The organism is Serratia sp. CoH_134_PS_4, from assembly GCF_058190535.1.
In genome coordinates this window covers 1-56746 of record NZ_JBXWKI010000015.1, presented here as the reverse complement: position 1 = coordinate 56746, position 56746 = coordinate 1, and the positions used below count along the sequence as shown (strand labels likewise).

Annotated in this window: 52 protein-coding genes and 1 pseudogene (1 of these 53 cut by a window edge); 30 read left to right on the top strand and 23 right to left on the bottom strand. The window is 54.8% G+C overall.

Annotated elements, in window-relative coordinates:
• Positions 1 to 387 carry the 3' portion of a 1,2-dihydroxy-3-keto-5-methylthiopentene dioxygenase gene (locus tag AC2FCQ_RS20290; RefSeq protein WP_209636782.1) on the top strand. Its footprint begins 156 nt before the window's first position, so the window shows 387 of its 543 coding nt (coding positions 157–543); its start codon lies beyond the left edge, outside the window; the stop codon is at positions 385 to 387.
• 17 nt (positions 388 to 404) lie between these two features.
• Here the strand turns inward: AC2FCQ_RS20290 and mtnA are convergent, their stop codons facing one another.
• Positions 405 to 1433 (bottom strand): S-methyl-5-thioribose-1-phosphate isomerase, encoded by a 1029-nt coding sequence (mtnA, locus tag AC2FCQ_RS20285; RefSeq protein WP_490308936.1) that lies wholly within the window; start codon positions 1431 to 1433, stop codon positions 405 to 407.
• 144 nt (positions 1434 to 1577) lie between these two features.
• Here mtnA and mtnK point away from each other — a divergent pair, with 144 nt between their 5' ends.
• On the top strand, positions 1578 to 2777 hold the full coding sequence (gene mtnK, locus AC2FCQ_RS20280; protein WP_404760225.1) for an S-methyl-5-thioribose kinase: 1200 nt from the start codon (positions 1578 to 1580) through the stop codon (positions 2775 to 2777).
• Between the two features lie 86 nt (positions 2778 to 2863).
• Here mtnK and AC2FCQ_RS20275 read toward each other — a convergent pair whose 3' ends face one another.
• Together AC2FCQ_RS20275 and fadE are read right to left on the bottom strand one after the other, a co-directional pair.
• A complete protein-coding gene (locus AC2FCQ_RS20275) occupies positions 2864 to 3016 on the bottom strand; it encodes a Hok/Gef family protein (RefSeq protein WP_404760224.1) in 153 nt (50 codons plus the stop codon).
• Between the two features lie 408 nt (positions 3017 to 3424).
• Positions 3425 to 5881 (bottom strand): acyl-CoA dehydrogenase FadE, encoded by a 2457-nt coding sequence (gene fadE / locus AC2FCQ_RS20270; RefSeq protein ID WP_490308938.1) that lies wholly within the window; start codon positions 5879 to 5881, stop codon positions 3425 to 3427.
• Positions 5882 to 6126: 245 nt separating this feature from the next.
• Between fadE and lpcA the strand changes: the two genes are divergently transcribed.
• Both lpcA and AC2FCQ_RS20260 read left to right on the top strand, forming a co-directional pair.
• The gene (gene lpcA, locus AC2FCQ_RS20265; RefSeq protein ID WP_004949058.1) at positions 6127 to 6708 is read left to right on the top strand and encodes a D-sedoheptulose 7-phosphate isomerase; all 582 of its coding nucleotides are present in this window, start codon (positions 6127 to 6129) and stop codon (positions 6706 to 6708) included.
• A 102-nt stretch (positions 6709 to 6810) separates the two neighbouring features.
• Positions 6811 to 7617: a class II glutamine amidotransferase gene (locus AC2FCQ_RS20260; RefSeq protein WP_209636775.1), complete on the top strand. Its 807-nt coding sequence runs from the start codon at positions 6811 to 6813 to the stop codon at positions 7615 to 7617.
• Here the strand turns inward: AC2FCQ_RS20260 and dpaA are convergent.
• Complete coding sequence (gene dpaA, locus AC2FCQ_RS20255; protein ID WP_209636773.1) at positions 7549 to 8319, bottom strand: peptidoglycan meso-diaminopimelic acid protein amidase; 771 nt, start codon at positions 8317 to 8319, stop codon at positions 7549 to 7551. The two genes, AC2FCQ_RS20260 and dpaA, sit on opposite strands and share 69 nt — an antisense overlap.
• Positions 8320 to 8572: 253 nt before the next feature.
• Here dpaA and AC2FCQ_RS20250 point away from each other — a divergent pair, with 253 nt between their 5' ends.
• From AC2FCQ_RS20250 to nqrM, 9 genes are read left to right on the top strand one after another with little or no spacing between them, the layout of a single operon-like run.
• Positions 8573 to 8893, top strand: a complete 321-nt coding sequence (locus AC2FCQ_RS20250; RefSeq protein WP_490308940.1) for a hypothetical protein — start codon at positions 8573 to 8575, stop codon at positions 8891 to 8893.
• A gap of 5 nt (positions 8894 to 8898) precedes the next feature.
• Positions 8899 to 10248: a Na(+)-translocating NADH-quinone reductase subunit A gene (locus AC2FCQ_RS20245; protein WP_490308941.1), complete on the top strand. Its 1350-nt coding sequence runs from the start codon at positions 8899 to 8901 to the stop codon at positions 10246 to 10248.
• Positions 10249 to 10251: 3 nt separating this feature from the next.
• On the top strand, positions 10252 to 11493 hold the full coding sequence (locus AC2FCQ_RS20240) for an NADH:ubiquinone reductase (Na(+)-transporting) subunit B (protein ID WP_209636769.1): 1242 nt from the start codon (positions 10252 to 10254) through the stop codon (positions 11491 to 11493).
• Complete coding sequence (locus tag AC2FCQ_RS20235; RefSeq protein WP_209636767.1) at positions 11483 to 12277, top strand: Na(+)-translocating NADH-quinone reductase subunit C; 795 nt, start codon at positions 11483 to 11485, stop codon at positions 12275 to 12277. The genes AC2FCQ_RS20240 and AC2FCQ_RS20235 overlap by 11 nt, the downstream gene beginning before the upstream one ends.
• Positions 12270 to 12899 carry an NADH:ubiquinone reductase (Na(+)-transporting) subunit D gene (locus AC2FCQ_RS20230; protein ID WP_020825369.1) on the top strand — a complete coding sequence of 210 codons (630 nt, stop codon included), beginning with the start codon at positions 12270 to 12272 and terminating at the stop codon, positions 12897 to 12899. Before AC2FCQ_RS20235 ends, AC2FCQ_RS20230 begins: the two co-directional genes overlap by 8 nt.
• A gap of 6 nt (positions 12900 to 12905) precedes the next feature.
• Entirely contained in the window at positions 12906 to 13502 is a 597-nt protein-coding gene (nqrE, locus tag AC2FCQ_RS20225; protein WP_012005400.1) for an NADH:ubiquinone reductase (Na(+)-transporting) subunit E, read from the top strand.
• Between the two features lie 15 nt (positions 13503 to 13517).
• A complete protein-coding gene (nqrF, locus tag AC2FCQ_RS20220; RefSeq protein WP_037423058.1) occupies positions 13518 to 14741 on the top strand; it encodes an NADH:ubiquinone reductase (Na(+)-transporting) subunit F in 1224 nt (407 codons plus the stop codon).
• The gene (locus AC2FCQ_RS20215; protein ID WP_209636765.1) at positions 14742 to 15773 is read left to right on the top strand and encodes an FAD:protein FMN transferase; all 1032 of its coding nucleotides are present in this window, start codon (positions 14742 to 14744) and stop codon (positions 15771 to 15773) included.
• A gap of 7 nt (positions 15774 to 15780) precedes the next feature.
• Positions 15781 to 16008: a (Na+)-NQR maturation NqrM gene (gene nqrM / locus AC2FCQ_RS20210; protein ID WP_209636763.1), complete on the top strand. Its 228-nt coding sequence runs from the start codon at positions 15781 to 15783 to the stop codon at positions 16006 to 16008.
• A gap of 37 nt (positions 16009 to 16045) precedes the next feature.
• Here the strand turns inward: nqrM and AC2FCQ_RS20205 are convergent, their stop codons facing one another.
• On the bottom strand, positions 16046 to 16930 hold the full coding sequence (locus tag AC2FCQ_RS20205; RefSeq protein WP_490308942.1) for a glycerophosphodiester phosphodiesterase family protein: 885 nt from the start codon (positions 16928 to 16930) through the stop codon (positions 16046 to 16048).
• Between the two features lie 195 nt (positions 16931 to 17125).
• Here AC2FCQ_RS20205 and dinB point away from each other — a divergent pair, with 195 nt between their 5' ends.
• Positions 17126 to 18187 carry a DNA polymerase IV gene (dinB, locus tag AC2FCQ_RS20200; protein ID WP_490308943.1) on the top strand — a complete coding sequence of 354 codons (1062 nt, stop codon included), beginning with the start codon at positions 17126 to 17128 and terminating at the stop codon, positions 18185 to 18187.
• Positions 18188 to 18265: 78 nt separating this feature from the next.
• On the opposite strand, the gene pepD is transcribed toward dinB, so the two are convergent.
• Positions 18266 to 19726, bottom strand: coding sequence for a beta-Ala-His dipeptidase (pepD, locus tag AC2FCQ_RS20195; protein ID WP_404760217.1), 1461 nt, complete (start codon positions 19724 to 19726; stop codon positions 18266 to 18268).
• 324 nt (positions 19727 to 20050) lie between these two features.
• On the opposite strand from pepD, the gene gpt reads away from it, so the two are divergent.
• The 6 genes from gpt to AC2FCQ_RS20165 all read left to right on the top strand — a co-directional run bounded on the left by gpt (position 20051) and on the right by AC2FCQ_RS20165 (position 25956).
• Complete coding sequence (gene gpt / locus AC2FCQ_RS20190; protein ID WP_209636750.1) at positions 20051 to 20509, top strand: xanthine phosphoribosyltransferase; 459 nt, start codon at positions 20051 to 20053, stop codon at positions 20507 to 20509.
• 225 nt (positions 20510 to 20734) lie between these two features.
• Positions 20735 to 21982, top strand: coding sequence for an esterase FrsA (gene frsA / locus AC2FCQ_RS20185; RefSeq protein WP_209636748.1), 1248 nt, complete (start codon positions 20735 to 20737; stop codon positions 21980 to 21982).
• 60 nt (positions 21983 to 22042) lie between these two features.
• The gene (gene crl, locus AC2FCQ_RS20180; protein WP_209636745.1) at positions 22043 to 22444 is read left to right on the top strand and encodes a sigma factor-binding protein Crl; all 402 of its coding nucleotides are present in this window, start codon (positions 22043 to 22045) and stop codon (positions 22442 to 22444) included.
• A 115-nt stretch (positions 22445 to 22559) separates the two neighbouring features.
• Positions 22560 to 23663, top strand: coding sequence for a glutamate 5-kinase (proB, locus tag AC2FCQ_RS20175; RefSeq protein WP_182824943.1), 1104 nt, complete (start codon positions 22560 to 22562; stop codon positions 23661 to 23663).
• A gap of 9 nt (positions 23664 to 23672) precedes the next feature.
• Entirely contained in the window at positions 23673 to 24926 is a 1254-nt protein-coding gene (gene proA, locus AC2FCQ_RS20170) for a glutamate-5-semialdehyde dehydrogenase (RefSeq protein ID WP_490308944.1), read from the top strand.
• A 289-nt stretch (positions 24927 to 25215) separates the two neighbouring features.
• Entirely contained in the window at positions 25216 to 25956 is a 741-nt protein-coding gene (locus AC2FCQ_RS20165) for a hypothetical protein (protein ID WP_490308946.1), read from the top strand.
• Between the two features lie 522 nt (positions 25957 to 26478).
• Here AC2FCQ_RS20165 and AC2FCQ_RS20160 read toward each other — a convergent pair.
• On the bottom strand, positions 26479 to 26724 hold the full coding sequence (locus AC2FCQ_RS20160; protein ID WP_490308947.1) for a helix-turn-helix domain-containing protein: 246 nt from the start codon (positions 26722 to 26724) through the stop codon (positions 26479 to 26481).
• Between the two features lie 104 nt (positions 26725 to 26828).
• On the opposite strand from AC2FCQ_RS20160, the gene AC2FCQ_RS20155 reads away from it, so the two are divergent.
• The gene (locus AC2FCQ_RS20155; RefSeq protein ID WP_265554887.1) at positions 26829 to 27053 is read left to right on the top strand and encodes a helix-turn-helix domain-containing protein; all 225 of its coding nucleotides are present in this window, start codon (positions 26829 to 26831) and stop codon (positions 27051 to 27053) included.
• A 122-nt stretch (positions 27054 to 27175) separates the two neighbouring features.
• Here the strand turns inward: AC2FCQ_RS20155 and AC2FCQ_RS20150 are convergent, their stop codons facing one another.
• The 3 genes from AC2FCQ_RS20150 to AC2FCQ_RS20140 all read right to left on the bottom strand — a co-directional run bounded on the left by AC2FCQ_RS20150 (position 27176) and on the right by AC2FCQ_RS20140 (position 30495).
• Positions 27176 to 27715 carry a hypothetical protein gene (locus AC2FCQ_RS20150; protein WP_209636736.1) on the bottom strand — a complete coding sequence of 180 codons (540 nt, stop codon included), beginning with the start codon at positions 27713 to 27715 and terminating at the stop codon, positions 27176 to 27178.
• A gap of 538 nt (positions 27716 to 28253) precedes the next feature.
• On the bottom strand, positions 28254 to 28778 hold the full coding sequence (cybB, locus tag AC2FCQ_RS20145) for a cytochrome b561 (protein WP_209636924.1): 525 nt from the start codon (positions 28776 to 28778) through the stop codon (positions 28254 to 28256).
• Positions 28779 to 28896: 118 nt separating this feature from the next.
• Positions 28897 to 30495, bottom strand: coding sequence for an ABC transporter substrate-binding protein (locus AC2FCQ_RS20140; protein ID WP_490308948.1), 1599 nt, complete (start codon positions 30493 to 30495; stop codon positions 28897 to 28899).
• 500 nt (positions 30496 to 30995) lie between these two features.
• Here AC2FCQ_RS20140 and AC2FCQ_RS20135 point away from each other — a divergent pair, with 500 nt between their 5' ends.
• Positions 30996 to 32342: a condensation domain-containing protein gene (locus AC2FCQ_RS20135; protein ID WP_490308949.1), complete on the top strand. Its 1347-nt coding sequence runs from the start codon at positions 30996 to 30998 to the stop codon at positions 32340 to 32342.
• 108 nt (positions 32343 to 32450) lie between these two features.
• On the opposite strand, the gene AC2FCQ_RS20130 is transcribed toward AC2FCQ_RS20135, so the two are convergent.
• On the bottom strand, positions 32451 to 35537 hold the full coding sequence (locus AC2FCQ_RS20130; protein WP_490308950.1) for an amino acid adenylation domain-containing protein: 3087 nt from the start codon (positions 35535 to 35537) through the stop codon (positions 32451 to 32453).
• A gap of 72 nt (positions 35538 to 35609) precedes the next feature.
• Positions 35610 to 37211, bottom strand: coding sequence for a condensation domain-containing protein (locus AC2FCQ_RS20125; protein WP_490308951.1), 1602 nt, complete (start codon positions 37209 to 37211; stop codon positions 35610 to 35612).
• Positions 37212 to 37717: 506 nt separating this feature from the next.
• Here AC2FCQ_RS20125 and AC2FCQ_RS20120 point away from each other — a divergent pair.
• From AC2FCQ_RS20120 to AC2FCQ_RS20105, 4 genes are all read left to right on the top strand, one after another.
• Positions 37718 to 39841 (top strand): TonB-dependent receptor, encoded by a 2124-nt coding sequence (locus AC2FCQ_RS20120; RefSeq protein WP_490308952.1) that lies wholly within the window; start codon positions 37718 to 37720, stop codon positions 39839 to 39841.
• Between the two features lie 101 nt (positions 39842 to 39942).
• Entirely contained in the window at positions 39943 to 42864 is a 2922-nt protein-coding gene (locus tag AC2FCQ_RS20115; protein ID WP_490308953.1) for a condensation domain-containing protein, read from the top strand.
• A 46-nt stretch (positions 42865 to 42910) separates the two neighbouring features.
• Positions 42911 to 44143, top strand: a complete 1233-nt coding sequence (locus tag AC2FCQ_RS20110; RefSeq protein WP_490308954.1) for a YncE family protein — start codon at positions 42911 to 42913, stop codon at positions 44141 to 44143.
• 215 nt (positions 44144 to 44358) lie between these two features.
• Entirely contained in the window at positions 44359 to 44943 is a 585-nt protein-coding gene (locus tag AC2FCQ_RS20105) for a flavin reductase family protein (protein WP_490308955.1), read from the top strand.
• A gap of 63 nt (positions 44944 to 45006) precedes the next feature.
• Here the strand turns inward: AC2FCQ_RS20105 and AC2FCQ_RS20100 are convergent, their stop codons facing one another.
• The 3 genes from AC2FCQ_RS20100 to AC2FCQ_RS20090 all read right to left on the bottom strand — a co-directional run bounded on the left by AC2FCQ_RS20100 (position 45007) and on the right by AC2FCQ_RS20090 (position 45855).
• The gene (locus AC2FCQ_RS20100; RefSeq protein ID WP_209636718.1) at positions 45007 to 45243 is read right to left on the bottom strand and encodes a hypothetical protein; all 237 of its coding nucleotides are present in this window, start codon (positions 45241 to 45243) and stop codon (positions 45007 to 45009) included.
• Between the two features lie 60 nt (positions 45244 to 45303).
• Complete coding sequence (locus tag AC2FCQ_RS20095; RefSeq protein WP_490308956.1) at positions 45304 to 45459, bottom strand: hypothetical protein; 156 nt, start codon at positions 45457 to 45459, stop codon at positions 45304 to 45306.
• Positions 45460 to 45606: 147 nt separating this feature from the next.
• The gene (locus tag AC2FCQ_RS20090) at positions 45607 to 45855 is read right to left on the bottom strand and encodes a hypothetical protein (RefSeq protein ID WP_209636714.1); all 249 of its coding nucleotides are present in this window, start codon (positions 45853 to 45855) and stop codon (positions 45607 to 45609) included.
• Between the two features lie 210 nt (positions 45856 to 46065).
• On the opposite strand from AC2FCQ_RS20090, the gene AC2FCQ_RS20085 reads away from it, so the two are divergent.
• Entirely contained in the window at positions 46066 to 46707 is a 642-nt protein-coding gene (locus AC2FCQ_RS20085) for a DsbA family protein (protein WP_209636712.1), read from the top strand.
• A 3-nt stretch (positions 46708 to 46710) separates the two neighbouring features.
• On the opposite strand, the gene AC2FCQ_RS20080 is transcribed toward AC2FCQ_RS20085, so the two are convergent.
• Positions 46711 to 47433 (bottom strand): acid phosphatase, encoded by a 723-nt coding sequence (locus AC2FCQ_RS20080; RefSeq protein WP_265554714.1) that lies wholly within the window; start codon positions 47431 to 47433, stop codon positions 46711 to 46713.
• A 250-nt stretch (positions 47434 to 47683) separates the two neighbouring features.
• Between AC2FCQ_RS20080 and feaR the strand changes: the two genes are divergently transcribed.
• On the top strand, positions 47684 to 48598 hold the full coding sequence (feaR, locus tag AC2FCQ_RS20075; protein WP_209636708.1) for a transcriptional regulator FeaR: 915 nt from the start codon (positions 47684 to 47686) through the stop codon (positions 48596 to 48598).
• Between the two features lie 36 nt (positions 48599 to 48634).
• Here the strand turns inward: feaR and AC2FCQ_RS20070 are convergent, their stop codons facing one another.
• From AC2FCQ_RS20070 to AC2FCQ_RS20055, 4 genes are all read right to left on the bottom strand, one after another.
• Positions 48635 to 50134 carry an aldehyde dehydrogenase family protein gene (locus tag AC2FCQ_RS20070; protein ID WP_209636706.1) on the bottom strand — a complete coding sequence of 500 codons (1500 nt, stop codon included), beginning with the start codon at positions 50132 to 50134 and terminating at the stop codon, positions 48635 to 48637.
• Positions 50135 to 50409: 275 nt separating this feature from the next.
• Positions 50410 to 51048 (bottom strand): leucine efflux protein LeuE, encoded by a 639-nt coding sequence (gene leuE, locus AC2FCQ_RS20065; protein WP_209636703.1) that lies wholly within the window; start codon positions 51046 to 51048, stop codon positions 50410 to 50412.
• Positions 51049 to 51216: 168 nt separating this feature from the next.
• Positions 51217 to 52077: an SAM-dependent methyltransferase TehB gene (gene tehB, locus AC2FCQ_RS20060; protein WP_490308957.1), complete on the bottom strand. Its 861-nt coding sequence runs from the start codon at positions 52075 to 52077 to the stop codon at positions 51217 to 51219.
• Between the two features lie 122 nt (positions 52078 to 52199).
• Positions 52200 to 52670 (bottom strand): GNAT family N-acetyltransferase, encoded by a 471-nt coding sequence (locus tag AC2FCQ_RS20055; protein ID WP_490308958.1) that lies wholly within the window; start codon positions 52668 to 52670, stop codon positions 52200 to 52202.
• A gap of 130 nt (positions 52671 to 52800) precedes the next feature.
• Here AC2FCQ_RS20055 and AC2FCQ_RS20050 point away from each other — a divergent pair, with 130 nt between their 5' ends.
• Positions 52801 to 53913, top strand: a complete 1113-nt coding sequence (locus AC2FCQ_RS20050; RefSeq protein WP_404760204.1) for a DUF1615 domain-containing protein — start codon at positions 52801 to 52803, stop codon at positions 53911 to 53913.
• On the opposite strand, the gene AC2FCQ_RS20045 is transcribed toward AC2FCQ_RS20050, so the two are convergent.
• Positions 53910 to 54515, bottom strand: coding sequence for a glutathione S-transferase (locus AC2FCQ_RS20045; protein ID WP_404760296.1), 606 nt, complete (start codon positions 54513 to 54515; stop codon positions 53910 to 53912). The two genes, AC2FCQ_RS20050 and AC2FCQ_RS20045, sit on opposite strands and share 4 nt — an antisense overlap.
• Positions 54516 to 54543: 28 nt before the next feature.
• The gene (locus AC2FCQ_RS20040) at positions 54544 to 55386 is read right to left on the bottom strand and encodes an alpha/beta fold hydrolase (RefSeq protein ID WP_490308959.1); all 843 of its coding nucleotides are present in this window, start codon (positions 55384 to 55386) and stop codon (positions 54544 to 54546) included.
• Between the two features lie 107 nt (positions 55387 to 55493).
• Between AC2FCQ_RS20040 and AC2FCQ_RS20035 the strand changes: the two genes are divergently transcribed.
• A complete protein-coding gene (locus AC2FCQ_RS20035) occupies positions 55494 to 56366 on the top strand; it encodes a LysR family transcriptional regulator (protein WP_245209926.1) in 873 nt (290 codons plus the stop codon).
• A 21-nt stretch (positions 56367 to 56387) separates the two neighbouring features.
• Here AC2FCQ_RS20035 and AC2FCQ_RS20030 read toward each other — a convergent pair.
• Positions 56388 to 56669: pseudogene (locus tag AC2FCQ_RS20030) on the bottom strand (alpha-keto acid decarboxylase family protein); the annotation flags it as partial.
• Between the last annotated feature and the right edge of the window lie 77 nt (positions 56670 to 56746).

The following is a 56746-nucleotide window of genomic DNA, read 5'->3' as shown; positions in this document are numbered from 1 at the left end:
ACGGTGATTGCCGCCTATCAGCAGCAAATTGATCGGCTGGTGGCAGAAAAAGGCTACCAGAGCTGGGATGTGATTAGCATGCGTCCTGACAATGCGCAGCGCGACGTGTTACGCAGCAAGTTCCTCTCCGAACACACACACGGCGAAGATGAAGTGCGTTTCTTTGTCGAGGGAGCAGGGCTGTTCTGCCTGCATCTGGAGGGAAAGATCTTCCAGATCCTGTGTGAGAAGAACGATCTGATCTCGGTACCGGCCGATACCCGCCATTGGTTTGATATGGGCTCGGCACCGAATTTCACGGCGATCCGCGTATTCGATAATCCCGAAGGCTGGGTGGCACATTTCACCGGCGACGACATCGCCGATGCGTATCCACGTCTCGACTGACCGCAATGATGCGGGCGTTAACCTAACGCCCGCGTGAATATCCCCTCATTGACTTGTTGCGGTGTGATTACGCCGCTGTCGAATACCCAACCGCTAATCAGTGCCGCTGGCGTCACGTCAAATGCCGGGTTATAGACCGGGGCATCAACAGGCGCCCACTGGCATGAACCAAAGCTCCCGGCGACGCCGGTCACCTCAGCCGCAGCCCGTTGCTCAATCGGGATTGCCGCTCCATTGGGACAGTGCGGATCCAGGGTGGTGTGCGGCGCAGCGACGTAGAACGGAATGCGGTGATAATGCGCCAGTACCGCCAGGCTATAGGTGCCAATCTTATTGGCGACATCACCGTTGGCGGCGATGCGGTCGGCACCTACCCACACGGCATCTACCTGGCCCTGTGCCATTAGGCTAGCGGCCATGGCGTCGCAAATCAGCGTATATGGGATACCCAGTTCGCCCAGTTCCCAAGCGGTCAGCCGCCCTCCCTGTAGCAGCGGACGGGTTTCATCGACCCATACCTGTTGTACCTTGCCTTGCTGATGAGCACGCAGCAGCACGCCAATGGCTGTGCCAATACCCGCGGTTGCCAAACCACCGGTGTTGCAATGTGTCAGCAGGCGGCTGCCGGGTTTCACCAATTCGGCACCGTGATCGGCAATGCGGTCACACAATTTGCGGTCTTCATCCACTAATCGCAATGCCTCTTCCATCATCGCGGGTACCCAGTGAGGTTGCGCCAGCGCGAGCTTCATGCGGTCCAGATTGTTCATCAAGTTGACCGCTGTCGGCCTTGAGGCACGTAGGGTCATCAGCGCTTGCTCCAGCTCTTCACGCGGCAGGCCGCGCTCTGCCAACAGGGCCAACAGCAGGCTGGCGGACAGGCCGATCAGCGGTGCGCCCCGTACTCGCAGGCTGTGAATATGCCCCACCAACTCTTCCACGCTGTCACAGGGACGCCATTGTTTTTCCTGCGGCAGAGCCTGTTGATCGAGGATCCAAAGTCGGTTGTCTCTCAGGGTCAAACTGGTGGTGTTAAGCGCTTGCATCGGCGGTTAATTCCTTGTTGCGTAGTTATTGCATCTGGAAAGCTATTCTGCCAACATGACTTCCAGATGTATAGACGTCCAAATGCTTTTACGTCTAAAAAATAATAATCGCTGTGTCAGAGAGACAGGAAAGAGGGGTTGGGAATGTCGCACTATCGTACGTTTACTGCTGCCGATGCCGTTGAATATGCCCGCCAATATGGGCAGTTGGCCGATCCTCACGCGCTTGTTAGCGCCGACGAGATTGGCGACGGTAACTTAAACCTGGTGTTCAAGATCCGCGATCGTGACGGCTTAAGCCGGGTGATCGTCAAACAGGCGCTTCCGTACGTGCGTTGTGTGGGTGAATCTTGGCCATTGACCCTGGATCGGGCGCGTATTGAAGCGGAAACCCTGTTGATCCACGGTGGTTTTTGCCCACGGCATACGGTAAAGGTGCTTCATCACGATCCCGAGCTGGCCGTGATGGTGCAAGAAGATCTCTCTGACCACCACATTTGGCGCAGTGAATTGCTCAAGGGCAAGTATTATCCGTTGGCGGTTGGGCAATTGGCGGAATATTTGGCCCAGACCCTCTTCCATACCTCCGACTTTTATCAGTCGGCACAGCAGAAAAAGGCGGAGGTCAGCCGCTTTACCAATCCTGAACTGTGCCAGATCACCGAAGATCTATTCTTTACCGATCCTTATATTGATCATGAGCGTAATCAATTCGATGCGGCGTTGTTGCCGCAAGTAGTTGAACTGCGTAACGATGCACCGCTAAAACTGGCGGTAGCCGGGTTGAAGCATCGCTTCTTGAGCAAGGCAGAAGCGCTGCTGCATGGCGATATTCACAGCGGCTCGATTTTTGTCGCAGAAGGTAAACTGAAGGCGATAGATGCCGAGTTTGGTTTCTACGGCCCGATCGGCTTTGACGTCGGCAGCGTGCTGGGGAACCTGTTGTTGAATTACTGCGGTTTGCCGGGACTTCTCGGGGCGCGTGACGCCGCCGCAGGGCGCGAGCAGCGTTTACAAGATGTGCGCGAGCTTTGGCTGATTTTCTCCGATCGTTTCCTGGCATTATGTCACCAACAGACCCGTGAACTTGCGTTGGCGGTACCAGGCTATGCCGAACAGTTCCTGCAACAGGTGTGGACGGATGCGGTAGGTTACTGTGGCAGTGAGCTGATTCGTCGCACTATTGGCCTGGCACATGTTGCCGATCTGGACAGCATAGACGATACCGAGATGCGCATTGAATGTCAGCGGAATGCCTTGGGGTTGGGCCGTGCGTTGATCGTGAACGCGCCACAGATTGAGCATATTGATGCCTTACTGGCGCGTATCCGCCAGAACGGTTAGAAGCGTGGTGGATGCCGTGGGGGAGGGTGCTCATGGATCAGTCGTCAACAACCAACAGGCGGGGCGAGCCCCGCCGTTGGGTTGCCTTACCTTTCGGGTTCGTAAGCCAAAATGGCTGCAACCTCCGTGCCCCCCAGTTTGATGCGCAATTCGCATAGCGAACCGCGGGTAATCCACATCAGCGCTATCAACGTGATGCAGATAATCATCAGCCTGAGAACGACCCGTTCTTGCTGCATTTTTGACCTCCTTGTCCTTGCCTTGCGGCGGGTAAGAGGCTAACCTGATGTTGCTTAGACATGAGAGTGGCCTCGGGTTGATAATATCGACTCGGGGCCTTTCTCTTTCTTCCCCTTCGTCTTTCAAGCTGCAGCGTTGTTGGCTGCATTCGCTTACCCCGGTCACTCACCAAAGTGAGCTCGCGGGGATGCCCGAACTTGCCGCCTAGCTGCAACATGAAATCCATTGGGTTAATCCGTTGCCAAGGCTCCGGACAGAAAGATCCAGAGCACCCATCCGCAGCCTATCCAATTATTCCCAAGATTAAATTAGTCGTTTTTCAATGTTGCGAATTGCTGCGCATTTTCTAGCGGCAATAAAAAAGGGGCGATGAATTATCGCCCCCTGAGGAAATGTGATTATTGCAGTTACGCGGCTTCGGTCTGTTTCTGGCGCTTATCCAGCTTTAGCGACTTTTCCGGCTTATTGGCCGCCAGCGCATCCGGCTCGAAGTCATCAACGTTAATGGAACGCAGGCGGCTCTCTTCGGCTTTCACCAAGATCTTCGCTTCATCCGCGTTAATCTTGCCTTCTTCCAGCGCACGTTGCGCCAGGCGATCCAGTCGGGTGAACGGCAGATTCTTGCCTGCTGCCTTGCACAGACGGTCGTGAATCGGTTCGGCGGCGATCACATCAACCAGCGCGGCTTCCATCAGGCCAATTGGGTTATGCTCGCTTGGCGTCAGATACTGGCCACGGCCCAGGCGGCTACGGGTGGCAGACGGCTGTTGGAGGATCTTGGCCAACTGGTGATCCAGGCGGTCGGACGGGGCGGTATGCACACGGCCGAACGGGAAGATCACGAAGCGCATTGCACCGGCGATAAAGCGGTTCGGGAAGTTACGCAGCAGATCGTCCAACGCTTGCTCTGCCTGGTGCAGGCTGTCCTGAACGCCCCAGTGAACCAGCGGTAAATCTTCTTTTTGACGGCCTTCATCTTCAAAACGTTTCAGCGTAGCGGATGCCAGGTACATTTGGCTGAGGATATCCCCCAGACGGGCGGAGATACGCTCACGACGCTTCAGGCTACCTCCCAGAACACCCATGGATACGTCCGACAGCAGTGCCAGGTTCGCGCTCAGACGGTTCAACTGCTGATAATAGCGGCGAGTTGCGTCTTTGGTTGGTGTGCCACTGGTGCGGCCGTTCGTCAGGCCCAGCCAGAAACTGCGTACCTTGTTGCTGCCCACGTGGCCCAGGTGGCCGAACAGTGATTTGTCAAAGGCGTTCAGATCGTTCTTCTGCGCTGCTGCCATTTCGTCCAGAACGTATGGGTGGCAGCGGATAGCGCCCTGACCGAAGATCATCATGGTACGGGTCAGGATGTTCGCCCCTTCAACCGTGATGGCGATAGGTGCACCTTGATAGGCACGGGCCAGGAAGTTGGATTTGCCGAGCATGATCCCTTTACCGCCGGCGATATCCATTGCATCAATGATTGCCTGCTGGCCACGGTGGGTACAATGGTATTTCACGATAGCTGAGAGGACAGCCGGTTTTTCGCCCAGCATCAGGCCGCTGGTGATCAACGTAGCTGCTGCATCCATCACATAGGTGTTACCGGCGATGCGTGCCAACGGCTCTTCGATACCTTCCATCTTGCCAATAGAGAGTTTGAACTGACGGCGGATATGCGCGTAAGCACCAATCCCCAGCGCCATGGATTTCACGCTGCCGGTGGAGTTGGAAGGCAGCGTGATACCGCGACCGACAGACAGGCACTCAACCAGCATACGCCAGCCCTGGCCGGCCATTTTTGGCCCACCGATGATGTAATCAATGGGGACAAACACGTCATTACCGCGAGTCGGACCGTTTTGGAAGGGGACGTTCAGCGGGAAGTGACGGTTACCGATTTTCACACCTGGGGTGCTGGTTGGGATCAGCGCACAGGTGATGCCAGGAGATGCATTATCGCTGAGCAGATGGTTCGGGTCATACAGTTTGAACGCCAGGCCAAGCACAGTCGCAACCGGAGCCAGCGTGATATAGCGTTTGTTCCAGGTCAGGCGCATGCCCAAGACCTGTTCGCCTTGCCACTCGCCCATACAGACGGTGCCGACATCTGGAATAGCGCCGGCATCGGAGCCTGCTTCCGGGCTGGTCAGGGCGAAACAAGGGATCTCATCGCCACGAGCCAGGCCTGGGAGGTAGTGATTTTTCTGCTCATCAGTACCGTAGTGCTGCAACAGTTCACCTGGGCCGAGGGAGTTAGGCACGCCAACGGTGATGGCCAGGATACCGGAAACGCCGGACAGTTTTTGCAGCACGCGTGCCTGTGCATAAGGAGAGAAGTCCAGGCCGCCGTATTCTTTCTTGATGATCATCGCGAAGAAGCGGTGTTCTTTCAGATATGCCCACAGTTCCGGCGGCAAATCGGCCAGTTCATGGGTGATCTGGAAGTCGTTCGCCATACGGCAGGCTTCTTCCACTGGGCCGTCAATAAACGCCTGCTCTTCGGCGGTCAATTGCGGTTTCGGGTAGTTATGCAGCTTGTTCCAGTCCGGCGTACCGCGGAACAAGTCGCCTTCCCACCAGGTAGTACCGGCTTCGATAGCTTCCTTTTCGGTGGTGGACATAGGTGGCATTACCTTGCGGAACGCACGCAGCGCCGGGGCAGAGAGCATTGAACGACGCAATGAGGCGACGTTCAATGGCAGCAGGATAATCGCCAGCGGCAGCAGCATCCAAAAGGTCCACAGACCAATGGCGCCCATAGCAGCGGTGTATGCCAGAAGAATAAGGCTACTGAGGGTGAGGTTCACTCGGTGATAAAACACCACACCAATGAGTGCCAGCAAAACAACAATACTAAGAACCATCATAAGAAGCTCCAAAGTGGCAAGAGGTCTGACCTGTTGTGTGTATGTAATAGGTTTTAGTACAACGCCATATTTTTATCAATGCATTTACAGTTTAATTACAACTTAAGTCACAAACTGACCGCATCAATAATCAAAAACCTCATTGGTGCCTCAACCGCGGTGCTGTTTAACTCACAGTGCTTCTCGGTTTTTCCCCGATCCGTTACACTGCGGGGCGGAAGATTGACGATAACAAGAGGTTCCTCATGTACCACGACCTTATTCGTAGTGAACTGAACGAAGCGGCCGATACCCTGGCAAAATTTATCAATGACGACGCCAATATCGACGCGATTCAACGTGCAGCGGTGCTGCTGGCCGATTCCTTTAAAGCCGGTGGGAAAGTTATCTCCTGCGGCAACGGCGGCTCCCACTGTGACGCCATGCACTTTGCCGAAGAGCTGACGGGCCGCTACCGTGAAAACCGTCCGGGCTATCCGGCGATTGCCATTTCCGACGTTAGCCACTTGTCCTGCGTCAGCAACGATTTCGGCTATGAGTACGTGTTTTCACGCTATGTGGAAGCGGTAGGCCGTGAAGGTGACGTATTACTGGGCATTTCCACCTCCGGCAACTCCGGCAATATCATTAAAGCTATCGAAGCGGCGCGTGCGAAGGGAATGAAAGTGATCACCCTTACCGGCAAAGATGGCGGCAAAATGGCGGGTTCCGCCGACGTGGAAATCCGTGTGCCGCACTTCGGCTATGCCGACCGCATTCAGGAAATCCATATCAAAGCGATTCACATCTTGATTCAACTGATCGAAAAAGAGATGGTTAAGGCGTAATAGCTGCTGAGGGGCCCCTGGTCCCTCATTAATTATAGTACGGGTACCGCCTACTGCACCCGTATAGATAGACGGTGTCAGTGTGGTTAAGGAGTGCTGGCGATGTGTGAACTGCTCGGGATGAGCGCAAACGTACCGACCGATATTTGCTTTAGCTTTACCGGGTTGGTTCAGCGCGGTGGCCGTACAGGGCCACATAAAGATGGTTGGGGCATTACCTTCTACGAAGGGAACGGTTGCCGCACGTTTAAGGATCCCCAGCCGAGTTTCGACTCGCCGATAGCACGCCTGGTGCAAGAATACCCCATCAAATCCTGCGCGGTGGTCTCGCATATCCGTCAGGCCAATCGCGGTGAAGTTTCGCTGGAAAATACCCACCCGTTCACCCGTGAACTCTGGGGACGTAATTGGACCTACGCACACAATGGCCAGCTGAAAGGCTACCGCCAGCTGGAAACCGGCACTTTTCGCCCGGTTGGTCAGACCGACAGTGAGTACGCTTTCTGCTGGTTGCTGCACCAGCTTTCACTTAAATACCCGCGCACCCCTAGCCGTTGGCCACCGGTCTTCCGTTATATCGCTCTGCTGGCGGATCAACTGCGTCAGAAAGGGGTATTCAATATGCTGCTGTCGGATGGGCGCTTTGTGATGGCCTATTGCTCTACCAATCTGTATTGGATTACGCGTCGCGCACCTTTTGGTAAAGCGACGCTGCTCGATCAGGATGTAGAGATTGATTTTCAGCAGCAGACCACACCTAACGATGTGGTCACGGTGATCGCCACCCAGCCACTGACGGCGAATGAAACCTGGCACAAGATTGCACCAGGCGAATTCGCGCTATTTCACTTCGGTGAGCGGCTTGGCCTGAGCGAAGGGATTGGTACTGACAGCGGGAGCCGTGGTTGACGCATATTGCGTCATCTGGCTGCTGCTCAGCACGGGTTGGCCCAGCACGTACTGACCGTTGGCTACGCTGACCATCGGCGGCTGATGGTTTTTGACGAAGTAGTCGTAGCCTGGCTTCAACTGACGCCAGAAGGCGATGTAGTTGGATGAGCCGTGTCGTTTCAGGTTCTGATCGGTCATGCGGAACGGATAGATACTGATATCAATCCGGCTCTGGCCGTAAGCGAATGCAGCTTCGACGTAACGGTAAATCTCGTCCATATACGTGTTGGTCATCGCATAACAACCAATCGATTTACATTCACCGTGGATCATCAGATAAGCGCCGGAATACCCCTGTGATTTATCGTAATCATTAGGGAAACCGATATTTATTGCCCGATAATACTTACTGTCGGGTTTCAGATGACGTGCGTCAACGCTATAAAAGCCTTCTGGACTTTTAAAGTCACCTTCACGGCGTTTTGGGCCGAGGCCGCCGGAGAAATTACAGATTTGGAAAGACTTTACCAAGCGGAATTCGTTGCCCATTTTGGCATACAATTCCAGCGTGCGTTCTTCTTTGAAAATCTGAATATAGACCGGTGAACCGACTAATTGCTGTTTAACTACCGGAACCTCGGGAACCTGCTCGCTGGCGCTGCAGGCCGTGATCATCGGCATAGAAAAAAGCATCGCAAACAACAGTGCGATTTTTCTCATTATTATTCCTGCTTATATTTATCTGCTGGCTCAATGTTCATGGCCAACATGCCACTGATTATTGTTTTACGGTCTTAAAACACCGTCAGATTACCAGTGTGTTCTATTTTAGCAATATGCGATATGTATAAAAAAACTACAAACTTCGATAAAAGTGAATCGACAGGCAGATTTTAACGATTAGTGATGTAAAAGGGCCAAAATTTAATTGCGTTTGCTTGACTCAGGTCACTGCCCAACGCAGAAAAATGTTGTGGAAAATGTTAATATTCCGTCTCGAATAAACCTGCTGTTAGGGTCGCAGAGCAGAGGTGTTGATGTTATCACCCTGTCTAGTATGTGGACATTCGGCGGCAGCAAAATATTAACAGCGTTTTTATCGCGCCAAAAATGGATGCAGGAGTTAATCGACGGAATGTACGTGACCCCATTTTGTCAGTGCGCAAGATTTCATGTTGAGCGTGATGCCGTTGCGCCCAACCCAGAGGCTGTTGATGCAGCCTCATCATCCAGGCATCGTCAGCACCAGCCTCTGGGGCCGGTAAGACGTGTGAAACTAACCAACATCGTATAAATCCTATGATTAAAATCAGAAAAGGGTTAGATCTGCCCATTGCCGGAGCACCGATTCAGGCGATTCAGGACGGCCCAATAATTCAGCATGTCGCCCTGCTTGGGGAAGAGTACGTCGGAATGCGCCCGTCCATGCTGGTGCAGGAAGGCGATACCGTGAAGAAAGGTCAGGCGCTGTTCGAAGATAAAAAGACCCCTGGGGTTTTCTTCACCGCGCCCGCCAGTGGCCGTATTGTGGCCATCAACCGTGGTGAGCGGCGCGTATTGCAGTCGGTTGTGATCGCTGTTGAGAACGGCGGTGATGATCAACTGGCGTTTGCTCATTACCCCGTAGCTGAGCTGGCCATGCTGCCGCGTGAACAGGTCGAAAGCGAACTGCTCGCCAGCGGTTTGTGGACCGCGCTGCGCACCCGGCCGTTCAGTAAAACACCGGCTCCCGGTACCACCCCACGTGCAATTTTCGTCACCGCAATGGATAGCCAGCCGCTGGCTGCCGATCCGCAGGTGATCATTGCCGAGCAGCTAGCGGCGTTCAACGCTGGGCTGGCGGTATTGGCGCGTATGACCGACGGCAAGGTGCATGTTTGTCACACTGCCGGCGCGAACCTGGGTAAACAGCCCGATGCGCAGGTCACCTATAACGAGTTCGCCGGCCCGCACCCTGCGGGGCTGGTGGGGACTCATATTCATTTCCTCGAACCGGTCAGTTTGAAAAAGACCGTCTGGCATATCGGCTACCAGGACGTGATTGCCATTGGCACGTTGTTCACCACAGGCAAGCTCGATACTCGTCGAGTAGTTGCGTTGGCTGGACCGCAGGTGGAAAACCCCGTGCTGCTGCGTACCCGTCTGGGCGCCAGCCTCGATGAACTGACAGCAGGCCGTTTGAAAGCCGGTGAAAACCGCGTGATTTCTGGCTCAGTGTTGAGCGGGACGCATGTCGCCGGGCCGAACGCCTACCTTGGCCGTTTCCACTCGCTGGTTTCTGTACTGCAGGAAGGGCGCAATAAAGAGTTATTCGGTTGGATCGCACCGTCGCCGGATAAGTTTTCCATCACCCGCACCACGCTGGGCCACTTCCTGAAGAACAAACTGTTTGCCTTCTCGACCACCACCCACGGCGGTGAGCGTGCAATGGTGCCGATCGGTAACTATGAGCGCGTCATGCCACTGGATATCCTGCCGACGCTGCTGCTGCGTGATCTGTTGGCGGGTGACAGCGACAGTGCACAGGCGTTGGGGTGTCTGGAACTGGACGAAGAAGATCTGGCGCTATGCACCTTCGTTTGCCCCGGCAAGTATGAATACGCTCCGGTGCTGCGCGACGTGCTGACCAAGATTGAGCAGGAAGGATAACCGATGGGCCTGAAGAATTTTTTTGACAAGATAGAGCATCACTTCACTCCGGGCGGCAAGCTGGAGAAGTGGTACCCGCTATTTGAAGCGACGACGACGGTGTTTTACACCCCAGGTCTGGTAACGCGCGGCGCTTCACACGTGCGCGATGCCATCGATCTGAAACGTATGATGATCCTGGTGTGGCTGGCGGTATTCCCTGCGATGTTCTGGGGTATGTACAACGTCGGTCAACAGGCCATCCCGGCCCTGCACCACCTTTACAGTGGCGATCAGCTGCAACAGGTGCTGGCGGGCGATTGGCACTACCGGCTTGCGCAATGGCTGGGGGCGTCCCTGGCGGCGGATGCCGGCTGGATCAGTAAAATGGTGCTGGGTGCCTGTTACTTCCTGCCGATCTATGCCGTGGTGTTCCTGGTCGGCGGCTTTTGGGAAGTGCTGTTTGCCATCATTCGCAAGCATGAGATTAACGAAGGTTTCTTCGTCACTTCGATTCTGTTTGCGCTGATCGTGCCACCAACGCTGCCCTTATGGCAGGCCGCACTGGGTATTACCTTTGGTGTGGTGGTCGCGAAAGAGATATTTGGCGGCACCGGGCGTAACTTCCTTAACCCGGCGTTAGCAGGGCGTGCGTTCCTGTTCTTCGCTTACCCGGCACAGATTTCTGGTGATCTGGTGTGGACCTCTGCTGACGGCTTCTCCGGCGCAACGCCGCTGGCGCAGTGGAGCGTGGGTGGGGCGCATAGCCTGAGCAACGTGGCGACCGGCCAGTCTATCAGTTGGATGGATGCTTTCCTCGGTAACATCCCCGGTTCAGTTGGTGAAGTCTCTACGCTGATGATCCTGCTTGGTGGCGCAATAATTCTGTTTGGTCGCGTGGCGTCCTGGCGCATTGTCGCCGGCGTGATGCTGGGCATGATGGCGACGGCCTTCTTGTTCAATTCCATCGGTTCTACCACCAACCCGCTGTTTGCTATGCCGTGGTACTGGCATCTGGTGTTGGGCGGTTTTGCCTTCGGCATGATCTTTATGGCCACCGACCCGGTTTCTGCCTCGTTTACCAACAAAGGCAAATGGTGGTACGGCATTCTGATTGGCGTGATGTGCGTGCTGATTAGGGTTGTCAATCCAGCCTACCCGGAAGGCATGATGCTGGCGATTCTGTTCGCCAACCTGTTCGCGCCGCTGTTCGATTATCTGGTGGTGCAGGCCAACATCAAGCGGAGAAAAGCCCGTGGCGAATGAATCTAAAAACGACAGCATCGGTAAAACGCTGCTGGTGGTACTGCTGCTGTGCCTGGTGTGTTCTGTGGTGGTGGCGGGTTCCGCTGTCGGCCTGAAGTCCAAACAGCAGGAACAGAAGTTGCTCGACAAACAGCGCAATATCCTTGACGTGGCAGGCTTGCTGCAACCGAAGATGGAAGGTGAGCAGGTTAAAGCGTTGTTCACACAACGTATCGAACCACGTTTGCTGGATTTAAACAGCGGTGAGTTTGTGACGGGCAAGGCGGCTGCGTTCGATTTGGCTGCGGCATTGCGTGACGACAGTAAAAGCGCGGCACTGCCGGCAGCTCAGGATCCGGCAGGTATCAAACGCCGCAGCAATCAGGCAGAGATTTACCTGGTGCGTGACGATAGCGGTGCGGTGAATAAAATTGTCCTGCCTGTCTACGGCACTGGCCTGTGGTCGATGATGTACGCCTTTGTTGCGTTGGATAACGACGGTAACACGGTGAAAGGGATCACTTACTACCAGCAAGGGGAAACTCCGGGGCTGGGTGGTGAGGTTGAGAATGCCAGCTGGCGTCAGCAGTGGATCGGTAAAAAGCTGTTTGATGACAACGGGCAGCCGGCGATCCGCGTAGTGAAAGGCGGGGCGCGTCAGGGGGATGAACACGGGGTGGACGGCTTGTCCGGCGCCACGCTGACTTCCAACGGCGTGCAGCATACTTTTGACTTCTGGTTGGGCGAGCACGGCTTTGGCCCGTTCCTGAAAAAAGTTCGTGAGGGAGCGCTGAAAAATGGCTGATTCCAAAGAGATTAAACGGGTCCTTTTGGGGCCGTTGTTCGACAACAACCCGATCGCCCTGCAGGTGCTTGGGGTCTGTTCTGCGTTGGCCGTGACCACCAAGCTGGAGACGGCCGTGGTGATGACCATTGCAGTGACGCTGGTAACGGCGTTCTCCAGCTTCTTTATTTCACTGATCCGCCACCATATTCCAAACAGCGTGCGCATCATCGTGCAGATGGCGATTATCGCGTCATTGGTCATCGTGGTCGATCAGCTGTTGCGTGCCTATGCGTTCGAGATCTCCAAGCAGCTGTCGGTGTTTGTCGGCTTGATCATCACTAACTGTATCGTGATGGGGCGCGCCGAGGCCTATGCCATGAAGTCGCCGCCCATCGAGAGTTTCATGGACGGTATCGGCAACGGGCTGGGCTACGGGGTGATCCTGGTGTTGGTCGGTTTCCTGCGTGAGCTGTTCGGGTCTGGCAAGTTGTTTGGCATTCCCGTGCTGGAAACGGTGCAGAACGGCGGCTGGTATCAGCCAAACGGCCTGTTCCTGCTGGCACCGAGTGCGTTCTTTATCATCGGCCTGCTGATTTGGGCGCTTCGCACCCTGAAACCAGCGCAGATCGAAAAGGAGTAATGGCCGATGGAACATTATATCAGCCTGTTTGTACGCGCAGTGTTCGTTGAGAACATGGCGTTGGCGTTCTTCCTGGGGATGTGTACCTTCCTGGCCGTGTCGAAGAAGGTATCGACCGCTTTTGGTTTGGGCATCGCGGTGACCTTGGTGCTCGGGATCTCCGTACCGGTGAACAACCTGGTCTACAACCTGATCCTGCGTGACGGCGCGCTGGTGGAAGGTGTTGATCTGAGCTTCCTTAACTTCATCACCTTTATCGGCGTCATTGCAGCGCTGGTACAGATTTTGGAGATGATCCTCGATCGCTTCTTCCCGTCGCTGTACAACGCACTCGGTATTTTCCTGCCATTGATCACAGTGAACTGCGCCATTTTCGGTGGCGTTTCCTTTATGGTGCAACGTGACTACAACTTTGCCGAATCGGTCGTGTACGGCTTCGGCTCCGGCACTGGCTGGATGTTGGCGATTGTCGCGATGGCGGGTATCCGCGAAAAACTCAAGTATGCCAATGTCCCCGCTGGGTTACGCGGTCTGGGCATTACCTTTATCACCACCGGGCTGATGGCGTTGGGCTTTATGTCCTTCTCCGGTGTTCAGTTGTAAAGGCGGGAAGAAGATATGGAAATTATTTTAGGCGTCGCGATGTTTACCGGCATCGTCATGGTGCTGGTGCTGCTCATCCTGTTCGCCAAATCAAAACTGGTGAACACCGGTGACATCGCGGTGGAAGTTAACGGCGATCTGGACAAAAGCTTTACCGCTCCGGCGGGTGACAAGCTGCTGAATATGCTCTCCAGCCAGGGGATCTTCGTTTCGTCCGCTTGTGGCGGCGGGGGATCTTGCGGCCAGTGTCGTGTCGTGATCAAAGAGGGCGGCGGCGATATCCTGCCGACCGAGCTGTCACACATCAACAAGCGTGAAGCGAAAGAAGGCTGTCGATTGGCCTGTCAGGTGAATGTGAAGCAGAACCTGAAAATCGAGTTACCGGAAGAGATCTTCGGCGTGAAGAAATGGGAGTGCGAGGTTATCTCCAATGATAACAAAGCCACCTTTATCAAAGAGCTGAAGCTGAAAATTCCTGACGGTGAAGACGTGCCGTTCCGCGCAGGTGGGTTTATCCAGATTGAAGCGCCGGCACACGACATCAGCTACGCCGATTTTGACGTACCGGACGAGTACCGTGGCGACTGGGACAAGTTCAACCTGTTCCGCTACCGTTCGGTGGTGAATGAAACCACCGTGCGTGCCTACTCGATGGCGAACTACCCGGATGAAAAGGGCATCATCATGCTCAACGTGCGTATCGCCACGCCACCACCGCGCGATCCGGACGTGCCACCGGGCATCATGTCTTCCTACATTTGGTCGTTGAAGGCCGGTGACAAGGTGACCATTTCCGGGCCGTTCGGCGAGTTCTTCGCCAAGGACACCGACGCAGAAATGATCTTCATCGGTGGCGGTGCGGGTATGGCACCGATGCGTTCGCATATCTTTGACCAGCTCAATCGTCTGAAGTCGAAGCGCAAAATTACCTTCTGGTACGGTGCGCGTTCACTGCGTGAAATGTTCTATGAGGACGATTTCAATCGGTTGCAGGAAGAGAACGAGAACTTCACCTGGCACGTGGCACTTTCCGATCCGCAGCCGGAGGATAACTGGACGGGTTACACCGGCTTTATCCATAATGTTCTGTTGGAAAACTATCTGCGGAATCACCCTGCGCCGGAAGATTGCGAATTCTACATGTGCGGTCCGCCAATGATGAACGCTGCGGTGATCAAGATGTTGAAAGATCTGGGTGTCGAAGACGAAAATATCATGCTCGATGACTTTGGTGGCTAAATGCGTGGATGGGCAATGAAGGGGTTAATAACGACGGTGGCGCTGAGCGCCACCCTGTTATTGACTGGCTGCGGGCCGGAGCAGGTGAATCTCGACGGTAAAACCATGGGGACGTCTTATTCGATCCGCTATGTTACCGGCGACGACACGCCGTCTGCCGCTAAAATACAGGCGGAGATCGACAAGCGGTTAGAGTTGGTCAACGATCAAATGTCTACCTACCGGCCGAATTCCGAACTGAGCCGCTTCAATGCCAGCCGCGTCGTGGATAAGCCTTTCCCGGTCTCTGCCGCGACGACCGAAGTGGTGCTGGAAGCGCTACGGATTAACCGCGTCACCGATGGCGCGCTGGACGTGACCGTCGGGCCGTTGGTCAATCTGTGGGGGTTCGGGCCAGAAGGGCGACCGGAAAAGGTACCGAGTGCTGCGGCACTGGAACAACGTCGCGCCTGGACGGGGATCGACAAGCTGTCGGTGCAGGGCAATGCGTTGGTTAAGCGCATTCCAGAGCTATATGTGGATCTCTCTTCGATCGCGAAAGGCTATGGTGTGGATGTGATTGCCCAATATCTGCAATCGCAGCAGGTTAAAAACTACATGGTGGATATTGGCGGCGAGGTGCGCACCCGTGGCCATAACGGCGAGAAAAAACCATGGCGTATTGCCATTGAGCGACCAACCGCCGGCATGGAGCAGAAAGCGCAACTGGTGATCCAACCGGGTGAGATGTCGATCGCCACCTCGGGCGATTACCGCAACTACTTCGAGCAGGGCGGCGTGCGCTATTCGCATACGATAGATCCCATCACCGGCCGGCCGATCCATCACCATTTAGTGTCGGTCACGGTGTTAAGCCCTACCTGTATGGCTGCCGATGGTTTGTCGACCGGGCTGAACGTTTTGGGGCCGGAACGCGGCATGGCGCTGGCGAACCTGATGGGGATCCCGGTGTTTATGATTGTGAAAACCGCGACTGGCTTTGAAGAGCGCTACTCCGATGCGTTTAAACCCTATTTGAACAATAACTCGTGAGGTCGCTATGTTGACCGTATTTATCGCCAGCTTCGTGTTGTTTCTGCTGATTGTCGGCGGGATGTCATTGGGCTACGTGTTCAAACGCAAAAGCCTGCAAGGCAGCTGTGGGGGGATTACCGCGCTGGGGATGGATAAAGTGTGTGATTGCCCTGAACCTTGCGATGCACGCAAGAAGCGTCTGGAGAAAGAGGCGATGCGTCAGAAGCAGTTGGACAAGCACCGGATTATTTGAATACAAGGGGCGCATGCAGCGCCCCTTTCGCTATCTGTTATTTGGCTTGGCGAAAGCTTTTCGCCTCGGCCGGTGAGTTGACCATCACGCCGTCTACACCCAACGCCAGCGCCTGTTGGTATTCCGCCGGTGAGTTAATGCCGAACAGAATAATGTGTGCAGGCCCCTGCGAACGGAAGCAGTCGATCGACTCTTTATCCCAGGTCAAAAACGCCTTGGAACGCGCTTCACCCAGCGTAAATTTCTCCACGACTTCCACTTCTCGTTTCAGTTCCAACCCGTACCAGCGCGGTTGCTGATTATCGGGTTTCAGCTCGCACTGATGTGACAGGCTGATATTTGCCAGCAGGTCGCGGGTTTCATCGCGCGTCTCAAAACGTTTGATGGCTTTCGGTAGCGCCTGCAGATAGTTGGCATCGGTGGAATACACGCGGGTGCGGTCCAGGCTGTTGGTTTTCTCCAATGTCGCCAACAGGGCTTTGCCGAATTGAACAGGGTCTGCGTCCGGCGACTTGATATCCAGATAGAAGTTGACCTTGGGGAACGCCGCCAGAATCTCATCCAACCTTGGAATGCCAATGCCTTTTCCGCGGAACGGGTGTGCCTCGCCTTGGGTGAATGACCAACCGGCATCGACTTTTGCCAACTGCGCGGCGGTAAAGGCGGAAACCAATCCCTGTTCGTTGGTCAGCGCTTTCAGATCAGAAGGGCGATACAGCACGATCGCGCCGTCTTTGGATTCCTGTAAGGTGATCCAAATGGCGTCTGCGCCGTTTTTCAGTGCCGTTTCTATAGCGACGCGGGTGTTTTCAGGCGCGTCGGCGGTGCCACCCCGGTGCGCAATAATGGCAGGGGCGGCCTGAGCGGCAATGGATATCAGAGATAAAGCAGAAGCCAACAAATAGACAGATAATGTTTTCATGTAGGGCACCATCCTGTGCGAGGCGTTATGGTTGTCAGTCACTGGGGGGATTAATTTTCACAGCGTACTATTGAAAAATTACGCTTTTTTAACAAGTCGAAGATAATTGGTTGAAACCCTGTTTTCTTCGAACTGAACCGAGGCTTGAGCTTTCTCTTTTTGCCTGTATACTTATACAGTGTTATTGGAGGCGCAATGCGTAAAATCATTCATGTCGATATGGACTGCTTCTTCGCAGCGGTAGAAATGCGCGACGATCCCAGTTTGCGTGAGATTCCGCTGGCGATCGGCGGCAGTGCCGATCGGCGCGGGGTGATCAGCACCGCCAATTATCCTGCGCGTCGTTATGGTGTGCACAGCGCGATGTCGACAGCGATGGCACTCAAGCTTTGCCCGCATCTTAAACTGCTGCCAGGCCGTATGGCTGCCTATAAAGAAGCCTCGCAACACATCCGCGAAATATTTGCGCGCTACACCCCGCTGATTGAACCGTTATCCCTGGATGAAGCCTATCTGGATGTGACCGACTGCACCCAGTGCAACGGTTCGGCGACGCTGATCGCCCAGCAAATCCGTCAGGCTATTTCCGATGAGCTAAACCTCACCGCGTCTGCCGGTATTGCCCCCATCAAGTTCCTCGCCAAGATTGCTTCAGAGCTCAATAAGCCGAATGGCCAATACGTCATCACGCCGGCACAGGTGCCGGCATTTTTACAGCAACTGCCGCTGAGCAAAATCCCCGGCGTGGGGAAGGTGACCGCAAAACGGTTGGAAGAGGTGGGGCTGATCACCTGCGCAGACGTGCAACAGTACGATCTTGCTGCTCTGTTAAAGCGCTTCGGCAAGTTTGGCCGTGTGCTGTGGGAGCGCTGCCAGGGGATAGATCTGCGTGAGGTTTCGCCAGAAAGGCTGCGTAAGTCGGTGGGGGTGGAGCGTACGCTGGCGGAAGATATCCATGACTGGGAGGAGTGTGAAACCTTGATCGTCGATAAGCTCTATCCCGAGCTGGAGACGCGGTTGCGTAAAGTGAAACCGGATCTGCACATTGCCCGCCAAGGGGTGAAGCTGAAGTTCCAGGATTTCCAGCAAACGACGCAGGAACACGTCTGGCCGGTGCTCAATAAAGACGACTTGATCAACGTGGCACGGCAGGCATGGCGCGAGCGGCGTGAAGGACGTGGGGTGCGGCTGGTCGGCTTGCACGTGACGCTGTTGGACCCGCAACTGGAGCGTCAGCTGCTGCTGCCGTGGGAATAATAAAGGCGCAATGCAAGATTGCGCCTTTATGTAAACGGCTCGGTCATTTTTGGGGTTCAGCGTGCCGAACCCGGCAGATTACGCGCGCTCCGGGATAGCCTTCAACAGTGCGGTCAGCAGCTTCCAGTACAGGCCCACGCTTTCGATATGCACTTGTTCATCCGGCGAGTGTGGCCCGGTAATGGTTGGCCCAATTGATACCATATCCATATTTGGATACGGCTTTTTGAACAGGCCGCATTCCAGACCGGCGTGGATCACCATGATGTTTGGCGTCTTGTTAAACAGATCCTGGTAGATCTCACGCACCAGGTGCATGACCGGTGAGTCAGCATCTGGCTGCCAGCCCGGGTAGCCCCCTTTTGGTGCCACTTTGGCGTTAGCCAATTGGCCCAGAGCGGTCAGCATACCCACCACATAATCTTTGCCACTGTCGATCAGTGAACGGATCAGGCAGATGATTTCTGCTTCGCTGTCGTTGGTGGTGACCACGCCCACGTTCAATGAGGTTTCTACCACGCCTTTGACCGCGTCGCTCATGCGGATCACGCCGTTTGGCGTGCCATTAAGCAGCGCGACGAAACGCTGTTGGCAGTCGGCGGTCATTGCCTGAGATGCACTGGTGGTTGGCTCCAACAGCACGGTAATGTTTTTCTCTTTCGCGGCCAGTTCGTTTTGCAAGGTTGCCAGAAACGCCTGGGTCAGCGCTTTCAAGGCATCGGCTTTTTCGGCCGGTACGGCAACCACTGCAGAGGCTTCACGCGGGATAGCATTGCGCAGGGTACCGCCGTTCAGATCCAGCAGGCGCAGGCTCAACTCAGCGGTATGATCAAACAGGAAGCGTGCCAGCAGTTTGTTGGCGTTGCCCAGACCCACGTGGATATCGGCACCGGAGTGACCGCCTTTCAGGCCCTTGATCGTCAGCTTCAGGGTCTGATAACCGGCAGGTACGGCTTCGCGCTGCAGTGGCAGGGTGGTGATGAAATCAATACCACCGGCGCAGCCCATGTAGATCTCGCCTTCTTCTTCGGAGTCGGTGTTGATCAGGATATCCGCTTGCAGCCAGTTAGCTTGCAGCCCGAACGCGCCGTCCATACCGGCTTCTTCGGTCATGGTCAGCAGCACTTCCAGCGGGCCGTGCTCAACGCTGTCGTCGGCCAGCACTGCCAGGGCAGAAGCCATACCGATACCGTTGTCGGCACCCAGCGTGGTACCGCGTGCTTTAATCCACTCGCCGTCAATGTACGGCTGAATCGGATCCTTGGTGAAGTCGTGCACCGTGTCGTTATTCTTCTGTGGCACCATATCCAGGTGCGCCTGCAGGGCGACGGGCTTGCGGTTTTCCATGCCTTTGGTGGCAGGTTTACGCAGCAGAATGTTGCCTACATGGTCACGTTCGGCGTGCAGGTGTTTCTCTTTCGCCCACTCGAGGATGTGCTGTGCCAGCGCTTCTTCATGATAAGAAGGATGCGGAATAGAGCAGATTTTGGCAAAAATATCCCACAGCGGCTGTGGTGAAAGTTGAGACAATTCAGACACTATAAGTCTCCTGTAACAGCATTCTCGGCAAGGCGGGAATGCCGCTCGGTTAGGGTTAGGGGCATCTGTGCGGCTTTGGCACGATCTCCAGAGAATATCACTTTATTCCGGACGGTGCCCGTACCGTATTGCGCTGTTTAAGCGCTTGATCACACTCGTTTGACGCGTCATTGCTCATTTATTCAGCATCAATCACCAGACGAATTACTTATGAATTCCACGGTTCAACTGGTATTTGGTGCGCCCAGTCTTTATAATCTCGCGCAACCTTTTTTCCCCTGATTACTGAGTAAGCCGCACCACTGCTGGCTGGGACACCATTCTATGAGCGAAAAATACGTTGTTACCTGGGATATGCTGCAAATGCAAGCGCGCAAACTGGCTCACCGCCTGCTGCCTGCTGACCAATGGACAGGCATTATTGCCGTAAGCCGCGGCGGCCTGGTGCCGGCAGCCTTACTGGCCCGTGAGTTGGGTATTCGGCACGTGGATACCGTCTGCATTTCCAGCTATGACCATGACAACCAACGCGAAATGAAAGTGCTCAAGCGTGCGGAAGGCGACGGCGAAGGCTTTATCGTGATCGACGATCTGGTGGATACCGGCGGCACCGCGAAAGCGATCCGTGATATGTACCCGAAAGCGCATTTCGTCACCATCTTCGCCAAGCCGGCGGGTCGCCCACTGGTGGATGACTATGTGGTTGATATCCCGCAAGACACCTGGATCGAACAGCCATGGGACATGGCGGTGACCTTCGTGCCACCGATCGGCGGCCGTTAAGTTCGCCACACTGATTCGTGAAAACGCCCGGCTCTGCCGGGCGTTTTTGTTTCTGAATTCGCCACTGGGCCATGGGGTGTGCATCAAGGCAGCAAGCGAGCGGGGCCGACACAGATGTCGCTTCAAGTATGACGGGTATATCGCGCCAGAGTTCGGTACACTACCTCGAGTTAATTAGTAGGCTGTTTGCGGCCTACGGCCAGATTTACGGAGGCTGTTGTTACCATGGCACAGGCCAACCTTTCTGAAATCCTGTTTAAACCCTCATTTAAGCACCCAGAGACCTCGACACTGGTCATGCGTGCGCGCAACAAAGTCAGTGCAGAGCTGCATTCCACGCTAGAAGGCAATACCGTCAGTAACTGGTATCGCATGCTTAACCCCCTACTGTGGACCTGGCGCGGTGTCGATCCGATCGAGATCAACGAAGTGCTGGCGCGCATTGCGGTCGCAGATGTGGAACACACCAACGACAAGTGGCTCGATACCGTGGTCGGTTACCGTAACGGCAACTGGATCTACGAGTGGGTACACCAGGGCATGCGCTGGCAGCAGAGCGCGCTGGAACAGCAAGATCCCCTGATCGGTGGGCAGCACTGGCTGAACGCCGCCAATTTTTACAGCATCGCCGGTTACCCGCACCTGAAAGGGGATGAGCTGGCCGAACAGGCTGAAGCGCTATCTTGCCGGGCCTACGAAGAGGCCGCGCTGTTACTGCCGTACCAGTTGAAAGAGCTGGAGTTCCGCATTGAGGGCGGCAGCAGTATCACCGGGTTCCTGCATATGCCAGAGAAAGGCGAAGCGCCGTTCCCAACGGTACTGATGTGCGGCAGTTTGGACACGTTACAGACCGATTATCACCGCTTTTTCCGCGACTATCTGGCACCGCATGGCATTGCCATGCTGACCATTGATATGCCTTCTATCGGTTCTTCTTATAAGTGGAAACTCACGCAAGATTCCAGCTTCCTGCACCAGCAGGTGCTCACTCAACTGGCCTCGGTGCCGTGGGTTGATCATCAGCGGGTGACGGCGTTTGGCTTCCGTTTCGGCGCCAACGTCGCCGTCCGTCTTGCCTACCTGGAGCCGCAGCGGCTGCGGGGTGTGGCTTGTCTGGGGCCGGTGGTGCACCGCTTGTTGTGCGACATCAACACGCAGCGACACGTGCCGGATATGTATATGGACGTGCTGGCCAGCCGCATGGGCATGGCCAACGCGTCGGATAACGTGTTGAAGATTGAGCTGAACAGTTATTCGCTGAAAACCCAGGGATTGTTGGGCCGCCGCTGTCCGACGCCGATGTTGGCCGGTTACTGGGATCAAGATCCCCTCAGCCCGAAAGAGGAAGCGCAACTGATCGCGTCGTCTTCTATGGACGGCAAGCTGATCGCCATACCGCGCGCGCCTGTCTACAGCAGTTTCCACAAGGCATTGCTACAGATGACACATTGGATGAAAGATAAAATGCGTTAAATAGTTGCTAAATTTTAACAATTTGTTAAAAAGAGTGGTCTACATTGAGGAGGTTAAAGAATGACGTTACCGAGTGGTCACCCTAAAAGCCGACTAATGAAACGTTTCGCCAGCTTGGGGCCGTATCTGCGTGAAGGGCAGTGTGAGAACGACCGTTTTTTCTTTGATTGTTTAGCCGTTTGCGTCAATGTTAAGCCCGCACCAGAGAAACGCGAGTTTTGGGGCTGGTGGATCGAACTGCATGCTGAAGATACGCGCTTCACCTATGCCTATCAGTTCGGCCTGTTTGATAAAGAAGGGCATTGGACGCCGGAAAAGATTAAAGATACTGAAGTCAAAACCAAGCTGGAAACTACCCTGCGTGATTTCCACCGCCGCCTGGGCGAACTGCTGAACACAATGGAACTGACGTTAGAGCCCGCCGCTGATTTCAAAGAAAAACTGATTAAACTTTCCGCCTGACCCCGTTTGACCACAAGTATTCTGCTGATTTCGCGTTGTGCCTGTTGGCATAACGCGTCTCTCCTGTTACAAAGTCCCTAGTATTATTCTTCTCATCTTATACGGCAGAAACACTATGAACGGCAGCCAGACACTGGTTGTGAAATTGGGCACCAGCGTGTTGACCGGCGGATCGCTGCGTCTTAACCGTGCCCATATTGTCGAACTGGTACGCCAGTGCGCACAACAGCATGCAGCGGGTCACCGCATCGTTATCGTGACTTCCGGCGCGATTGCCGCCGGGCGCGAGCATTTGGGTTACCCCGAACTCCCCGCCACTATCGCCTCCAAGCAGCTGCTGGCGGCGGTTGGGCAGAGCCGGTTGATCCAACTTTGGGAACAACTGTTTTCTATTTACGGTATCCACGTCGGGCAGATGCTGCTGACGCGTGCCGATCTGGAAGACCGTGAACGCTTCCTCAACGCACGCGACACCATGACGGCGCTGCTGGACAACCGTATCGTGCCGGTAATCAATGAGAATGACGCGGTCGCGACCGCAGAAATCAAGGTGGGCGACAACGATAATCTGTCGGCATTGGCGGCGATCCTCGCCGGGGCCGATAAGCTGTTGTTGCTGACCGATCAGCAGGGGTTATACACCGCAGACCCACGTAACAACCCGCAGGCGGAGCTCATCCGTGAAGTGCACGGCATCGACGACGCACTGCGCGCCATCGCTGGCGACAGCGTTTCCGGCCTGGGTACCGGCGGTATGGGGACCAAACTGCAAGCCGCTGACGTGGCCTGCCGCGCCGGTATCGACGTGATCATCGCCGCCGGCAGCAAGCCAGGCGTCGTGGGCGACGTGATTGAAGGCAAACCGGTGGGCACGCGTTTCCATGCGCTGGAAACCCCGCTGGAAAACCGCAAACGTTGGATCTTTGGTGCACCACCGGCCGGCGAGATCACCGTAGACGACGGTGCCGTCGACGCCATTATGGCGCGTGGCAGTTCGCTGCTGCCGAAGGGCATCCGCGAAGTTAAAGGCGATTTCTCCCGTGGTGAAGTGATCCGCATTCGCAACCTGGCGGGGCGCGATCTGGCGCACGGCGTCAGCCGCTACAACAGCGACGCGATGCGCATGATTGCCGGACATCACTCACAGGAAATCAGCGAAATTCTCGGTTATGAATACGGCCCGGTGGCAGTGCACCGCGACGATATGATAGTCAGTTAAGGAGTGAGCATGCTAGAGCAAATGGGGAAGGCCGCCAAACAGGCTTCCTGGCAACTGGCGGTGCTGAGCACGGCGAAGAAAAATCAGGTGTTGTCGGTGATTGCCGACAGACTGGAAGCCGAAAGCGAAGTGATTTTACAGGCTAATGAACAGGACATGGCACAGGCACGCGCTAGCGGGATGACCGAAGCGCTGCTTGATCGCCTGTTGCTGACCCCGGCGCGGCTGGCGGCGATCGCCAACGACGTGCGCCAGGTGTGCCGTTTGAACGACCCGGTCGGCCACGTATTGGACGGCAGCCTGCTGGACAGCGGGCTGAAGCTGGAGCGTCGCCGCGTGCCGCTTGGCGTGATTGGCGTGATTTATGAAGCGCGGCCGAATGTCACCATTGACGTCGCCAGCCTGTGCCTGAAAACCGGTAACGCGGTGATCCTGCGCGGCGGTAAAGAAACGCACCACACCAACCAGGCGACGGTGAAAGTGATCCAGCAGGCGCTGGAACAGTGCGGCCTGCCAGCCGCGGCGGTGCAGGCAATTGAAAGCCCGGATCGCGCGTTGGTGAATGAACTGCTGCGTCTGGATCGCTACGTCGATATGCTGATCCCTCGCGGCGGCGCGGGCCTGCACAAGCTGTGCCGCGAACAGTCGACGATTCCGGTGATCACCGGCGGTATCGGTGTTTGCCATACCTACGTTGACGACAGCGTTGATTTCGATAAAGCCTTGACGGTGATCGAAAACGCCAAAATCCAACGTCCAAGCGCCTGTAACTCGCTGGAGACGCTGCTGGTGAACCGCAATATCGCTGCAGAGTTCCTGCCGGCGCTGAGCGCCCGAATGGCGGCGGTCGGCGTCACTCTCCATGCCGCAGAGAACGCCATGCCGCTGTTGCAAGACGGCCCGGCAACGGTGGTGGCGGTAGCGGCGGAAGATTACGACGACGAATGGCTATCGCTGGACCTGAACGTGGCGCTGGTGGATGACATCGATCAGGCCATCGACCATATCCGTACCCACGGCACCAGCCACTCCGACGCGATCCTCACCCGCTCACTGAGCAGCGCCGAGCACTTTGTACGTGCGGTGGACTCCAGCGCGGTATACGTCAACGCCAGCACCCGCTTCACCGACGGCGGCCAGTTTGGCCTGGGCGCAGAAGTGGCCGTCAGCACCCAGAAACTGCATGCCCGCGGCCCAATGGGCCTGGACGCACTGACCACCTATAAGTGGATCGGTTATGGCGACGATTTGGTTCGCAGTTAACGTTAGGTTCGGTGTTTAGGTTTAATGTAGGGGCGCAGCATGCTGCGCCCTTTTTGTATCGGGTTCATACCGGAATTGGCATCGTTTCAGGCTCAAAGAAACCTACTCTGACAGTCGGCTTTGTGCCAGGAGCAGACATTAATGATTTGGAAATGACCAGATTAGCATGCACAATAATTAGGCTTGCCGAGTAAAAATCATGAATGATTTTATCGAGAGATTACCTGATAATTTTGACTGAAGAATGTAAAAGCAGTACATGTTGTCTATAGGTGGAAAGAGGCATTCAATGATCAATAATATTTGCATTAGTCTGTATGGTTCAATTGAAGACATCTGCAAACAGCAACTTGTTAATGCAGGTTTCAAAGTTCCTAAAGAAACTACTGACGGCTACTTATCTCTCCTTTTGAACATGAATAAAAGGCTTATTGAACCACGTAAAAGGAATGTGCATTTTCACAGCACCTTGATTGTTCCGGAAAAAAACATAAATGGCTTTGCTTTGCTCATTAATAAAATGCAATGTGGGAGCAACATTAACGGCTATCAAAGTCATCATTTGGAAAGAGCTAATTTCAATGATGATTTTTTGAATGATTTCGGCTTACATCATTTCCATCTTGGTGAAACAACTCAAAAGACTGGAAAGCATAAGCGCTACATTGAAAGAACTGGCAATACTATTTTTGCAAAGGTTGATCAGGACGACATTTATTTATTAGGAGTGTTCGGTCATAACAGTGAAGAAAAACAATTCATCTATTCTGATGAACAGCTGCTCAAGTCCTTATACGATGAGTGGCCACATCTCCTTGAACAGTGTCGAGTTAGAGGTGTGACAGGGCAGACATTATCCCCGGAAGAGCGAAATGCCTTGCGAAGTAGCGGTGCCAATGTGATTACGGCCCTTAGTGATGACATTGCAATTATGTCTCCCGGTGGGGGGTACATGGCAAATAAAATGAGTACTTATGTTTCCATAGAAATGATACATCTATACCGTACAGTTTCGCTGCTTAAAAAATAATTATTCGAGATTCAAGAACAGCACTATCCATTTGATGCCGATTTCAAAGTGATAACTTTCGGTCACGATGAGCTAAGTTTATTTTGCGATAAAAACTTTTTTTTTACAAAAATACAGATATTAGATGGCAATCATAAAACCATGAGTTTAGCACCTGGGTATGGGCCAGTTTACACTCATGGCTTCGTGCGAGGTAAAACGACTAAGCTATATGTTGCATTAATTGAAGCGCTAAATACTACTGCGAGCAGAAATTATCTACATCCATTTCCGTCACTATATATACGACATTTATGAATATTAAATTTTAAATTTAACCAAAGTATGAATTTAAGGCATTAATTTCGAATCACAGATGTGCCTGATATCCGCACGAATTTCCTTAAGGAGTCTTTGGCATGCGGATTAGGTTACCTTTAAAGTGAACTTCCGCTCCTCGCTCGTAGCGGCCGAAGTCCTATGAGCGGGTAGTCCAACTATTTACGCATTTGTAATATGAAAATTGTAGGTTCGATTAAAACATTACAACGAATGAATTCGCCCACCAATCCGTTCCATAACCGCTCCAGCATCCACCCCAAGCAGCCTGGCGATAAGAGCAAACTCCACCACATCCAGCTTGCGTTCGCCGTTCTCAACCTTGGCGATAAAGGACTGCGGGCGGCCCAGCGCTTCGGCCAGCTTGGCCTGAGTTATGCCTTTTTCTATACGAGCATCCCGAAGTATTTTTATAACTAATTGATACTCGGTTGAATAAACTGAAGTCATGGCGTTTTCCGCGAGTGATATCCCAAAATCGAATATCTGCCATTGCTGCAATTATCCCAAAACGGGATAATTAAGCCATCAGATAACCAGGAGGATTAAGCATGATGGATAAACGTGATTGGCACCCAGCGGACGTGATTGCTGCTTTAAAGAAGAAGGGAACAACGTTGTCAGCAGTGTCCAGAGAGGCGGGACTGGCTTCCTCCACTTTGGGCAATGCACTGGCGCGGCATTGGCCGAAGGGTGAGCGATTGATTGGCGAGGCTTTGAATCTGTCACCTGCGGAGATATGGCCTTCAAGATACACTGAACCTGTGCACAGGGATTGAGCAGGGCGAGCATTTTGCATCAAAGCTCGGCAAAGTTTAGCGATGATAACAGTAGATACAAATATGGGGGCTGGACAGTAAACACCACCCACGCCCCCATTATTACCCATCAATATCCCACGCTATTTCTTAACCATAAGATGCTTGCGTTCTTCTTTGCTCATCGCTTTGTTTGAGCTGGAAATAACGCAGTTATATTCTTTGCCTTTATTAATAATCATAAAGGTGCTGACGGGGTTTTTAAAATCTTTGCCGATGGTGAAATAAACATAGTCCTGCGGTAAAGCGCTGGGTTTAAAGGCACCAAACGCATAAACCCCTTCCAGACCCAGTGCCGATAAATCAATCGTCAATTCCATCGGCTGCGTGGCCATTGGGGACGGCAGCATAGATTTTGCGGACATCATCATAGAGCTGGGGTTAACGGTGTATTCGCTGGTGACTTTCATGCCGACATACTTGGATGTGGGCATCGAAAGCTCTTTCATACAGGCGGCATCGTGCTTGGGTGCAGGGCTGCCATTTTCTTGTACGGCATGAACGTGTTCCAGGGTGACCGTCTCTTTGCCGGTCACCGGTTGTTTGCTGTCTGCTGCCTGTGCCATACCAACCATAGTGATGGCGGCAACTGTCGGTAGAATAATGCCAGTCATTACTTTCATTACTTTTCTCCTGACTTTTTATGAATGGAAAGCCCTATTAACTTTCCTGTGTGTGTAGTCGGTGGGATCTAATTAATAAAGTCATAGGCAGCACTCTGTCGTCTCATATAGATATGAGAAATGACGAGTTAACCCGAAAATTAACTGGCGTTTTTAAGCTGTATAAAATGAATGTTGTTTTAACGTTGTCGGCCAGTTGGCTGGCATATTCGTTGTATGAATAACCTTAGTCAAAATCTGGAATAGATACAACTCGACATATAAGAATTTTTTATCTTGAATTTAAGGTCGAGTTGGCGGGTTGATATAACTCATTTTCTTACAGAGGGTTATGTTTTTCTACGGTAAATTTATCAGCCCTGTTTGCCTGCAATCAGGTCTTCCTCTAATTAATGAGGCTATTTATTATTTCAATTGATATGTATGCATGTGGTTATTATTGCTTTGATTATTTTCTTACCTGGAATAGGCGCTCTGTAATAAACAGCCCTTTAACCAAGGGTCTATCAGCCGCAGGGCGGTTTATTAACATTTGATATTAGCGCTTATTTAACCACGGCAGCATCCGCACCAGCGCGTTGTCCTTCACGATGTAGTGATGGAACAGCGCAGCGGCGGCATGCAGCCCAATCAGCCAGTAGCCAAAAGAGGCGAGCGTCTTGTGCCAGCCGATGATAGCCCGCGCCTGCGGGCGGTCGGCAACGTCGGCAAAGGGCATTGGCAAACCGAATAGAAACCACTCTTTACCGCCCAGATAGCGGGAATAGACACCCAGAACCGGCAGTGTCAGCAGTAAGAGGTAAATCAGGCTATGCACCAAATGAGCCGCGCCGGTTTGCCATTTTGCCGGTTTAGGGGCAATAGCGGGGCTGGTGTGGCGCCAGCGCAGGAACAGGCGGGCGATCATCAAGACAAAGACCGTTACGCCGCAACTGAAGTGGGTCACGACCAGCACGTACCATAACGGGGTGCCTGGCAGGGTAAAACCTCTCAGCTCAATCGTTGTGCAGGTCACGACCAGCAGGATCGCCACCAACCAGTGCAGGCGGATCTGCATTGGCATATAAGAGTTCTGCACCGGGTTACCTTTTGATGTTAAATCGTCTAGCTGCTGAGAGTAACGAAATGTTACAGGCGAGGAAAGCGCCGGATGCGAATTTCATCCGGCGCGGCAGTCACACTCAGTTTACCTTGGCTTTGGCAAAGTCACTGCCGTTAACGTCAACCACATAACCGCTAACGTTGCTGCGGGTGGCGTAGAACACCTTGCCGTTAGCCAGTGGCAGCAGCGGAGCCTGTTGGGCAAAAATCACCTGCGCTTGCTGATAAAGCTTGGCGCGTTCGGCAGAGACGCTGACCTGAATCGCCTGCTGGATCAGTTTGTCATAGCTGCTGTCGCACCAGCGGGCCGCGTTGGCACCGGTTTGCACGCCAGCGCAGTTGAGCAGGGTAGCGAAGTTATCCGGATCGCCGTTATCCGACATCCAGCCGTACAGGGCGCTCTGTTGTTCCCCTTTGCGCAGCCCGGCCAGGTACTGGCCCCACTCCCAGGTGACGATTTTGGCTTTCACACCCACTTTCGCCCAGTCGTTTTGGATCATCTGGGCAATTCGCCGTGAATTAGGGTTGTAAGGTCGCGCCACCGGCATCGACCAGATGTCGGTCTCAAACCCTTTCTCCAAACCGGCCTGCTTCAGCAGTTCACGGGCTTTTTCCGGGTTGTAAGCGTATTCAGGCAGTTTGTCGTTATAGCCCAGCATGCCCGGCGGCAATATCGAATAGGCCGGTGTGCCGCTGTCTTTAAATACCGCAGCCACAATCGCCTTTTTGTCTACCGCGTAGCTCAGCGCCTGGCGCACCAGCACGTTATCAAACGGCTTCTTCTGGGTATTGAACGCCAGATAGCCGACGTTCAGGCCGTCGATACTGTTCAACTGCAGGTTTTTGTCGCTCTTGATGGCGTCAAATTGCTCCGCCAGCGGAGCAGGGATGATCTGGCACTCGTTGGTTTTCAGCTTGGCCAACCGGGTTTCCGGGTTGGGTGTAATGGAAAAAATCAGGTGCTTGCTGGCCACTTCGCCCTGCCAGTAATGGGGGTTGGCGATGTAGCGGATCAGTGAGTCCTGTTTGTACTGTTGCAGTGCGAACGGACCGGTGCCGATAGGCCAGTTATCGACATTTTCCGGCGTGCCTTTTTTCAGCATGGCGTCGGCATATTCGGCGGAAAGGATCGACGCAAAATCCATTGTCCAGTCAGCCAGGAACGCGGCGTTAGGCTGGCTCAGCGTAAAGCGCACGTGGTCGTTATCCACTGCCTCGACCTTGGTGATCAACGTGTCCAGCCCGGTGTCGGTAAAGTACTCGTAGTTGCCGCCGGATACCTTGTGATACGGATTATTGGGGTCTTTTTGACGCATCACGGTGAACACGACGTCCTCGGCGTTGAAGTCACGCGTGGGGGTGAAGAACTTGTTGCTGTTGAATTTCACGCCTTTACGCAGCGTAAAGGTGTAGGTTTTGCCATCCGGGCTGATGGTCCACTCGGTCGCCAGTGAGGGCGCCGGGGTTTTATCGCTTTCACGCAATGTCAGCAGGCGGTTGTACAACACCTGCGACGTCGCGATAAAGGTGGTCCCAGAGCTGGAAAGCTGCGGGTTGAATGATTCCGGTGAGGCCACGGTGCAATAGACCAGAGTATCCGTGGCGGCCAGTGCGCTGCCCGCCGCCAACAAACCGGTTCCCGCCAATAACAGACCCACAGTGCTTTGTTTAAAATGCATAAAATGGATGGCTCCCTCAGGTTAATCGAGGACACTGCCGCCGCTGTGGCATTCAGGCAGCCCTCAATTTAAATATAAGTGATTGATCGCGAATATGGGAGCTAGCTGTCGATTGTTGTTTTTGTCACAGCATCCTCAACAGCGCTTTTCGGTATAGAGCCTTCCCCGTCAGGCAAATTTACAGTATGAACAGGTTGTTCTATATTCATGAAAATGATAATAAGTGTTATTATCATTTTCATTTGTAACCGAACCGAAACATCTTCTGTGCGTTGTCATGGCCTTGCAAAAGGCGGATGCGCCGTCCCGTTTTACGTGCGCCAGGGGGGCAAGCACGCAAACCACAATAAAAAGGATCACGCCAGGCAGCCTGTGTATAGGGCGGCAGGCCGTATCCGGTATTTACCCCGTATTGGCCGTTATTAGACGCAATCTGCGGCGGCGGGGTTTTGGCTTCCGTTGTTTCAACATTTGTTTATGGCTTATCAAAGGTAGGTAACATGTCGGAAACTGTTTTGGCTACAGAATGGCTGCCGCTGACACCGGCTCAGTTAGACTTCTGGGAAGAGTTTACTTTGCATCCCGGGCAGCCGTTTTCCACCGTCGCCCATGCCACTGAGTTACGCGGAGCGGTAGACGAGATAGCGCTGTGCCGGGCGATTACCCTCACGCTTGCCGAAACGCAGGCATTCGCACTGCGCTTTAATGCGGGTATTGGCAACCGTCCGCCGCAGCAGCGTTATGATCCTTCCTGGGCACCGGCGTTGAATTGTATCGACCTGCAAGAGCAACCCGATCCCTACCTATCCGCGATGCGCTTGATCCAGGCGGATATTGGGCAACCGATGGATCTGTGCAATCGGCCGCTGGCGGCAATGTGGTTAATCAAACTGGGGCCGTCGCGCTTTATCTGGTTCGTTCGTGCGCACCATATCGTCATCGATGGATTCGGCATGGCGCTGATCGAACACCGCTGCGCCGCGCTGTATGCACACTTCCTTGGCAAGGGTGCGGCAGGGCAAGCATTGGGGGCGTTCGACACCTTCCAACGTCATGAGCTGGCCTATGCCACGTCTGAACGCTGCACTAAGGATCGTCTTTTTTGGCAGCGTTATTTACCGCCGTCACAGACGTTACCCACGGTACGCAAAGGCGGCAGGGAATATGGCGTGAAATGTCTGAGCACCAGCACGGCGCTGCCGGGCGAGATCTCACAGCGGCTGCGTGGGTTATCGGAACGTAGCGGCATCGGCTGGCCCGATTTGCTGCTGGCACTGTCCGCCGCCTGGCTGTTCTTTACCTTACCGCCGCTACCGCACGATAAGGGCGATACGCGCACCATGTGGATGCCGGTAATGAACCGTCGTAGTAGCAAGGCGACCAGTACACCAGCACTGGCGGTCAATACACTGCCGTTTTTGGTGTCGCTGCGCGTGGAAGAGACTCTCGGGCATTTTCTTTCCAACCTGGCGCAGACCTTGCGTGAGCTACGCAGCCACGCCGGTTATCGCCTGCGGCAGATCGCCGCCGATCGTGGCGTGACGCCGGCTTCGCGTCTGTTTATTTCCCCGTTTATCAACGTTCAGCCGTTTGATCCTGCGGGTTTCAGCGGGTGCAACAGCACACGCAAGGTATTGGCGGGTGGCTCGGGTGACGGCGCTAATCTGACCTTCCGCGGGCGCACCGATGCCGACGATTTACATCTGGATATTGATATCTACGTGCAGCAGTTCCCTGGCATTGGGGTTGCTGACTACGGTAACGCCCTGCAGGATTTTTTACTGCGAGCATTGCGGGAAGAAGCGTTGGAGACCGCGGTGGGTGAACTGATGGCGGTGCCCGCCTGAGGGGGAATAACCCGGCGTAATAGCGCAACCGGTAGGGGTCGAACACGTTCGACCCGATTTGCCTTTGTGAGCGGGCGCAGCATGCTGCGCCACGACGTTTAAACAGTGTTAACGCGCCAGCAGCGCTGCGACCTCCCGCGCATTTTTACAAGGAATGAGCAGCGTGGGGGGGAGCCGGGTGCCAAAGGCATCATTGAGCTGGGTAGCCACTTGCCGGATATGTGGCAGCTTCAGCCCCATGCTGATAAAGGCCGTTTCTTCCCCCCACTCAGGGCGCGGCGTTGCACCGATGGCCTGCAAATAGATAGCCAAAATCTTGCCGCTGTTTGCCGCGGGTGCATGTGGCAACGGCGCCGCGCAGGCGTTTAGCCCCGGAGCTGCACGCTCAGCGCTGAACGCCGCCCGGATGCGGTGACGGTCCGTTTTACCGTTGCCGGAAAGCGGCAGCGTTTCGGCGTGGATAAAGCGCGTTGGAATATGGGTGCAAGGCAGATAGCCGGTGGAAAAGGCGCGGATGGCCGCTAGCGACAGCGGTTTGCCGTCATGGGTAAGGTACATCGCCCCCAGCGTGGCTTCGGCATTGTCGCCGCCTGGGTAATCCACGACCACGATATCGAGAATGGCCTCATGCCCGCGCAGCACGTCTTCAATCTCCGGTAATGAGACGCGCACGCCACGGATTTTCACATAACCGTTTACCCGGCTGGCGAACAGAATATTGCCGTCTGCACGATAGTAACCCTGATCGCCGGTGCGGAAGGCTCGCAGCGGTTGCCCGTCGGGGCCGTCCAGGGTGACAAAGTCATGTTGTTTTAGAGCGCCGTCTTCCAGATAGCCCAATGCCAGATTAACCCCCGCCGTATGAATACGTCCAACCACCCCTGCCGGGCAATGGGTGCCGTCGTCATGGCAGATAAAGTATTGGTTGGCCGGCAACGGCTGGCCATAAGGCACGGTGCCGGTATCCTGTTCCGCAATCGGGTGCCAGATGCTCCAGATGGTGGTTTCGGTCGGGCCACCGAGTGAGAACAGGCTGATGTCGGGGCGCAAACCACGTAACAGCTGCACCGTTGCCGGTTTGATGTAATCACCGCCTTGGGCCACCAAGCGCAGTGAGCGCAGGCTGTCGTCTGTTTTGCAGGTGAGCAGCATTTCCAAAATGGCGGGCACCGAACACCACAGGCTAACGCGATGGCGCTCTACCAACTGGTTCCAACTGATGGCGTCTTTTTCCTGATGCGGTGCCGGTAGTACCAGCGTCGCCCCGGCGCTGAGCGAGCCGAACAGATCAAACATCGACATATCGTGGTGCGGCGGCGTGACTGAGATCATCACGTCATCAGCGGTAACCGCCCAGCGTTGCAGGGTTTGGCCGATGACGTTGGCCGTTGCGCGGTTGTTGAGCACCACGCATTTTGGTTTGCCGGTCGTGCCGGAGGTATACAGGTAATAACTGGCCTCGGTGCTGGCGCTGCGATCGGCCAGCGTCTGGCTGTCCGGTAGCTTGGCTGCGTCTGCCGTGGGGGCCAAAAGTTCTTCTGGCGTTACCCCGTGCTCCGTTTCCAGCTCACCCTGGTGTACTACCAGATCCGGCCGACAGTTGCTCAGCAGATAAGCGGTGCGCTCGGGGGGGGAGTTGATGTCGATCGGCACCCAAATAATACCCAGCAGTGCACAGGCGAGGGAGATCGTCACATGCTCTGGGCTGCGTGCCAGATACAAGGCCAGCACGCTGCCAGGTTTCAGGCCACGCCGTTGCAGATTGGTCATTACGCTGCCGACTTGCCGGCCAAGTTCTGGGTATGTCAGGCTCTGTTGATCGCAGATCAAGGCCGGTCGCGGCTGTGGATCGTTAAACAGCCGGTCAGCTAACTGCGCCAGGTATGGATAGGCGGTAAATGCCGTCTCGCTGTGGTTATGGCGATAGTGCTGATAATCGATAAATTGCGCTGGAGCGATCTCCAAATCGCCGTCCCGGCACATTAACGTTATCCGGCGTTGCAGCGCACTCAGCATCGCCTGTACCTGCTCACCGTCCAGTGCCTGTTCGGCATAGTCGACGCACAGCAGCAAATTCTTGTCGGCGTCCTGCGTCAGCCGAATATCGATCGCCACCTGCGGTGTCTGCGTCACGCCGTCATGGTAGCGCACCGGGGCATTGGCTGGCAGCGTCTCCCAGCCTAAGCAATTGGTGAGGATCACCGGCAGCGCAGGCGATCCCTGGCTGTGGTTCAGCAACTGTCGCGCCAAATCAACACCGGAAAATGTCAGGTGATCGAGCGCACCTAATACGTCGTCTTGCAATGCCTGCGCGCGGCTGACAAAGGTGCCACCCTGACGCGCATAGCGCACCGCCACGAAGGTGGAGGTGTTGCTGAGTGCGCCGTCCGCAGCGGGGAAGGCGACGGGGACGCCGACGCACAGCTCGCCGTCGGTGGTCCACTGCGCCAGCGTATCGAGGATCAGTGCCGACAGGCTGCTGTTGCGCAGCAATGCGTGGGCAGAGCCCAGGCGTGAGAACTGTTTTAACGTTTCGCGTGGCAGCGTCAACGTGGCGCGGCGGTAGCGTGAAGACTTGATATTAGCCAGCGGAGTACGCCAGGGTAGCGCCGACGGCGTGGTGACGTTCTGCAACTTGGCCTGCCAATAGGCCGCATCCGTCTGGCGCTGTTCTGCGCTGGCGACGGCGGGTGGCGCCGGGGGGGCGACGGGCCGCAGCGGGGTGTCGTCAAATAACCGGGCAATCACGGTAGAAATGCCCTGGCCGTCGAGGATCAGCGCGTCGAAGCTGGTGAAAACCACGCTGTCGTGATGGGCGTCCTGCATCTCCGGCAATTGAATGACGGCGATACGCCACAAAGGCTGCGTAGGATCGTGCCGCTGGTGCGAGTATTGATCGCGCAGGGCTGCCAGCCGTTGTTGTGCAACCTCATGATCGCACTCACGCAGATCGTGACGATCCAGGTTCAGCGTGGCTTCCTGTCTTACATGCTGGGTGAAACGGTGAGGATCGATACAGGTGCGCAGCGCCGGATAGTGCAGCACCAGTTCACTCAGTCGGTTTTCCAACCGCGCCACGTCCAACTGCAGACCGCGATATTCGCGAAAGTCGTGCATTGCCACGCCGCCTAGCGGCCATTGTTCGCTGCGCCCGAGCAGGTAAGCCTGCTGCAGCGTGCTTAATGGTGTCTCCATGGTATTTCCCTATTGTCGCTAACCAACGAAAAAGAAAACAGGGCGCGTGAGGCCACGCACCCGGAACCGATATCAAGCTTTGGGTGCCAGCACCTTTAGCAGCATGTGCACACCTTCAGCGGCATTGGGGGCCCGTTCACAGATCAGGGCGGCAAGTGCCGTTGGGGTAGGGTGAGCCGCCACATCTTCTGGGGTCAGTGCCACCGACAGATATTTGTTAAGCACGGCCAGTAAGGCCAGCAGGCCATCCTGCGGTAGCTGCAGGGTGTTGATGTCGTCGTCATCACCCAGCTGGGTGTCCGGCGCGACGCGCGCTAACAGCCGGTGTAACAGTTGGCGTACCGGCGCCTGGCGGCTCAATGCCTGCGCGGAACATTGTGACAGCCACTGCGCCAACGGCTGGTTGAAACTGTCCGGCTGGTTGGCGGCCCGTTTTAACAAGGCACCGTAGGTAGCGAACAACTGCGGCAGCAGCCGATCCGGGAAAGCGTCCTGACGCACATCCCAGTTGATCAGAATGCCGCCGTTGGCGTGCGCGACCTGGGCATCAAGCGCAACCTGCGGGCCCTGGGAAATCACCCATTCCAGCGGACCAAAGGTGCGGGTGACATCATCAGAAAACAGCGCTTTGCCGTGGATGCCAAAACCGGCGGTAAACACCACCGGCGAAGGTTGCATGCTGCCTTGCAGGCGCGACAGGTCGCGCATCACGCTGACGCCGGGGTAGTCGGCGTTCGCGATCAGTTCCGCCAGTTGGTCCATCAGGCGGCGGCTGAACGTTGACAGGTTTTCCGTCGGATTCAGCGTGATGCCGAGAAGCACCAGATTAGAAAAATCGCCAATGACGTTATCGACGTTTTCTGCTTCCCGGTGGAACAGCGGCACATTCAACCGGAAGCGTGACAGGTTCCAGCCATGGCCGACGGTCACGGCAAACAGCGCCAGAAACAGTGATGACAGCGTGACGTGGTGTGCCTTGGCGGCCTCTTCCAGCGCTTGGGTTTCTCTTGCGCTCAGTTGCAGCGCCAGCCGATCGCTACGGCAGCGATCCGGCGTGCGCAACAGATGCGGTGCGGGCGGTAACTGAGTCAGACGTTCACGCCACCAGGCTTGCGCACGGGCGCGGCGTGCCTGTAGCGCCGTGTCGGCACGGTGACGGTCCAGGTAATCAAAATAGGGAATACTGCTGTCATCGGGTGCTGTTGGGCATTGATGATAAAAACGCGCCAGATCCTCCATCAATACACGAAAACCCATCGCATCACCGGCAATCATGTCCAGATCCACATGCAGTCTGCTGTGACCACCGGGCAGCAGGCTAAGGCTGATATCGCAGGGGACACCCTGTTCCAGCGGCAATTTTTGGCTGCTTTTCGTTTGGCGTTTATGGGCTAGCCGGTTGGCAACATCAGGAGCATCGGCGTGGCTAAAATCGTCCAGATGCAGGCGATGTTGAGGGCCACTGGCATCGATTGTCTGCTGGCCATCCGCCGTCACGCGCAGGCGCAACATGGGGTGATGCAGGTAAAGAGCGGTAACGGCCTGTCTCAGTCGTTCGACGTCCAGGTCACTGCAGTTAAATTCCGCATACAGGTGGGCAGATACGCCCCCCAGCGGCGCTTCAGATTGCCTGCCAACCCAGTAGGCAGCCTGCATCGTGGTCAACGCTTTCATCGGGTTTCCATCAGTATTGAGAGACTGTAAGAATATATGTCAATGTTAATGGGAATGAAAATTATTACTATTTTTATTTGTTTCAATAACGCATGTAAATAATACGGTTAATACCGGTTTTTGCTCGATGGGTGAAATTGTTAATTCCAATATAGTTATGTTTTGTATTCATTTTAAATGAAATTATTGGTTTTTATCGTTACGGGTAACTTCGGTTTTATTTCTGTGCGTTGTGGCTTTTTATCTGCACGGTTATTTTCTTAAGTGATAATGATTTGCATTAAAATATGTAAAATATTATCATTATTAACATTTCTTTACGTTTCCAGACAAAAAAACTGCTCTCGCCCGCTGTGCGTCTGGGGTGGGGCGGTCGTCTGCGGCAGGGATATGCAATAGCAAGGTCAGGAAGGCCGTAATGCCATTGTTAGTGTGAGAATCAGCGTCGTTACCTATGTGAAAACAAGTAAATTTTTGTGCATCTGGGATGAAAGGAGAATACATCTATGAGCAAGCATTCAGCGGCTCAAAGGCATAAAATCGTAGGAAACAAGGAAAAAGCAGGCTTACAGGCCATTGGGGCATTTTCCTCACTCTTTCTGGGTCTTTGTTCTTTATCTGTAGGGAGCGTTAACGCCGCCGCAGTGGACGAAAAGGTTCAGGAAGCCGCAGACAGCAAACGTAAGGACAACTGGCAGGACTCAGAGAGCCTGCTGGTAACCGGTGAAAAAATTAAACGCAGCATTTTTGATACCGGCTCCAGCGTGCAAGTCTTTGACAGCGAGCGGATATCTTCCATGCCCAATGCGTTGCAGGTCCCCGATTTGCTGCGCATGACCCCCAACGTGGTGGATTTGGGAATTGGTAACAATCTCCCGACCGTGCGCGGTATTGACGGTTCCGGGCCGAATGTCGGCGCCAATGCCTTCCTCAGCGGCACCCGTCCGCGCCTCAATCTGTCACTCGACGGCCGCTCATTGACTTACAACGAGCAGGCGTTCGGCCCGCAGTCGCTGTGGGATCTGGATCGTGTTGAAGTGTTCCTCGGCCCGCAAAGCTATATTCAGGGGCGTAATGCCATTGCCGGCGCCATCGTGATGACCAGTAAAGATCCGACATTTGACTGGGAAAGCGCCTTCAAGGGCGGGGCGGGTAATCAGCATTCTTCACAGCTGTCTGCCATGGCCTCCGGCCCGCTGGTGGAAGACCAACTGGCGTTCCGCGTCAGCGTCGATCGCCAGCGCCGCCGCAGTGATGTCGACCTGCCCGCCTATGCACCCGTGGGCGATCCACGAGAAATTGAAGCCACCACGGCGCGTGCCAAACTGTTATTCAACCCGGCTGGCCTGCGTGATGTGACCACCAAGCTGACCTTTAACCATTTTGGCAGTACCTCACCACAGAACGAAAGCCTCAACCCGCAAGTCCACCCAACCAACCTGCGCCACGATCCGCGCCGTGCGGTGTTTAAAAGCAACATGAACAGCGGCGTCTGGGATCTGGCCTGGGAGCAATCCGACAGCCTGACGCTCGAAAACCGGGTGATTTACACCGATTTTAATATCAACCGCCCGACAGCCTACAACATCCAATATGCTGAAATCGGTGGTAAAGAGGTGCATGTCGAGCCAGTCGCGCGCTTTGGCGGACCGGGCAGCCGTTTGCATGGATTGGCGGGGCTGCGTTATTTCCACGCCAAGCAGGATGAGTTCGTCAATATTTTCGGTGGATCCAGCTTCAAGGATAAAACCGACACCAATTCCGCCTTTGCCGAATTGACCTACGCCATTACGCCAGAGGTAGACCTTACCGCTGCCAGCCGCCTGGAGCGTGAGCACCGTCAGCGTACCGGCGGCAGCAAAGCCGTGCGTATCGACTTTGACGAGACCTACACCGTATTCCTGCCGAAGCTCGATCTGGCCTGGAAGCCGACGGATACCCAGACCTACGGTGCCAAGGTGGCACGTGGCTATAACGCCGGTGGTGGCGGTATCACTATTGGCACGCCGGTGGTCAGCTATACCTATGGTTCTGAGTATGTCTGGAACTATGAGCTGTACAGCCGCCATCACCTAAAAGATGCCAACGTCATTCTGACCAGCAACATCTTCTATAACGACTACAAGGACATGCAGCTGCCGTATTCCCTGGGGCCTGACTCATCGGTGATCCGCAACGCCGACAAGGTGGAAACCTACGGGGCAGAAATGGGGGCAACCTGGCAACCGCGCTGGGACTTCGAACTGTTTACCAACGTTGGCCTGCTGAAAACCAAGATCAAGAAGTTCTCGGGCAGCGGTGTAGAAGGACATGAGCTAGCGCGTGCGCCAGCCTATACCGCCAATATGGGCGCCAAGTACCAATTGATGGCCGGATTGGAACTGAGCGGCAACGTCGCATTCTCTGATTCCTACTACTCGCAGTATGACAATGACTCTCGCGGACATATCGGTTCTTACTGGTCGGCAAATACCCAACTGGCGTACACCTTCGCCTATGGTCGCGCCACCCTGTATGCACAGAACCTGTTTGATTCAGAGCGTCGTGTGATGGTCAGTGGCAATGACGTGTATACGGCAACCCAGCAGCGTCCACGCATGGTGGGTGCGGCACTTGAACTGACATTCTGATGCGGTAACAGCCAGTCTGCGCAAGGGGCGTATCAACGCCCCTTTTAATGACCAGCGTTTCCCCGATGTTCCGGGCTGACCGGGCGCAAGGAGATAGAGCAGTGAGCGGTTATTTTGACAATATTCTCAGCGATGATGAGGCCCAGCGTCTGGATCTGGCGTTCGAGGCACTGGGCGAGCGTGCGGCAGATGCCGTTCAGTCGCTGAGCGAAGCGGAAGAGCTGGCATGGTTCATGCACCAGCAGCGGGGTGATGGTGGGAGCCAGCAGGCAATGGCCTGGCGGTTAGGTGGTGAACCGGATATCGGCAGATTAGTCAGTGCGCTGGAAGCCCTGAGCCGCTTGATGCCGGAACTGGATGTTCGCTATGACTTTGATGACGAACAAGGCTTACGCAAGCTGCGCGGTAATACGGCGCTCAATCCGGTAAACATTCAGTCTGTGGCGAATGAGCAACAGGCGGTTAGCCGTTTGCTGCAGGCACAGGCCACCCCTCTCGAATTGGCACGTGAAGCGCCGGTACGCTTTTGGGTTTTCACCGGTAGCGGCGTGGTATTGGGCGTTGTGGCGCACGATATTTTGGCGGAAACGTTGTCATGCCGACAGTTATTGAAGACGTTATCAGCACTGTATAACGGGAATGACCCTGCGCAAGGTTTTGAGGAGATGCCTCCGGTTGCGCCACTGCCGGAAGTGACCGATCTCGTGCTGCCGTGGGCGCGACAGGCGGCGACATTGCGGGACTATCGTACGTCGGTTGTGCAGGATGACGTTCTGGCACAAGCCGGGGTACGTATAGCGGCCCGTGTTGCGCGTAAAATCCTGCCTGTTGCTGATAACCCGGCAACGTTGTTGGCGGCGATCGCGACGCGTTTTGGCTGCTTTATCTCAGCCCAGTCCGGCGGACTGCCGGTACAACTCTGTGTACCACAGGACGATGCACAACAGGCAAACGGCGTGGACGCGTGGATGAGCGCTGCCCGGTTGAAACGCCTGACGCTACAGTCTGCCGATCCCGAATTGGAAAGCCGACTGCTGGCGCAGCACACGCCGGAGGCCCCTAATCCGCAGTTGGCTCAACTGTTGGTTACCTGGTTGGCGGACCCGTCAGTGGCTCTGCAACTTGACGGCGTCAATGCTGAACGTCTGCTGTTGCCGCCTCTGCATACGCCTTTTGAATTGGTGCTGGCGCTGAGCCTGCCCGATCCGGATTCGGTGGTGCTTGAGCTGAGCGCGGATCCTCGTTTAACTCCGCACGCGGCCCCATTCCTGTTGGAACAGTTTGTCGCTTTCCTTGCGGGGCGGACGATCACGACGGCGCGGCTTCCTGCCATTGAGCCGCCGTTAGCCGTGGTTGAGCACGCTTTGCCCGTAAATGATGGGCAAGAAAACGACGCTATTGCACAACTGATCTTGGCGGAGTTCCGCGATGCCCTGGTTGCGCCAGAGATGACCCTTGATGAGGATTTCTTCGATCGCGGCGGGCATTCGTTGGTGGCTACTCGAGTGATCGGCCGTTTGCTCAGCTTGCATCGCATAGAGCTCAATATTAACGATCTGTTCAGCCATGCCACTGCCCGCGGGCTGTCAGTCTATGCCAAACGTCAGGCCGCTGTAGCGCCGGCAGCCCAGGAAGGCGTCATGCAACAGCAGGGCGACACCGTCCAGGCACCCTTGTCGCTGGCACAGCACTCCCTGTGGAAAGTGTATGAGGCGTTCGGTCATGACGAGATCTTCAACCTGCCATTTGCCATCAGCTTCCTTGACCCGGTAGACGAAACGGCGTTGCGCCAGGCATTTATCGACGTGATGACACGGCACAGCGTATTGCGTTCGCTGTTTATCACGCGTGACGGTGAGGTATGCCAGCAAGTGGTGCCTGCGGCTGAATTGCTCGACTATGCCTGGTTCCGCTTCTCTCATGAAACACCGGCCGGTAACGGCAGTGAATTGCTGGCCAATGCTGGCGACCACCGCTTCAACCTCGCCACCGAGCTGCCGCTGCGTGCCACCTTCCTGCGTGACGCGGCCACCGGCCAGCAATGGTTGTCGTTGCTGTTCCACCATGTCGTGCTGGATGAATGGTCGCTGAACCTGATGATGGACGAACTGGGTATCGCTTATCGCTACCGCGTTGCCGGGCAGAAGCCACAGTGGACGAACGACGTGCCGCAGTTTTATGCCTTTGCCCGGCAGCAGCAGGCGGGCGGCGTCGCACAGCAACACCTGGATTACTGGCTCGATAACCTGCGGGATGCGCCAGTGGGGCAGCCGCTGTTCCAACAGGAGCCTTCCCACCATCCAGCAGTACCGGCAGAGGCCGATGTCAACGGAGGATGGTTGGAGTTCGATGTCGACCCGGCGGTGGCAGACGGCTTGTACGCACAGGCCAGAAAGAACAATGCCTCGCTGTTCAACGTGGTCTATGCCGGTATCACCTCGGCTTTGCGTCTTCTCGGTGGCCCGGCAGATCTGCTGGTGGGCACCTCGACTTCCGGGCGCAACGACGCTGAGTACTTCGACACCATTGGCTACTTCACTACCGTGGTGGTACACCGGGTGCGCTTCGCCGAGCAACTCACGGTGGCTGGCCTGATCGATCAGGTCAAAAACACCATCAATGGCTCGATGCCCTACACCGATATTCCGATTGACCTGGTGGAAGAGGGGCTATTTGGCGCGCATGCCGATCGCAAGAATCACATGTTTGAAGTGTTCATCCAGATCCACAGCCGCATCAAGCTCAATGGGGCATTCACCCTGCAAGACGGCAGCACGGTAGCGTATCGCCAGATTGAGCCGGAGAAAACCGAATCACTGCTCGGTTTGCAGTTTGAAGTGATGGAAGAGAACCTCGATGGCGTGAAATCCCTGCGCGTGATGATGACCTATCGGACCGATCACTACACCGCGCAACAGGCGGGACTGATCGCCGGGACCATTCAGCACGTGTTCGCGCATTTTTCCCAGCAGGACGGTGGGAATATGCCGCTTGCGGACCTGCCACCGGCACCGCAGCAATGACGTTGTTCACCCTAACTGACTTTATTACTTTCATGGAGATAAATGGATGTCTGGAACAATAGGAACACCTCGCGCTTTACTGTCGCTGTTGATCGCAACGTCGTTGGTGGTGGCCGGTGCGGCACAGGCCCGTGACACAGGGATCAAACCTGAGGATATCAAGCGCCAGCCGTTGTCGTCGGCGCTGGTGGAGATGGCTTATAGCCCGAGCCAGCAGTCGCTGTTTGTCAGTGCACCAGACTGGAAAGAAGAGGCAAAATCCCGCGTGTTGCGTTTAGATCCGACCACGCTGGCGGTGCAGGCGGAGATCCCTTTGCAGGTGAAAGGCTTCGGCGTGGCGCTGGATGATGCCGGTCACCGGTTGTATCTGACCCAGGGGTTTAACGGCTCGGTCGGTGTGGTGGATACCACCACCAATCGTGCGCTGGGCAGTATCCTGGTGACCGAAAAGTCGATGCTTGAGAAGACGTATAAAGACGCAGGCATCAGCGGTAAACGGCTGGAATTCTTACTTGAGGAGCTTAAGCGTTTCAAGATCACGGAAGACTACCAGTACCGTATCCGTGAAATGAAGTACGACGCGCAGACTGGCCGTCTTTTCTTACCGGGACTGGGCTTCGGGGTGGACAGCGTGCTGTTTGTGGTGGATACCCGCAACAAAAAACTGGAGAAAATGATCCCCGGTTTTGGCTATAACGCGGTAGGCATCACGCTTGATGAGAAAGGGCGGCGCGTCTTTGTCTCCAATATGCAGGGGCAGTTGATCACGCTGAATGCCGATACGCTGGCAATCACGTCCACCAAAGAGATCCAGGCGGATCAATTGCTGAACCTGGTGTATGACGGTAAGAACAACCGTCTGCTGGGTGTGGATCAGGGGATCGATCGCGACAATTACCGTAATACGCATCTGGGGCACGACTACGTGAAGCGCAGTAGCGGGCACCGGGTCTTTGCGTTGGACGCGGACAGCGGCAAGGTCTTGGCCAGCGAACTGACCGATGAGGTGCCAATTGGTCTGCTGCTGGATGAGAACAATCAACGGGTATACGTCACCAACCGCAAAGGGGTTCGCGTCGAGCACGGAGTAGGTACGTTGACGGTGTTTGATTCCAAGACTCTTAAGCGGCTGCAGACGGTAGAATTGCCACCGCATCCGAACAGCCTGGCGCTCGATACCCGCAACAACGTGTTGTTTGTGAGCGTGAAAAATGACGGTGCCAGTACCAAGGCCGGCAAACCAGAAAGCGTCGTGCGCATTCAACTGCCAAAAAACTAGTTTTACCCTATTGCGCCAGTGGATGCTGGCGCAATATTTCCTCGTCAAACCTCAAGGCTTCTGCAACGTCAGGATTATCACAGGCACACATTCCGTGCTTCTGTGCCGCCAACGTGATTGATCCCCACGGCAACGCAGATCTACACTGCAAAACACAGACAGTCTCCGTTACTACCTTCTGTTTGATTACCCAAAGACACCAATAAGGGCCTCCCATGAATCATTTTCGTCCCGTTGCACTGGAACATGCCAGCCGCTTGCTTAACCATGGCCCGACGGTGTTGATTACCAGCAGAAGCCAGGATGCTGCGCGGCGTAATGTGATGGCGGCTGCCTGGTCGATGCCGGTTGAATTTACCCCGCCACGGATTGCTATCGTGGTCGATAAAAATGCGCATTCCCGACAGATGATCGAAGAGAGTGGCGTATTTGGCATCTGCATCCCGGCGGCTATGTTTATCGACACGACCTATGCGGTGGGCAGCATCTCGGGGCAAGACGTGGAAGACAAGTTTTCTCGCTTCAATATTGTCAGCTTCCCCAGCGCTACGCTGAGCGTTCCCTTGATAGAGCAGGGGTGTGTGGCGTGGTTGGAGTGTCGCCTGTTACCTGAACGTGGTGCCCAGCAGAAATACGATACGTGTTTTGGTGAGGTGGTTGCCGCCGCCGCAGACGAACGCGTGTTTCAGGGGGGCCGCTGGAACTTTGCCGACGCAGATCCGCAATTGCATACTATTCATCATCTGGGCGCCGGCAATTTTATTCGCAGCGGCGATACCCTGCGCGCTAAAGCGATGTAAGCGATTCCTCCTGCCGCATGCGTAGGGGGAATCGTTTAGCCATGACTGACCTAATCACTGACATTAATCGTTGCGCGCGTGGTGGAACGCTTGAACCCGTTTTTCTGACGCTTTCTTATCCGGTTTCCTGAGTGGTTTTTTATTGTGGTGTGATTTTGGCTGTACTTTATTGTCATGAGGTTTTTTATTATTCTGATGAACCACTGGCTTGCCGTTAAATTCATTGGCAGGCGGCGCAGCAAAAACCGATACACAGGTTAATAGCAATGCGGATGAAATAATAAGGCGTGTTTTTTTCATTATGATGACCTACAGGCTTAAATTTATATTCAAGTCACGCGCCAGGGATATGAACGTTATTTAACGTGGCCCGTTAAAATAGTGCCCCGGTCCGCCTGGGCCACCGCGCCCACCGCCACCGCCACCGCCACCGCCGCCACCTGGTGGCGGGAATATACAGCCGGAAAGCATGGCGCTAATAGTCAGCGCACTGATGAACATCAGAATACGACGCATAATATAACCTTTTAACTTTAGATTGAGGTCGTTAGTATCATCTTCTGCTAAGGGCGTTAGCAATAGGGAAAAGGTAGGGAAACCGAAAAGGTTCTGTAAGTAAGATTATTCTAATCGGGAGGATATCGGTCATTGAGATAACGCGAGTTAATATCCGGCGCTGAGCATTTCATCTCGTAATAAATCGATAATCGCTGGCTCTATATCAGGGAATTGCCGGGTAATATCGTCAATGGCTTCTGCGACCGATGTAGCCGAAAAGGTACCGGTGAAAGGCAGCAGTGGGAGGCTGGCATCGCTGTCTGGGAATTCGCCGCTGATGGTTCCGGTGATCACACCGTCCCTCTTCTCTGCGGTGAAGTCATATTCGCCAATACCTTTATTAATTACTGTCATTTTTACCTCGACTCAGGCACGCCAGCGGCAATTCGCGCCCTCTTTCAAGCATAGTTCCTGGGCTGGAGAATGCCACTGACAGGCCAGGCTATGGCTTTGATGTGCATCAATCCCACATAAATATAAGGTAATAAAGCCTGGCCTTAAGCCGACAATTTGATTATAAACACCGGCGTTAGGGACAATGATCTCATCTGAAATGGAGTAGGTATGTTGGCTAAAATTAATCGATTGATCGCCGGTTCATTACTGGTGCTGTTACTTCCGACCCTGGCTGCCGCGGCGGATTATCGTGCAGGCGAACAATATACTCGTCTGGATAAGCCGGTGGCCTCTGCGCCGGCTGTCGTGGAATTCTTCTCCTTCTATTGCGGCCCTTGCTACCAGTTTGCTGATACCTACCACGTGGGTAGCACCGTTAGCCAGGCGTTGCCTGAGGGCACCAAACTGACCAAGTATCACGTTGGCCTGATGGGGAAATTAGGCAATGAACTGACCGAGGCCTGGTCGGTGGCGATGGTGATGGGCATTGAGGATAAAATTGAAGGAATGCTGTTTGACGCGCTGCAAAAGAAACGTGCCATCAACAGTGAAGAGGATATTCAGCGGGTGTTTGCCGCCGCCGGTGTTGACGCAGCGGCTTATGAGAATGCGCGCCACAGCCTACTGGTGAAAGGCATGATTGCCAAGCAGAATGAAGCAGTAAAAGCGCTGGATGTACGCGCAACGCCATCATTTTACGTTTCCGGTAAGTACAAGATCGACAATGCCGGTATGTCGAGTCAAAGCATCGACGGCTACGCACAAGAGTACGCGGCCGTCGTTCGCTATTTGCTGGATACCCAGCCTTAAGCATTATTTTGCGGCAGGCAGGCCCAATGCGTGACGCAGTTCTTCGCGGGCCTGCTGGTATTGCTGCTGGAAATCTTGTTGGTGTGAGATCTGCTGGCTGATGACGCTGCCGGCGATCCGACCCATTTCAATATCCGACGGATAGTGAATACCGGCAACCACGCGGTTGTCGCCGTATTGCCAGGCGCGTGCCATGATCTCGGCGCGCTTTTCCGGCACCATATTGGCCAGCGTAATGCCCATCAACGTGCCCAGCGTGGTGTGACCGGAAGGCCAGGAGCCGGAGGTAGAGCGTTTTACGATCGGTTCAATGCGGCTGTCCAGCATGTGTGGGCGCGGGCGTTTCCAGAAGTCTTTGGCGGGATCAACCACGGCGGCTTCTGTCGCGACAACGCGATCAAAGAAAGCACTCAGTACCGGCAGCGCCTGGGCATTGAATTTCGGCCCCATCACATTGCTGTATACCCACACATTCTCTTCCGCATCTGCCTTGGCCTGCGTGGCCATGTCCGGCGTCCGTTTCTGCTGCATATCCACGACTTCTTGCAGTTCCCGTTTGGTTTGCACGGAGTCATTGGCCGGCGGTGGCGGCAGGATCTGGGTCAGATCAACCTGCTGTGAGGTTGTGAAGGGTTGTGCATCTTCGGCGGCATAAACGCTGAACGCAGGCAGGGCGGCAGCCGTGAACAAACACAGTGCCAGCGCAGATTTTTGTAATAATTTCATTAGGAATACCCATGGTGTGAAGGTGGCTGTCAGCAAACTGAGCTCTATATTTGGCGAGTCATGTGATGGTTACATGACGGCTGGGTGTCAATTTGATGACTGTGCCCGTGTGGTGGGAGCAATGTGTGATCCCTGCGCCAGATCCCGGTCACGGCATTGATTGTATGTTATCGGATTGTTATGTTGGTTTTCTGTTCAATGCCGCTTGCGGTTCGACAGCGTTTATCGCTGATGTTTGAAGGGGAAAGCCATGACAATTTCCGCCCAGAGCAGGGAAGTTGGCTTTGAGGAGTGGCTGGCGAAAATCAACTCCGCCTGCGGCCGGTTTTGCGCCAAGACGCTGGGGCCAGGGTTTAGCGGTGCGATGCAAGAGTTCCGCGCCCATGCGCTACGTCTGAGTGTGGTTGATGCCGCTCACACCCGCTTGTATCGTACCCCTCAAGAGATTTCCCGCAGCGACGGTTCGCACTTTTTCACCGTCTTTCAACTGCGTGGCAGTTCATTGATGGAACAGGGGGAGCGGCAGGCGGTACTGTCCGCCGGCGACGTTACCTTGATCGACGCTTCACGTACCAGCAGCTTTACCTTTCAACAAGATTCCCGCCAAATTTCGTTATTGATGCCACGCAGTTATTTCGAACCCTCGGCGCACGGGGCCGATGTGCAGTGTGCGCGGCGTCTCGACGCGCAAAGCAGCGTAGTGCGACTTAGCCGGCAGCTGGTGCTGGGTTGTATGCAGGACCCGCTGATGAGCGCACCGGAGAGCGAAGCGATACTGAGCGCCGTCGCGACGCTGTTACGCCCGGCGTTGGTTGATCGCGAGGTTGAGGTTGATAGCCACCCTCGCAGCTTCACCCGAACGCTGGCGTTTATCGATACGCATATTCAATCGCCGCAGTTGCGGCCGGAATGGATTGCCAGTGAGTTGGGCGTATCGGTACGCAGTTTGTATCGGATGTTTTCCCGCCAGGGGTTGGTGGTGGCGCAATATATCAAGCACCGCCGTCTGGATCTGTGCGCACAGGCCTTGCGCCGTGCACCGGAACGACAAAAGCTGGCGACTGTCGGTTATGACTGGGGTTTTACCGATCACAGCCACTTCTCTACTGCTTTCAAAAGCCGTTTTGGCGTCTCGCCGAGCGAATACCGCAAACAGCATCAGTAGCCTCATAAAATGGGCTACTGATGCTTTGGGGCACGATCAGTAACGAATACACACTGATTTGGATTCGGTATAGGCATCCAGCCAATCCGGGCCAAAATCACGCCCACTGCCCGACTGTTTGAACCCACCGAAAGGCATATTGGCGTCGATCAACGTATGGGTGTTGACCCAAACCGTACCGGCCTGAATGCGCGGCGTATAAGCCATGGTCGATTGCAGGCTGGTGGTCCACAGGCTGGCAGTCAAGCCGTAGTCGGTATCGTTGGCCTTTTGCAAGGCTTCTTCGGCGTCCGCGACGCGGATCAAATTGACCACCGGGCCAAAGACTTCTTCGCGCGTCAGGTTCAGCTTGTCATCCGGGTTAATCACCAGCGTAGGGGGGATATAGAACCCCTGTGAGTCTGGCCCGGATGCGCCGCTGATCAGCTCCGCATGTTTGGATCTGGCGTCATCCAGATACGCGGCCACTTTATTGCGGTGATCGCTGGAGACCAACGGGTTGATCTGCGCACTGGCATCCATTCCCGGCCCAACGGACAGTGATTTCACCGCCTGCTCGAACCCCGCGACCAGAGTGTCATAGATCGGCGCTTCAATATAAATTCGCGAACTGGCGGCGCACACCTGACCCTGATTGAGGAAGCTGCCAGCCATCAGGCCTTCGATGACCTGTTGTGGATCGGCATCTTTCAGCACGATAGCCGGGTTTTTGCCGCCGAGTTCGAGGGTCACGCGTGTCAGACGATCCGCCGCGGCACGTGCGATCCCTTTGCCAACGGGCGTGGAACCGGTGAAGCTCACTTTGGCGATCAGCGGGTGTTCTGTCAGCGCTTTGCCACAACCGCTGCCTTTACCGGTCACCACGTTGAATACGCCTGGCGGAATACCGGCTTCGGTTGCCAGTTCTGCCATGCGCAGTACGGTAAGCGGGGTGGTTTCCGACGGTTTGATGACGATAGAACAACCTGCGGCCAGCGCTGGCATCACTTTCCACATGGCGATCATCAGTGGGAAGTTCCACGGCACAATACCGGCGACCACGCCAATCGGTTCTTTACGGGTATACACCTGATATTTGGCGCCCGGCGGCATCGGGATTGACACATCGAGTGTCTGGCCGGTGATTTTCGTGGTCAGCCCGGCGGTGTAACGCATCCAGTTCAGCGTACAGCCAACCTCGAACATACGGGCAATATTGATCGACTTGCCTTGTTCCAGCGTTTCCAGCTGTGCCAGCTCTTCAGTGTGTTGCTCAACCAGATCGGCATAGCGCAATAATATGCGTTCGCGCTCTGCGGGTAAGCGTTGCGCCCAGACACCAGAGGTAAACGCGTTGTGGGCCGATTGGACGGCGCGTGCGACGTCCTGCGCGTTGGCGTCTGCGGTGGAGGAAATTTGTTGCCCATCGGCGGGGTTATACACTGCCAACCGACCTTCGGCGCTGGATTCACACCACTGGCCGTCGATATACAGCCCATGATGACGATCGAGAAAACGTGAAACGTTGTCCATCACTGCTAGGGTATTGTCAGGCATACGCCCTCCTGTCAGACAAAAAAGGTCGTACCCTTAATTCTTGACGCGATACCTGCGTTGGCCGCACTCATCCGAATCACCGACTGGTGTAAGCGCACCGGGATTCTCGCGCGGGCTGCCCTGATACCACGCCAATTATTTTGGGTAAATCGTTAACCTTGAAAGTCTACAGCAGGTTGAGAAGATCGACTTTGGTCTGCCTGACAATCGGTTTGTCCTGCGTGACATAACGGGGGAGGGCTAACGGCTGAGCAAGTCAGCCGTTGTGAGCGAGGCTAGGAACTGAGGGTTGCCAGGCGGGTAGCGAAACCCAGGAACAACAGACCAATCAGACCGTTACCCAGTTTTGCCAGACCTTTCTTGTGATTAAAGAAGTGTGCCAGCATGGCGCCGCTGAAGATCAGCGTAGTCATGTAAATAAAACTGACCGATTCGAGGATCAACGCCAAAATGGTGAACGACAGGCCGGTGTGGGCATAGTCAAAGTCGATGAACTGCACGAAGAACGAAACATAAAACAGGATCGCCTTCGGGTTGGTCAGACTGAGCGTCAGTGATTTACGCAGGATGCTATGGCCGCCTTCAACCTGGGGATGTTGCTCCGCATTTTTCTGGATAAAGGTGGCATAGAGAATTTTTGCACCCAGGAACAACAGGTAAATCGCACCGAGAAATCGCACCAGCGTAAACAGAAACGGCGTCGTGCGGATCAGTGAGGCCACGCCAATATAGGCGCAAAAAATCAGGATAGCATCGCCAATAAACACGCCCAGTGCGGCGGTATAGCCAGCGCGTACGCCACGTGTAACACCGGTTTTTAAAACGTACAGCGTATTCGGGCCTGGCAAAATGATGATGAAAATCACCCCGACCAGATAGGTCCAAAGATTCAGGACGCCAAAACTTTCTAACACAATTACCTCTCCATGCGCGGAACTGACAACTCATTTCACTGGCTACACCCGTAGCCGGGCGCGATCCTAACGCCGCAGCCACGGGTTGGCAACGTAATAAACTTCATGTTGTTTGCCGCATTTCGGCGCAGGCAGGCACGAGCCCGTTGGACGGGGAGTACAGGAATGTTAGGGCTTGCGTGCCAGTAGCGTGGCGAAACGCAAAGAAATACGGTTGCCGGCAGCATCAGTTTTGTGCAGTTGGCCAACGTCTTCGTTGTATTTAAGCACGTCCCAGCCAGCGTAATAATTGTTCAATTCACCTGGCTTAAAGGTGAACGGGAAGGGCAGAGTGCAAGGGTAGTCTGGGGTATCCATCGCCGCGACGATCAGGTTGTAACCGCCACTGACAGTACTGTCCTGCATGTTTTTCACCAGTGCGGGGATCTGCGCCGGGTTGAGGAACATCAATACCACGGTGGAAAGAATAAAGTCGTACTCACCGCTGAAGCCGTGTGTATTGAGATCTTGCACGCTGGCGCGAATATGTGACAGGCCTTCGCTGTCGATAATGGCGTTGAGATTATCAATAGAGGGAGTGTGTTTATCCCAGGCAGTGACATCGAAGCCTTTCAGGTTGAGGTAGAGCGAGTTGCGTCCGCCGCCACAGCCCAGATCCAGCGTTTTACCGGGCGCGATACGTTGCGCGGCCTCAATCACTTCGGAATGGGTGCGCGTCAGTTGATGCTTCTTGTGGTAGTAATCTTCAGGCGAACAATAGAACGCCAGTTGGCAGGTCATGTCATCGGAAAATGAAACGATGCGATGCCATTGCTGCGGTTCGATAAACGGCGGTTGGCTTTCGGGGCTAAACTGCCAGGTTTCGGTGGTTTCGCCCTCTTCGGTCATGAGCGCGAAGGTCAGTGTGCCGCTCAGTAGGGTGAGTTTGGCCCAGGTGCCACTTTGGGTGTTGTGCTTTTGCTGGAAACTCTCTGGCAGCGTGGTGCTGTTCCATTCCGGCAGGGTTTTATAACGCAGCAGCTCGGTCATGCATCTCTCCTCAGGTTCTGTATTGCCGTACAGGGTGGGCGAATAAAATGATTTTATATGTTGCATGTAAAATACATGTTTATGGGGGCTTTGAACATGCCTGATATCATCAAAGGCGTGATTTAGAGTTTACGATGCATTCGTGTGTTGACGGCCTTAAAGCCGAGCCGAGTATAAAGACGGGTCGCCGTCGGATTGTCGTCGAAAACTGCCAGCTCGGCATATTCTGCACCGGCAGCTCGTCCGGCATTCAACACTGCGCTAAGGATTTTCTCGCCATAGCCTTTGCCCCGCCAGGCAGTATCCACTTCAAAATCGTAGACAAACAGCTGCCTGCCGAAGGTGCGTTGTTTAATGCTGTACCAGACGATGGCTATCTTTTCCGTAGACCCACTTAAGCGAGCGCAAACCAGTCGATGGTGTGGTGTTGCCAACCCATTGGGGAGCGCATCGTTGTAAGATGTTGTGGCCTCTATTCGGGCTTGCTCTTGGCTCAACGACAACGAACGCGCCAAATCCTGGGCATATTCTTCGATCCCATGAACGCGATAACGCTCGAAGTCCTGTTGGCTCATGTCTATGAGTTCAATCATTACGCTATTCCTTTACGATTAATGTCCTGTCATAGCCTGGTTCTGATAGCCGAGGGCATATTTAAACTGGATCACGGCCCTCCGCTGGGCTAACGTCAGTGCAGTTTATGCTAAAACGATCAGGGAAAAGATGCTTATTCGCCGTTTTATCAACCCGATGACTTTGCGTCCATTGAGCCTGGCTGCGCTGATGGTGCTGGTCGGTTGTACCACTAAGACTACGACACCGGTACAACGCCCGGAAGACGTTAAAGCCCAACTGGTAAGGCTGATGCCGGCCAATACGGCCGATCGTCAAGGGTGGGCCACCGACATCACCGCCGCTTTTGCTGCGCAGGGCATTGAACCTAGCGTTCAAAACCTGTGTTCGGTTTTGGCGGTCACCGAGCAGGAGTCGACCTTCCAGGCAAATCCGCCGGTACCGGGGCTACCAAAAATTGCCTGGAAAGAGATCGACCGCCGTGCTGATCAGCTGCATATTCCTAATTTCCTGGTGCATACCGCTTTGTTGATCAAATCACCGAACGGTAAGAGTTATAGCGAACGTCTGGATAAGGTACGTACCGAGAAAGATCTTAGCGATATTTTTGATGACATGATAAATTCGGTGCCGATGGGCCAAACGCTGTTTGGTAACCTGAATCCGGTACATACCGCTGGGCCGATGCAGGTGAGCGTTGCCTTCGCCGAAGCGCATGCCAAAGGCTACCCATATCCGATTGACGGCACCCTTCGCCGTGAAGTGTTCAGCCGCCGTGGTGGCATGTATTTTGGTATCGCCCATTTGCTGGGCTACCCCGCTAACTACAGTCAGCCGATTTACCGCTTCGCCGACTTCAATGCCGGTTGGTACGCCAGCCGCAACGCGGCGTTCCAGAGTGCAGTCAGCCGAACGACGGGCATTCCGTTGGCGTTGGATGGCGATTTGATCAACTACGGTACGGATAAACCCGGCACCACTGAGCTGGCAGTGCGCACCCTCGGCAAACGGCTGAATATGAGTGATTCGGCGATTCGTCGGGCGCTGGAAAAGGGCGATAGGTTCGAGTTTTCTGACACTGACCTGTATGAGCGGGTCTATGCCTTGGCGGAGAAAAGCACGGGCAAGAAATTACCGCGGGAAATGCTGCCGGGTATTCAACTGGAAAGCCCGAAAATCACCCGTAAGTTGACCACCGCCTGGTTCGCCAAGCGGGTGGATGAGCGGCATCAGCGCTGCATGACGCGCGCTTCAGCGGGTTAAACCTGCGGAGTACTGACAAATGCCGGGTGTTTTTCTGCATTGGCGGAAAATGCCGCCAATGCAGGGTGTTGCTCGGCGCTTATCTGCCCGGGCAGCATGAGTTGGGTGAAGCTCCAGGCAACAGCCACGCTGACCTCTGCGCTGCCCATCCAGTCAGGCATTGCGGCCTGTGGCAACTGCTTTTCGAGTTCGGCATAGGCGGCCAGCAGTTGGTTCTGAATACGATCCAGCCAAGGCTGGTGCTGTTTTTCTTGCGGGCGAAGTTGCTGTTCATAAACGATTTGCACCGTTTTTTCGCAGGCCGCCAGTGCCAAGCCGTTGAGCTGTAGGGCACGTAGCCGCTCTGCACCCTGGGTCGGCAGCAAGATCTTCCCTGTGGGGGCGATGCTTGAGGCGTATTCCAGGATCAAGGAAGAATCCATCAGGATTTGATCGTCGGCCAGCACCAGCGTCGGGGCTTTCACTACCGGGTTAATGGCTTTAAACCGATCGAAGCCGCTAAAGACTGAAATGGCATGGTGCTCAAACGCGATCCCCAATAATTTTAAACAAATGGCGACCCGGCGCACGTAGGGTGAATCCAGCATGCCTATCAATTGCATCATGTACTCCTGAGCCTATTCGCCCGGTTTAAAGTGAATGAATAAATGCGACCAGCTGTTGAGCTAGGGTTTCCGGTGCATCCTCCATGAGAAAATGCCCCGCCTGCGGGATTACCTGCAACCTGGCTCCGGGAATGTCGCCTTGTAAACGGTAAGCGTAACTGACCGGCTGCCATTCGTCGTTTTCCCCCCACAGAATTTGCACCGGCAAACGTAGTTCCGGCAAACGCAGTGCGAAATCATCAGTATAGCGGGCGTCGTAATGGGCGATTTGATGTTGATAAAATGCGGGTTGGCCGACCACGCCGACGATCGGCGCCAGATACTGTTGTAATAGCGTTCCCGTCATCTGGGATTTATTGAACACCGCCATTTCCAGCTGTCGCGTTAGGATTTGCGCATGTTGCGATGCGTCCAAGACGGCATACTGACGATAGTTATCACGGATGCCGCGCCAGCTAGGCGAAGGCCAGGAATCATAGCTGCAAATATCCGCAATGCTCAGCGAGCGAAAACGCTCGGCGTGACTAAAAGCTGCGCGTAGCGACAATGCACCGCCAATATCGTGGCCAAACACGTGGGTGGACGCCAGTTGCCAATGGTCCAATAGGCCGATCAGTAATTCCGCTTGTGCGGCAATTGAGGTATCTGCTGACAATGGACGTTCCGAGGCACCGTAGCCCAGCAAATCGTAGATATGGACGTTGAAGCCTGCCGATGTCAATCGGGGCAACAGATCCCGCCAGATTATCGAGTGGGCAGGGGTGCCATGCACCAGTACCAAAGGTTCGCCCACGCCATGTACGCCGGCAGCAATACGATGACCATTGATGATAACCTGCTGATTAAGCAAAGATGCTAAGCCATTCATGAAGCTCCTCCCGTTTTGGCCTTGTACATAAACCATACCCATCGTCTTTCCATGACGCTAATGACAAGTTATGGTAGTTAAATCCAATTTTTGTCATGATTAGGCCTATGAACCAGCGCTTATCTATTGATGCATTGCGGGCACTGCAAAGTGTTATCGACACCGGTAGCATGACGCGTGCGTCACAACAGCTAAATCTCAGCCAGTCGGCGGTGAGCTGGAAAATCAAACGGCTGGAAGAGCAGTTGGGCCGGACTCTGGTCGATCGTCAGGGCAGTATCTTGACCGCGACTGTGGATGGCGAGGCGCTGTTGTCGCATGGGCGGCAAATTTTGCATGCTCACGATCGGGCGTTGGCGCATTTTTCCCCTTCTTTATTGCAGGGGACGGTGCGTTTTGGTGCCACAGAACAGATGTCGTTGCCCCAGTTGGCGGCCTTGTTGGCGGCATTTACTCATGAGCATCCGCAGGTTGATATACAGTTGGTGATTGAGCAAAGTCATGTGCTGCGAAACGCGCTGGATCATGGGACGTTAGACCTGGTACTGCATCAGCAGTTTTGTGATGCACTGAGTGCAGAAGATATCGTGTTGGCGACGGAACCTATTCATTGGTGTGTGCCACCCGGCTGGCGTTATCAGCCAGGAGATAACCTAAAGCTGGTCAGTTACGGGCCGGATTGTTTTTACCGTCGATTGGCTGAAGAGCGCCTAAGGGCCGCGGGGATCGCTTATAAGGTGTCGGTGGAGTGCCCATCGGTGGCGGGGATGCTGGCTGCCATCTCTGCAGGAATGGGGGTTGGATTACTCAGCCAGCAGTCTATCGATCGGCGAGTACAGATTGAAACGGCCTTTGATCACATGCTGCCATTACCGGCGGTAGCACATGCATTGCGTCTGGGGGCCAAGCGGCAACAGCCGCTGCTGCAGACGTTGCAGCGGCAGGTTGTGCAAGCACTGGGAAAGCCCGCCGTTACCTGAGCAACGGCGGGCTGGGCGCCGTTATGCGCGGCGTGGATTGGTCAGGCCGAAGTTAAAGTTATTGCAGCGGTTGCAGAATTCTTTCATCACGGGCGGGGTGTCCATCATGGGCACCTTCACTTCGATAAACGCCAACCGATCTTGCCGTGAGGCGTGCTCCAACGCTAATTCCAACTGTTGGGTGGTTTCAACTGACACGCTGAACGGCGTTGCTTGGGTGTTGAGTACCGCTGGCAGTTTGGCGTAGTCCCACGGCCCGATGTCGTTATACGACGAGTTTTCCCCCAGAATGTAGCGTTCGATGGGCTTTGTTGAATAAATCAGATTTCGGGTAAGTCTCCCCCGTAGCGGGTTGTGTTTTCAGGCAATACGCACGCTTT

What these genes read in the sequence shown, in the direction of transcription:
- mtnA (WP_490308936.1), bottom strand. Translation starts at nt 1,433, where the DNA reads ATGCAAGCGCTTAACACCACCAGTTTGACCCTGAGAGACAACCGACTT.
- mtnK (WP_404760225.1), top strand. Translation starts at nt 1,578, where the DNA reads ATGTCGCACTATCGTACGTTTACTGCTGCCGATGCCGTTGAATATGCC.
- AC2FCQ_RS20275 (WP_404760224.1), bottom strand. Translation starts at nt 3,016, where the DNA reads ATGCAGCAAGAACGGGTCGTTCTCAGGCTGATGATTATCTGCATCACG.
- fadE (WP_490308938.1), bottom strand. Translation starts at nt 5,881, where the DNA reads ATGATGGTTCTTAGTATTGTTGTTTTGCTGGCACTCATTGGTGTGGTG.
- lpcA (WP_004949058.1), top strand. Translation starts at nt 6,127, where the DNA reads ATGTACCACGACCTTATTCGTAGTGAACTGAACGAAGCGGCCGATACC.
- AC2FCQ_RS20260 (WP_209636775.1), top strand. Translation starts at nt 6,811, where the DNA reads ATGTGTGAACTGCTCGGGATGAGCGCAAACGTACCGACCGATATTTGC.
- dpaA (WP_209636773.1), bottom strand. Translation starts at nt 8,319, where the DNA reads ATGAGAAAAATCGCACTGTTGTTTGCGATGCTTTTTTCTATGCCGATG.
- AC2FCQ_RS20245 (WP_490308941.1), top strand. Translation starts at nt 8,899, where the DNA reads ATGATTAAAATCAGAAAAGGGTTAGATCTGCCCATTGCCGGAGCACCG.
- AC2FCQ_RS20240 (WP_209636769.1), top strand. Translation starts at nt 10,252, where the DNA reads ATGGGCCTGAAGAATTTTTTTGACAAGATAGAGCATCACTTCACTCCG.
- AC2FCQ_RS20230 (WP_020825369.1), top strand. Translation starts at nt 12,270, where the DNA reads ATGGCTGATTCCAAAGAGATTAAACGGGTCCTTTTGGGGCCGTTGTTC.
- nqrE (WP_012005400.1), top strand. Translation starts at nt 12,906, where the DNA reads ATGGAACATTATATCAGCCTGTTTGTACGCGCAGTGTTCGTTGAGAAC.
- nqrF (WP_037423058.1), top strand. Translation starts at nt 13,518, where the DNA reads ATGGAAATTATTTTAGGCGTCGCGATGTTTACCGGCATCGTCATGGTG.
- AC2FCQ_RS20215 (WP_209636765.1), top strand. Translation starts at nt 14,742, where the DNA reads ATGCGTGGATGGGCAATGAAGGGGTTAATAACGACGGTGGCGCTGAGC.
- nqrM (WP_209636763.1), top strand. Translation starts at nt 15,781, where the DNA reads ATGTTGACCGTATTTATCGCCAGCTTCGTGTTGTTTCTGCTGATTGTC.
- AC2FCQ_RS20205 (WP_490308942.1), bottom strand. Translation starts at nt 16,930, where the DNA reads ATGAAAACATTATCTGTCTATTTGTTGGCTTCTGCTTTATCTCTGATA.
- dinB (WP_490308943.1), top strand. Translation starts at nt 17,126, where the DNA reads ATGCGTAAAATCATTCATGTCGATATGGACTGCTTCTTCGCAGCGGTA.
- gpt (WP_209636750.1), top strand. Translation starts at nt 20,051, where the DNA reads ATGAGCGAAAAATACGTTGTTACCTGGGATATGCTGCAAATGCAAGCG.
- frsA (WP_209636748.1), top strand. Translation starts at nt 20,735, where the DNA reads ATGGCACAGGCCAACCTTTCTGAAATCCTGTTTAAACCCTCATTTAAG.
- crl (WP_209636745.1), top strand. Translation starts at nt 22,043, where the DNA reads ATGACGTTACCGAGTGGTCACCCTAAAAGCCGACTAATGAAACGTTTC.
- proB (WP_182824943.1), top strand. Translation starts at nt 22,560, where the DNA reads ATGAACGGCAGCCAGACACTGGTTGTGAAATTGGGCACCAGCGTGTTG.
- proA (WP_490308944.1), top strand. Translation starts at nt 23,673, where the DNA reads ATGCTAGAGCAAATGGGGAAGGCCGCCAAACAGGCTTCCTGGCAACTG.
- AC2FCQ_RS20165 (WP_490308946.1), top strand. Translation starts at nt 25,216, where the DNA reads ATGATCAATAATATTTGCATTAGTCTGTATGGTTCAATTGAAGACATC.
- AC2FCQ_RS20160 (WP_490308947.1), bottom strand. Translation starts at nt 26,724, where the DNA reads ATGACTTCAGTTTATTCAACCGAGTATCAATTAGTTATAAAAATACTT.
- AC2FCQ_RS20155 (WP_265554887.1), top strand. Translation starts at nt 26,829, where the DNA reads ATGGATAAACGTGATTGGCACCCAGCGGACGTGATTGCTGCTTTAAAG.
- AC2FCQ_RS20150 (WP_209636736.1), bottom strand. Translation starts at nt 27,715, where the DNA reads ATGAAAGTAATGACTGGCATTATTCTACCGACAGTTGCCGCCATCACT.
- cybB (WP_209636924.1), bottom strand. Translation starts at nt 28,778, where the DNA reads ATGCCAATGCAGATCCGCCTGCACTGGTTGGTGGCGATCCTGCTGGTC.
- AC2FCQ_RS20140 (WP_490308948.1), bottom strand. Translation starts at nt 30,495, where the DNA reads ATGCATTTTAAACAAAGCACTGTGGGTCTGTTATTGGCGGGAACCGGT.
- AC2FCQ_RS20135 (WP_490308949.1), top strand. Translation starts at nt 30,996, where the DNA reads ATGTCGGAAACTGTTTTGGCTACAGAATGGCTGCCGCTGACACCGGCT.
- AC2FCQ_RS20130 (WP_490308950.1), bottom strand. Translation starts at nt 35,537, where the DNA reads ATGGAGACACCATTAAGCACGCTGCAGCAGGCTTACCTGCTCGGGCGC.
- AC2FCQ_RS20125 (WP_490308951.1), bottom strand. Translation starts at nt 37,211, where the DNA reads ATGAAAGCGTTGACCACGATGCAGGCTGCCTACTGGGTTGGCAGGCAA.
- AC2FCQ_RS20120 (WP_490308952.1), top strand. Translation starts at nt 37,718, where the DNA reads ATGAGCAAGCATTCAGCGGCTCAAAGGCATAAAATCGTAGGAAACAAG.
- AC2FCQ_RS20110 (WP_490308954.1), top strand. Translation starts at nt 42,911, where the DNA reads ATGTCTGGAACAATAGGAACACCTCGCGCTTTACTGTCGCTGTTGATC.
- AC2FCQ_RS20105 (WP_490308955.1), top strand. Translation starts at nt 44,359, where the DNA reads ATGAATCATTTTCGTCCCGTTGCACTGGAACATGCCAGCCGCTTGCTT.
- AC2FCQ_RS20100 (WP_209636718.1), bottom strand. Translation starts at nt 45,243, where the DNA reads ATGAAAAAAACACGCCTTATTATTTCATCCGCATTGCTATTAACCTGT.
- AC2FCQ_RS20095 (WP_490308956.1), bottom strand. Translation starts at nt 45,459, where the DNA reads ATGCGTCGTATTCTGATGTTCATCAGTGCGCTGACTATTAGCGCCATG.
- AC2FCQ_RS20090 (WP_209636714.1), bottom strand. Translation starts at nt 45,855, where the DNA reads ATGACAGTAATTAATAAAGGTATTGGCGAATATGACTTCACCGCAGAG.
- AC2FCQ_RS20085 (WP_209636712.1), top strand. Translation starts at nt 46,066, where the DNA reads ATGTTGGCTAAAATTAATCGATTGATCGCCGGTTCATTACTGGTGCTG.
- AC2FCQ_RS20080 (WP_265554714.1), bottom strand. Translation starts at nt 47,433, where the DNA reads ATGAAATTATTACAAAAATCTGCGCTGGCACTGTGTTTGTTCACGGCT.
- feaR (WP_209636708.1), top strand. Translation starts at nt 47,684, where the DNA reads ATGACAATTTCCGCCCAGAGCAGGGAAGTTGGCTTTGAGGAGTGGCTG.
- AC2FCQ_RS20070 (WP_209636706.1), bottom strand. Translation starts at nt 50,134, where the DNA reads ATGCCTGACAATACCCTAGCAGTGATGGACAACGTTTCACGTTTTCTC.
- tehB (WP_490308957.1), bottom strand. Translation starts at nt 52,077, where the DNA reads ATGACCGAGCTGCTGCGTTATAAAACCCTGCCGGAATGGAACAGCACC.
- AC2FCQ_RS20055 (WP_490308958.1), bottom strand. Translation starts at nt 52,670, where the DNA reads ATGATTGAACTCATAGACATGAGCCAACAGGACTTCGAGCGTTATCGC.
- AC2FCQ_RS20050 (WP_404760204.1), top strand. Translation starts at nt 52,801, where the DNA reads ATGCTTATTCGCCGTTTTATCAACCCGATGACTTTGCGTCCATTGAGC.
- AC2FCQ_RS20045 (WP_404760296.1), bottom strand. Translation starts at nt 54,515, where the DNA reads ATGCAATTGATAGGCATGCTGGATTCACCCTACGTGCGCCGGGTCGCC.
- AC2FCQ_RS20040 (WP_490308959.1), bottom strand. Translation starts at nt 55,386, where the DNA reads ATGAATGGCTTAGCATCTTTGCTTAATCAGCAGGTTATCATCAATGGT.
- AC2FCQ_RS20035 (WP_245209926.1), top strand. Translation starts at nt 55,494, where the DNA reads ATGAACCAGCGCTTATCTATTGATGCATTGCGGGCACTGCAAAGTGTT.